Raw genomic sequence first — 57,671 nt, forward strand, 5'->3', positions numbered from 1 at the left:
CCAGCGGCACCACCAGCATGACGGAGATCGGAATGGCCCAGCTTTCGTACAGCGCGGCCAGCACCAGGAACACGACCAGCAGCGACAGGCCCATCAGGATGGGCGCCTGGTTGCCTGCCTGCAGTTCCTGGTAGGACAGGCCCGTCCACTCGTAGCCGAAGCCCTGCGGCAACTGGGCGACCAGCCGCTGCATTTCGTCCATGGCCTCGCCCGTGGAGTAGCCCGGCGCCGAGCTGCCGCCGATACGCATGGATTCGTAGCTGTTGTAGCGCACCACCTGCACCGGACCCTGGACCCATTCCGCCGACACGAACGTGGACAGCGGCACCATGCCGCCCTGCCCGTTGCGCGCGTTCAGCTTGAGCACGTCGGACAACTGCATGCGGTAAGGCGCGTCCGCCTGCACCCAGATGTTCTGCATCCGGCCCATGTTGGGGAACTTGCTGAGATACGCCGAACCAACCGCCGTGGAAATGAGCGAGGCGGCTTCATTGAAGTCCACGCCCAACGCCGCCGCCTTGTCGCGGTCGATGTTCAGGGTGAGCTGCGTGCCCGCCGACAGGCCCGTGATGCGGACCTGCGACAGCACCGGGCTCTTCATGGCCTCGCCCATCAGCTGGGCGGTGGCCGCGGCCAGTGCATCGGTGCCGGCCGCGCCGCGATCCTGCAGGCGCAGGTCAAAGCCCGTGGCGTTGCCCAGCGACGAGATGGCCGGCGGCACCAGCGTGAACACCTGCGCGTCATGGATGCCCATGAGCTGCTTTTCGAAGGCGGTGAAGGCGATCGCGCCGGCGGAATCCTGGCGTTCCTTGCGGTCCTTGAAGTCCTTGAGCGTGGTGAACGCGATGGCGGCGTTCAGGCCGTTGCCGTTAAAGCTGTAGCCCTGCACGGCGATGATGTTCTCGACGGCGGGGATGCCCTGGAAGTACTTTTCGACCTGCTCGATGACCTCGACGGTGCGGTTGGCGCTGGCGCCGGTGGGCAGTTCGATGTTGCTGACCACATAGCCCTGATCTTCCTCGGGCAGAAACGACGACGGCAGGCGCAGATACAGCCAGCCCAGCAGCAGGACCAGCACCAGGAACACCAGCATCATCCGGCCGCCCTTGTGCAGGATGCGCGACACCCAGTTCTGGTAGCCATGGGTGGTGGCGTCGAACTTGCGGTTGAACCAGCCGAAGAAACCCTTCTTGTCCTCGTGGTGGCCCTTGGCCACGGGCTTGAGGATCGTGGCGCACAGCGCCGGTGTGAAGGTCAGCGCCAGCAGCGCCGAGAAGAAAATGGACACGGCCATGGCCACCGAGAACTGGCGGTAGATCACGCCCACCGACCCGCTCATGAAGGCCAGCGGCAGGAACACCGTCACCAGCACCAGCGTGATCCCGATGATGGCGCCGCTGATCTGCGGCATGGCTTTCTTGGTGGCCTCCTTGGGCGGCAGGCCCTCGGTCGCCATGATCCGCTCGACGTTTTCGACGACCACGATGGCATCGTCCACCAGAATCCCGATGGCAAGCACCATCGCGAACATGGTCAGCACGTTGATCGAGAACCCGAGCGCCAGCATCACCGCGAACGCCCCCAGCATGGCCACCGGAACGACCAGCGCCGGGATCAGCGTGTAGCGCACGTTCTGCAGGAACAGATACATGACCAGGAACACCAGCACCATGGCTTCAGCCAGGGTGTGCAGCACCTGCTCGATGGAGACCTTGACGTAGGGCGCGGTGTCGTACGGCACCGAGTACTGGATGTTGTCCGGGAAATACTTGGACAGCTCCTGCATCTGGTTGCGCACGCCTTGCGCCGTGGCCAGCGCGTTGGCGTTGGGCGACAGCACGATGGCGAAAGCGGCCGTCGGCTTGCCGTTCAGGCGGGCGCCGAACTGATAATTGTCGGCGCCGACCTCGATGCGGGCGACGTCGCGCAGCAGCACCTTTGAGCCGTCGGTGTTGGCGCGCAGGACGATCCGGCCGAAGCCGTCGACCGTGCTGAGCTGGCCGTTGGCCGTGACCGTGGCGGTGATGCGCTGCGAATCGGGATTGGGCGGCGCGCCGATGCTGCCGCCGGAGATCAGCACGTTCTGGCTGGCGATGGCGTTGTTGACCTCGGCCATGCTGAGGTTGAAACCGACCAGCTTGGCCGGGTCCACCCAGATGCGCATCGCGCGCGGCGCTGCAAAGAGCTGGAACTGGCCGACGCCAGGCACCCGGGAAACCGGGTTCTTCACGTTGCGGGTGATGTAGTCGGCCAGGGCCGTCTGGTCCAGCGTGCCGTCGGTGGACGACAGCGTCACGATCATCAGAAAGCCGGTACTGGTCTGCTCGTACTGCAGGCCCTGCTGCTGCACCGCGGCGGGCAGTTGGGCGATCACGTTGGACACGCGGTTCTGCACGTCCACCTGCGCCAGGTCAGGATTGGTGCCGGGCGCAAACGTGGCGGTGATGGTCGAGGTGCCGTAGGAATCGCTGACGGACTCGTAATAGATCAGGCCCTTGGCGCCGTTGAGCTGGTCTTCGATGATGCTGGTGACCGACTCGGCCACTTCCGGGGCCGACGCGCCCGGATAGGTTGCCGTGATCGTGATGGCCGGCGGCGCCACATCGGGGTACTGCGCGACCGGCATGTTCGGGATGGCCAACACCCCTGCCAGCAGAATGAAAAGGGCAACTACCCAGGCGAAGATTGGTCGATCGATAAAAAATTGCGGCATGTGGGCTGACTCTGAAAGCGATGCTCACCAAAGGGGAACGCGGCGCTTGCTGCGCCGCGTGCCGCTTACGATTTCTGGCCTGCGGCCTTGTCCTGCTGGGCAGGCTCGGCCGGCTTGGCGCCGGGCTGCGGTGCGGATTCGGCGGGCTTGGCGGCCGGCGTTGCGCCGGGTTCAGCCGGCTTGGCGCCAGGCTGCGCGGCAGGCGCGCCGCCCTGTGCGGGCGCCCCGCCCCGGTTCCATTGGCTGACCTGCACCGGCGCGCCGGGACGGATCTTCTGGAAGCCCTCGACCACGACCACGTCGCCGGCCTTCAGGCCGCTGGTGATCAGCCAGTTGTTCTGGAAGGCGCCGCCGGTGGTGACGGGTGACTGCGCGATCTTGTTGTCGCGCACGAGCATCAGGCTCTGCTTGCCATCGGCGGTGCGTTGCAGCGCCTGCTGGGGAACCATCAGGGCAACGTCGTCAAAGCCCTGCTCCAGCCGGACGCGCACGTACATGCCGGGCAAGAGGATGCCGTCGGGATTGGGGACTTCGGCGCGCAGGTTCACCTGGCCCGTGCTCGGATCCACGGTGATGCCCGTGAACAGCAGCTTGCCGGGATGCTCGTATTCAGAGCCGTCTTCGAGCACGACGGTGGCGCGGGCGGCGTCCTTGCCCACTTGCTGCAGACGGCCGCTGGCGAAAGCGCGGCGCAGCGCGGCCAGGTCGGCGGTGGACTGCGTGAAGTCGACGTAGATGGGATCGAGCTGCTGCACCGTTGCCATCTGCGTGGCGGAGGTCGATTCGACCAGCGCGCCCTCGGTGACCAGCGGCTTGCCGATGCGGCCGGTGATCGGCGAGGTGACGTCCGTGTAGCTCAGGTTGATCGCGGCGTTGTCCTGCGCGGCCTTGGCGGCGGCGACGGTGGCGTCCGCCTGGCGGAAGGATGCCACGGCGTTGTCATATTCCTGCTTGCTGACGGCGTTGGCCTTGACCAGCGGGGCATAGCGGTCGGCCAGCAGCTTGGCGCTGAACAGATTGGCCTGCGCCTGCTTCAACTGGGCTGTCGCCTGATCGTAGGCGGCCTTGTAGGGCGCCGGATCGATCTTGAACAGAAGCTGGTTTTCCTTGACGTCGCCACCCTGCTCGAACGTGATGCGCTGCACGATGCCGGTGACACGGGCGCGGATCTGCGCGTCGCGCACCGCGTCCACGCGGCCGGGCAATTCAGAGACGATGGGTGCGCGCTGCGGCTGCACGGTGACGACGCTGACCTGAGGCATGCCGGGATTCATCTGGGGTCGTTCGCCACAACCCGCCAATATCAGCGCGAGGACGCCACCGGAAACTGCCAGACCCGAAAATCGTTTAGGCGAAAACCGCATTGAAACCCCCGCGTAGCGTAATGAATCGCGTCGTGACATCGCGTCAGGAACCGCAGCAATCCGAACGTGCCAGGAGGCAGCGATCAAATCATGACCAAGCGTCACCAACGACACGTGAATAGCCCAGTAATGTAACTCAGATATTGGGGAAATCACGTACTTTCGGGCAGTTTGGGGGAACTTTCGGGAGCAATTCCGCAACAATTGCTAGTCGCTGGCGAGCTCCCGCAGATTGCCCAGGAATGCATAGCCCACGCCATGCACCGTGTGCAGCGGCAACCGCGCGCCTGCAAGGCGGACCTTGCTGCGAAGCCGGCAGATGGCGACATTGAGCGACCGCATGTTCATGCCGCCGCGCAGAAATTTCACTTCGCTGCGGGCCAGTTCGCGGCGCGGGCTCTTTACCAGGCAGGCGAAGCAGGCGCGCTCGACCTCGGTGAGATCCAGGCGCACGCCGTTGGGCAACTGCAAGGTCCAGCCCCAGTAGAGCAGGCTCCACCAGCCGTCCACGGGTTCGTGCGCCGGGCTTGGCGCCCATGGGCCGGGCGTTGGCGCCTGCCGGCTGCTGCACGCGAGCTTGAGCGGGTTGGGCTTGGCGAGCGCTGGGGAAGGAACGGGCGATGGAACGGGGGCAATACCGGGAGCAAGAAAGGGAGAATTCAAGGCAGATCTCCACCAGGACGGCCGATGGCATGCCTGGGGCGGCCCGTCCCGGAACAAGGTTGCGGTTTGTCCCGAAAGCCTACCCCCGCGGCGGGGTTCTGCGCTTGTCGCCGCTCATCTATCAGACCAATCCGATCTTCAAACCCCGCGATAACCCCGCCGCCCGCTACGAATGCCGGGTGCCGTTGCGATGGATGTCGTGCGTGACGAAGCAGCTATCCTGCGTCGGCCGGTCCAGGATGCCCGGCTTTTCAAGCGTGCGCCGGATGTCCGTCAGCCCCGACTCCCAGTGCTCGCGCATGGCCTCGGTGCCAAACTCGTAGTCCTTGGAGTACCGCTCGCGGTGCTTGGCCTCGTAAATGAGGTTGATGATGTTGGTGGCCGGCGTGTGCGAAAGCTTGCGGATGTCGGCCAGATCCGGCGCGTCGCGTTCACTTTCCGGCAGGCGTTCAAGCAGCCGCTGCAAACCATGGCGCAGTTTCAGCACGCGCCGCAACTGGTCGGTGACCAGGCGGGTTCGGCTGGAATACTGGATATCCTTTTGCCGCTCGGCCACCTCTTCGAGCGACGTGGGCAGCTCGCCGCGCGCCGGCCAGAGATCGACCTGGAACGCCAGGGTGTCGCGCATGTTTTCCGTCGTCAGCACCTGCGCCAGCGGCGTGTTGGAGACGACGCCGCCGTCCCAGTAGTGCTCGCCGCCGATCTCCACCGACGGGAACCCCGGCGGCAAGGCGCCCGAAGCCATGACGTGCTCGGGCCCCAGCGTGTGATGCAGGGTGTCGAAATACGCGAAGTTGCCCGACCGTACGTTCACGGCGCCGAAACTGGCCCGTACCGCGCCGCTGTTGAGCAGCTTGAAATCCACGAACTGGCGCAGGGTGTCGGCCAGCGGCGTCGTGTCGTAGAAGCTGGTGGACGCGGCGCCGCGGCCCCGCACCAGATAGGGCGGCGGAAAGCGCGGCTTGAAGAAACCCGGCTGGCCGGTCAGCAGCGCTTGCATCGCCGAGACCTGCCCGTTCATCGCGGGCGACCCAAAGCCGAACGGCTGGCCTTCGAACATGCGGGTGAAGGCATCGCCCCAGGGCAACGACGCAAAGCCGGTCGGCCGGCAGATGCTTTCCCAGAACCCGCGCAGGCGTTCGATCCGCTCGTCTTCGGCGGATCCGGCGATGATGGCCGCGTTGATCGACCCGATGGAAATGCCGGAAATCCAGTTGGGCCGGATGCCGGCTTCGTGCAGGCCCTGGTACACCCCCGCCTGATAGGAACCGAGCGCGCCGCCGCCCTGCAGCACAAGCGCGACGGTATCGTAGGGCGGCGTATCGCCGGTATCTTCGGCCAGGGCCTTGCGGCGAGGGGTCATGCGGCGTCCTCTAGCGCTTGGTCTTGTCCGGAACCTGCGGCGTTCCGACGCCGGCGCGGAACGGGTACTTGGCGAATACCTCCGCCACCACCTTGTCCACGTTTTCTGATGAACCGGCGCTGGCTGGATTCTGGACCTCACCCACGGCGACGCCTTCCCAGACCAGTTGGCGCCGGCGCGCATCGACCAGGTCGACGCTCAGCGTACCCTCGGTGTATTGATAGACGTCGTCGCCCCAGCCGTAGCCGGGCCAGCCGCCGTAAAAGCCCGCGCGATAACCGTAGTACGGCCCCATCGGCGCCATTCCTGGCGTGACCTCGGTCTGCTGCTGGAGCTTGGCGCCGAAATTCAGAAGCAGGTCGGGATTGGTGGCGCTATAGGTGTAGCCGCGCATTTCCATCTGGCCGCGGGCCGCGCTCTTGAGCCGTTCGGTCAGCAGCGTGTTGTAGCCGGCCTTGTCCGTACCCAGCGGAGACATATAGCCGAACGTCTGATACTGCGCAAAATTGGCCTGGTGGTCGTAATCGCTCTTGACCGTTGGGCCTGATGCGCAGGCCGCCAGTAATGCCGTCATGGAACCCGCCGTCAGCAATTTCAACGCTTTCATGTCGATCTCTCCGTGAGTTCAAGGCGAGCACATAGTGCCGCGAAGCCACCAAAGTTTCAACAGAATCTCATTCGCAACCGCCAAAATCGCGGGCGGGGATCTCGCGGTGGCGCGCGTGCCGGCCACTGGGGGTGCCCGCTTACCGGCGCGCCCGGACTGCCGTGACGCTTTGCCGGACGACGTTCCTATCGCGCCTCGCACCGGGTCCATTACACTTCCCGTCGCTTTCGGCCATTCCTACAGACACGCGCATGCTTGAACTCGACGGCTCCATTTGGTTTCGCTCCGGCGCCCAGACCTGGGGCGGCAAGAACCGCATCGACCTGCTGGCGCAGATCGACGCGACCGGGTCGATCACGGCGGCGGCGCGCGCCGTGGGCATGAGCTACAAGGGTGCGTGGGACGCCATCGACGCGATGAACAACCTGGCGGGCGAGCCGCTGGTGCTGCGCGCGGCGGGCGGCAAGGGCGGCGGCGGCACGCAGCTGACCGACCGGGCGCGCCGTTTGATCGCAACCTTCCGGGCGCTTGAAGTCGAACATCGAAAGTTCATGGACAACCTGACGCGCGCGGGGCTGGATGCCAGCGGCGACATCGACCTGATGAGGCGTTTCATGCTCAAGACCAGCGCGCGCAACAAATTTTTGGGCACCGTGATCGAGATTCGCGAGGGCGCTGTCAACGACGAGGTGCTCCTGCGAATCGCCGGCGGCCACACGGTCACAGCCACGATCACCTGCGAAAGCACCAAGGAGTTGGGCCTTGCGCCCGGCAAGGAAGCCATCGCGCTGGTCAAGGCGTCGTCCGTGATCGTCGGCGCGCCTGGGCCGGGCCTGCGGCTATCGGCCCGCAACCAATTGCTGGGACGCATTTCCGACCTGCGCCCGGGCGCCGTCAACAGCGAAATCCTGATCGAAATGGATGGCGGCGCCACCATGGCCGCCATCGTCACGAACGAAAGCGCGGCGGACCTGAATCTGGATATCGGCGCCGAGGCCGTGGCGATCTTCAAGGCGTCCAGCGTGATTCTCGGCGTGCTGGACTGAGGATAGGCCGGCTCCGGCTACAACCCCACGTTCTCGTCGTGGCGCCCCACCCTGCCCTCGCGCACCTCGAACACCACGTCGGCCAGGGCCTCCACGTCGGCGGGATCATGTGTGATCAGCAGCATTGGCACATCCAGCTGGCGCTGCAGCGCGTCCAGTTCCTGGCGCATCTTGCCGCGCAACTGCGAATCCAGCGCGGAAAACGGTTCGTCCAGCAGGAGGATGTCGGGCTGCAGCATCAGCGCCCGCGCCAGCGCAACACGCTGCTTCTGGCCGCCTGATATTTCGTTGGGATAGCTGCCGACGATGGCGCCCAGTTCAAAGGCGTCAACCCAGCGCTGCGCCTCGCGCGTCACCTCGCGGCGTGGCGGATTGAGCCAGCCGCGGCGCAGGCCGAACGCGATGTTCTGCGCCACGGTCAGATGGGGAAACAGCGCGTAGTCCTGGAACAGGTACGCCACGCGGCGCGACCGCGCCGGCAGGCAGATATTTGTCTGGCTGTCGAACAGCACCCGCCCGTTGACCGCGATGCGCCCGGCATCGGGACGCAGCAGTCCGGCCACGGCCCGCAAGGTCAGGCTTTTGCCCGCGCCCGACGGCCCGAACAGCGCGATGCGTTTGGCGGCCGACGTGAACTGCACGTCGAGCTCGAATTTGCGGTCGCCCGACACCATGTGCTTGCGCACGGAAAGGTCGATGCTCATCGCCCGCCCCCGTTGCGCTGATTGGCGCCGATGGGCACCAGCTTGCCGGCGGCGAGCAGCACGACGATGCAGGTCACGGAAGTGACCAGCACCAGCATGTTGGCGGTGGCGTCGTCGCCCGCCTGCACCGCTTCGTAGATGGCCACCGACAAGGTCTGCGTGCGGCCCGGGAGGTTGCCGGCGATCATCAGCGTGGCGCCAAACTCGCCCAGCGCCCGCGCAAAGGCCAGCAATACGCCGGCGGCGATGCCCCGGGCGGCCAGCGGCAAGGTGACACGAAAGAACACGCCCGCTTCGCCCACCCCCAGTACGCGCGCCGCGTTTTCAAGCTGGCCATCCACGTTTTCGAACGCGGCCCGCGCCGACTTGAACACCAGCGGAAAGGCCACCACGGACGCCGCGATCACGGCGCCCTGCCAGGTGAAGACGAGTTCGATGTTCCAGCGCGCCAACGTCTCGCCGATGATGCCGCGCCGGCCTAGCAGCACCAGCAGGTAATAGCCCAGCACGGTCGGCGGCAAGACCAGCGGCAGCGTCAGGATGGCGTCCAGCAGATCGCGCCCGGGCCAACGCCAGCGCGACAGGCCGTAGGCCGCGGCCGTGCCGGCCACGGTCGCCAATAGCGTCGCCCAACCCGCCACTTTCAGGGAAAGCAGCAGCGGGACCCAGACGGGATCACTCATCAAAACCTACGATTCAACAGGGGCTCAGGGCTTCTGAAAGCCGTAACGCGACAGTATCGCCTGTCCGGCGGGCGACATGACATACGCCACAAAGCTTTCGGCTTCCTTGGCCGCGGCCTCACGCGTGGTCAACGCAATGGGATAGGTCACCGGCGTCGTCGAGGGCACGCGCACGGCGACCTCGACCTTGCCCGGCATGATGGCCGCGTCGGTCGCGAACACGAAGCCCGCATCGACCTCGCCGCGCGCCACGTAGTCCAGGCTTTGGCGCACGTTCTGCGCCAGCACGCTCTTGGCCTGCACGGCGTCCCACAAGCCCTCGGCCTGCAGCGCGGCCTGCGTGTAGCGGCCCACCGGCACCGAGGCCGGGTTGCCGTAAGCGATGCGCTTGACCTCGGCCCGCTCCAGGTCCTTGAGCGACTTGATGCCCGCCTTGCTGTCGGTCGGGACGATAAGCACGATCTGGTTAGCCGCGAAGTCCACGCGGGTGGCGGGCTTGACGGCCTTTTCCTCGACCGCCTTGTCCATCGCCTTCTGGTCGGCGGACGCGAATACATCCGCGGGCGCACCCTTCACGATCTGCTGAAGCAGCACGTCGGAGGCGCCGAAGTTCAGGACCACCTTGGCGCCGGCATGTTCCTTTTCAAAGCCTTGCGCCACTTCCTTGAAGGCGTTGGTCAGGCTGGCGGCGGCCGACACCACGATTTCTCCGGCGCTGGCATTGGCTCCCCAGACGGCGGCAAGCGCCAGGGTCAACGCCATGAGCGGGCGTTTGTGCAACATGTATTTCTCCTGTGGGTGGCGGCGTGTCAGGATCGAAATATATCCAGGTATATAGCGGTCGTCAATTTCACCCGGCGCGGGGTTTACGAAATATCAAGGGCAAGGGCGGCGGCGGGATCAGCCGCGGTCGACAGCGGTGACGTGAACAGACTCGGGCGCCAGCGCGGCGCGCAGGAAGTCCAGCGCGGTTTCGGGCTGCGCGGCGCCGCACATGAAGATGTCCAGGGCCGCGAAGCGGTGTTCCGGCCAGGAATGGATGCTGATGTGGGATTCGCTGAGCAGGATCACGCCGGTCACCCCCGCCCCATCCCCGAAATGATGAAAATGCGCGCTCAGCACCTGCGCCCCGGCCGCGCGCGCCGCCGCGGTCATGTGCCGTTCCAGCGCCTGCGCGTCGGTCAGGAGGCCGGGCGCCACGCCGCGAAAATCCGCCAGCACGTGCCGGCCGGGTGTCCCGAACACGGTCACTTGTGGGATCCGCCCGAGGACCATCCTGAGCCGCCGGAGTAGCTGCTGCCCCAGCTGCTGCTGCTACTGCTGCCTCCGCCCAGGCGCGTGCCCGGCGCACTGGCGCTGGTGGTGGCCAGCACGACCACCATCGCGTACAAGGCATACAACAACTTGCCCTTCATCTATTCGTCCTCGCCTGTCAGCATGTCGGCCAGCATGGCCGGTAGCCAGAGAAACACCATCCCGATCAAAACCGGAATGAAGCGGCCGGCAAAAATATTGTTGAAGTTCAGGAACACCATCGCGATCAGCGCGCCCTTGGCCCATTTTCGATAGCCGCCCCCGGCCTTGGCGGACGACACGCGCATGGCCTTCTGGCGATTGAGCTCGGGACGGCTGAACCACTGGGCCAGTTGCGCGGGCGACACCGGCGCCGACGCCGACCAGCCCAATTCCTTATCGGCCAGTTCGCGGGTCAGCTTCAACGTACCGACCTGGTAATCGGTGATCTGCGTGCTGTCGCCCACCTTGACGCGCCAGTTGAAGGCGCCCAGCGCCATCTCCACGCGCGAGGTGTAGTCGTACAGTTTCTGGTACACGCGATTGCGCCAGCGCACGCTGGTGGCGTTGTTGTGGCTGGGCCAGGTATCGCAGACCTGCACGCGCTCCCAGCCTTCGTCCGACTCCACCAGCCAGATGAACCCCTTGGCCGGATTGAACAGCAGGTATTCCATCCAGCTTGAGGGTTCTTCGGGATCGGGATCGGCGCACTTCATCAGGCCGATCAGCGTGTAGTCGGCGCCTTCCATCTTGGCGACCGAGCCCAGCGGCAGCGTGGCGTGAATCTTCTGCACCTTGCGCGCCTTTTCGATGACCTCGGCCGTGGGGCCTGAGCAATCGACGGCAGCCGCGCAAGACGGGCAAACGACATTCGTGGCCATGGCAGCCACGAACGAGATCGGCGCGCCGCAGTTCGGGCAGTCCAGCGCCTTGATCTGGCCGCGGAAGCGTCCCGCGGTTTCTTCGACCTGCTCTTTCGTGCGCAACGAGCCCGCCTGCATGGCGGACAGGTCGAATGCCTTGCCGATATAGAGTTCGGGCTGCGGACCGTCGGAGAAGTCCAGCGTCAGGAACGCGTCCAGGCTGCGGTAGTCGGCCACCTTGGCCTGCCAGCCGTCGCCCGGCACGAAGGGCAGCTCACCCTGCGTGCCGCCGGCCTGGCTGGTGCGCACGTCGGCAGCCACGAAGCGCTGGCCGTCCAGCTTCAGTTCGTCGCCGGGCGCAATGCTGTCGAACGCCGGCATCTCCTGCACGGACTTGACCTTGCGCCGCCGCGTGACGGCGTACTGGCCCGAGGCGTCCGACAGCCAGCCGTCGGAACCGTCATCGAACCACACGTACCACTCGTTCCAGAAGCCCTCGTCAAAGCGCATCTGGATGCGGCCGATGACGTCGAATCGCTTGCCGTCATGGGTGCCGGTCGCGCCCAGGCACAGCGGCGAATAGTCCTCCAGGACGTCGGCCGCCTCGCCGATGCGCTTGACCGACTCGGCATCCTTGAGCAAGGTGCTGCGGCAGGCGCCGCAGACCGCCATGACGGAGGCCGCGGACGTGAACTTGACTGGGGCGCCGCACTGCGGACACAGAACCTGCTGCATGGGGCCTTAGCTGGTGAGTTTCTTCAGCACCTCGGCCTTGGCCGAGTCGTAGTCCGCCGCCGTGATGAGGCCCTTGTCCAGCAGGTCTTTCAATTGCTGCAGGCGCTGGACGGGGTCGGCCTGCGCGGGCTGGGCGGCGGGCTGTTGCGGCTGCTGCTGTTGCGCCGGCTGCTGCGGCTGGCCTGGCGCCACGCCCAGTCCCTGCGCCATGGTCTGCCCCAGCGCCGCGCCGGCCGCCAGCCCCGCGCCGATGCCCGCAATGCCGCCTTCGTTCTGCGCGGCCAGCGGAATCGACGTCGCGGTCTGGTACTGCGTGAACTTGCCCAGGTCGCCGGCCATGCCCATCGAGATCCGGGTGTCCAGCGCCTTTTGCAGTTCTTCGGGCAGCGACACGTTCTCGACCGTGAAGTTGTCCAGCTTGACGCCGTAGCGGTCGAACACGGGCGCGAGCTGTTCGGCGATGCTCTGCGACATCAGGCCCTGGTTGCCGGCGATGTCCAGGAACGGCACCTTGGAACTGCCCAGGGCGGTCGTCATGGCGGCGACGACCATGTTGCGCAGTTGCGCCTCCAGGTCGTCCACCGTGTACACGTCGCGCGTGCCGCTGATTTCGCGGTAGAACTTGCCGGGGTCGGAGATCTGGTACGAGTACACGCCGAACGCGCGCAGGCGCACCATGCCAAACTCGCTGTCGCGCAGCGTCACCGGCTGCGCCGTGCCCCACCGCCGGCCCAGCTGCAGCCGCGTGCTGAAGAAGATGACGTCCGACTTGAAGGGCGACTCGAACAGCTTGTCCCAGTTCTTCAGGTAGGTCAGGATCGGCAGCGTCTGCGTCGTCAGCTTGTACATGCCGGGGCCGAACACGTCGGCCACCTTGCCTTCGTTGACGAACACCGCCATCTGCGATTCCCGCACGGTCAGGCTGGCGCCGTACTGGATTTCGAAATCCTGCATCGGATGGCGCCAGGCGAGCACGCCGTCGCGATCCTCGTTCCATTGCAGGATGTCGATGAACTGCTTGCGAATGAATGAACCGAGACTCATGGAAAGTCCTCCTGTGTCAGATCGGAGAGTACGCGCCGCTCAGGTCAGGCAGGCGGCGTTGACGATGCCGGCCGCCAGCGAGATCGCGCCGATCAGGCCGCCCATGGCGATGTTGTTCTCGGCGATGGCGTCGGTCATGCCGCGTATGGCCTTGGACACCACCGCGTACACGACGATCTGCACGATCATCGCCGCCACGCCCCAGACCACGAACATGATGAAGCTGGCGTGGACCGCGATGCTGGAACACAGGGTCAGACTGAACCCGACCAGCGCGCCGCCATAGGACAGCGCGGCGGCAATGTTGCCCTCGCGGATGAGGTCGAATTCCTTGTAATGCGTGATGGCCGTGTAGACCGCCGTGAAAACGCCCAGCATGACAAGCGCCGAGACGATATAGATCAGATAGGTCACCGCCGGATGCATTGCTTCTCCCATTGCCAGCCTCCCAATTGCGCGCAGTATATACGTCGTGTTCGATATACTGCGAACGCATTTTTTGGCTCGGACACTCCCATGCGCGACCGCGTTCTCATTCTCTCGGTATTGATCGTTGCGTCCTGCGGGTTGGGCTACGAGCTCATCAGCAGCGCGCTCGCCAGCTATTTGCTTGGGGATTCGATCCTTCAGTTCTCCTCCGTGATCGGGTGCTATCTGTTCGCGATGGGCATCGGTTCGTGGTTGTCAAAATATGTAAGAGACGAAGACGTTCTGAATCGCTTCATCGACGTCGAGCTGCTGGTGGCGCTGCTGGGCGGCGTGTCCGCCGCGGTCCTGTTCCTGGTGTTCGCGTGGCTGTCCGCGCCGTTTCGCGCGGCCCTGTATGTCGGCGTCTTCATTATCGGACTGATGGTAGGCATGGAGATCCCGCTGGTGATGCGGGTCTTCAACCAGCGCAAGGCCGAGTTCCGCGAAATCGTCAGCCGCGTGCTGACCTTCGACTATCTGGGCGCACTGGCGGTGTCGCTGGTATTCCCATTGCTGCTCGCGCCCAAGCTGGGCCTGCTGCGCACCAGCTTCCTGTTCGGCATTCTGAACGCCAGTGTGGCGCTGTGGACCACGTGGCTGTTCCGCGCCGAAGTCACCCGCCCCGGCGAAAAGGCCGTGCGCGCCGGCGTGGTGCTGGGGATTCTGGGCCTGGGGTTCGTCTATTCCGGCAGCATGACCGCCTGGGCCGAAAAAGGCCTGTACGGCGACGACATCATCCACGCCGAGACCACGCAGTACCAACGCCTGGCCGTGACGCGCTGGCACGACGATCTGCGCCTGTACATCAACGGCAACCTGCAATTCTCGTCGCGCGACGAGCACCGCTATCACGAGTCGCTGGTGCATCCCGGCCTGCAGGTGCTGCCGTGGGCGCGCAACGTGCTGGTGCTGGGCGGCGGCGACGGCCTGGCCGTGCGCGAGATCCTGAAATACAAGCATGTCGAGCACGTCACGCTGGTGGACCTGGACCCCGCCATGACGAATCTGTTTTCGCGCTCGGACCCGCTGGTCGCGCTGAATGCGGGCGCGCTCAAGGACCCGCGCGTCACCGTCATCAATGACGACGCGGGACGCTGGCTGGAAACGCACGCCGAGGTCTACGACTTCATCGTCGTGGACTTTCCCGATCCGTCCAATTTCGGCCTGGGGCGGCTTTATTCCGTGCCGGTCTACCACCTGATGGCGCGGCACCTGGCCGAAAACGGCTACATGGTCGTGCAGTCCACCTCGCCCTACTTCGCGCCGCGCTCCTTCTGGAGCGTAAACGCGACCCTGAAGGAAGCCGGCCTGAACACCTGGCCGTATCACACCTACGTGCCGTCGTTCGGCGACTGGGGCTTCATCCTTGCCAGCAAGCGGCGCGACTACGCACCGCCCGAGAAGATCACCGTGCCCACGCGCTATCTGGACGCCGTCACCGTGCGCGAGCTCTTTCACTTCCCCGCCGACATGCCGGCGCTGGCCATGCCGCCGAACCGCCTGAACGAACAATCGCTCGTGCGCTACTTCGACGAGGACTGGCGCAAGGTCATCCGCTGATGCGGCGCCGCAGCTTCCTGTTGGGCGCTGCCACGGCCGCCGCCGCGGGCTCGGTCGGCTACTGGCGGGCGCGCGTCGTCGAGACAACGCCCGACGTCCACTATCCCGGCATGCAGGCCGGTCACGCGCTGCGGGACAAGGCGGCGCTGCCGCATCCGTCGGCGACCCGGCAGCACGAGGTTGCCATTCTGGGCGCGGGTGTGGCGGGCCTGTCCTGCGCGTGGAAACTGGCCCGCGAAGGATTCACCGATTTTGTCATGGTGCAGGGGCCCGAGTTCGCCGGCAATGCCGCCGCGGGCATTCGCGATGGCCTGGACTACCCGCTGGGCGCGCACTACCTGCCGCTGCCCTCGCTGGCGTCCACCCACGTGCGCGAGATGCTGGCCGACTTCGGCATCATCGAGCGCGGCGCGGGCGACGCGCGTCCCTACTACGACGAAGCCGTCCTGGTGCATTCGCCGCAGGAACGGCTGCTGCGCAACGGGCGCTGGGAAGAACACCTGCTACCGATGACGGGCCTGCCCGAGGCTGACGCCGCGCAGCACCAGCGCTTTCTGGCGCTGGTCGATCAGTTGCGCACGCAGGCGGGCAACGACGGCCGTAAGGTATTCTGCATTCCACTCGACCTGTCGTCGCGGGATCCGGCCTGGCGCGCGCTGGACAGCCTGACGTTCAAGGAATGGCTGGCGCGCGAGGGCTATACCTCGCCCGCGCTGCATTGGTATTTGAACTACTGCTGCCGGGACGACTACGGCGCGGACTATGACGTGGTGTCCGCCTGGGCAGGCCTGCATTATTTCGCCAGCCGCGACGGCCACGCTGCCAACGCTGGCGAAGGCGCCGTGCTGACGTGGCCGGGCGGGCTGGCGGTGCTGGCCGATCGGATGCGCGCGGCCATCACGCAAAAGCTGGGCCACGCGGACTGGCTGCTGCCGGGCACGGCGGTGCGCATCGAAGAACTGGCCGCCGGCCCGCGCGTCCTGTGCATCGAGGATTCGGCGGATGGCGGCACCCGCGCCTATGCCCTGCAAACCCGCCGCACGGTCTGCGCCATGCCGCTTTTCGTCGCGCAGCGCCTGCTGCCGGACATCCGCGCGTACGGCTACGACCCGGCCGCACATGCCGCGCCGCACGCGGCCTGGATGGTGTCGAACTTCGTCATGGACGGCTATCCGCTGGAGGCGCCCGGCGAGCCGCTGTCGTGGGACAACGTCGTCTACGAAGGCCAGGCGCTGGGCTACGTCGTGTCCACGCATCAGTTGCTGCGCGTGGCGCGCACGCCGCGCAGCGTCTTCACCGCCTATCACGCGCTGAGCGGCCAGACGCCGCAGGCCGCGCGCGACTGGCTTACCCGCGCCAGCCCGCAAGACCTGCGTGACGTCGCCGCAGTGGATCTGGTCGCTGCGTATGGCAAGGAATTCTGGCGCACCGCCCGCCAGTTGGAAATCACGGTGCGCGGGCATGCGATGGCCACGCCGGTCTGCGGCTATCTGTCCAATCCGGGCCTGGCCGCGCTGCGCGCGGTGGATGGTCCGGTGTTGTTCGCGCACGCCGACCTGTCGGGGTATTCGGTCTTCGAAGAAGCCTCATGGTGGGGTGTGACGGCGGCAGCGCGTATTCTGGGTGACCATCGACAAGGATGAGACAAGACATGGGCAATCACGTGATCGTGCTGGGCGCCGGCATCGTTGGCGTCTGCTGTGCATTGGAATTGCAGCGTCGCGGCATGACGGTCACGCTTGTCGACCGGCAGGCGCCCGGGATGGAAACGTCGATGGGCAACGCGGGGGTTCTGGCCCGCAGTTCGCTAATGCCGTTCAATCATCCTGGCCTGTGGGGTCAACTGCCGCGTCTGCTAAAGAACGACACGGTCCAGTTCCGTTACCGCTGGCCCTACCTGGCGGCCAACCTGGGCTGGGCGGCGCGATTCCTGATGAACGCGCGGACGTCCGTCTTCCAGGAAACCGCACGCGCGCTGGACGGCCTGATCCGGCTGTCCGCGCCCGAGCACCTGAAGCTGCTGGACGAAAGCGGCGCGCGCCACCGGCTGCGCGACACTGGCTGGATCTTCCTGTACCGCACGGCGGCGGCCTGGAACGCGGGTGCGCTGGCGCGCGGCGCCTTCGCGCAGTTCGACGTGCCGACCAGGGAACTGAACCCCGCGGAACTTGCCGAGGTCGAACCCGCCCTGTCGCCGATCTTTCATCGCGCATTGTGGATTCAGGGTTCGTATTCGGTCGACGATCCACACGGGGTGGTTGCCGCGTACGCCGGACTGTTCCAAGGCGAGGGCGGCACGATCAAAAGGATGGATGCCGCTGCCATCCGCCGCGACGGCGACGGATGGACGGTACAGGCCACGAGCGCGTCGGATTCCATCTCTGCCAGCCGGTTGGTCGTGGCGCTGGGGCCGTGGTCCAAGGCCATGCTCAAGACCACCGGCATCGACCTGCCCATGGCGTTCGAACGCGGGTATCACATGCATTACGACGGCCGCGACGGGGCGCGCGTCACCCGGCCGGTTTACGACACGGGCGGCGGCTACGTGCTGTCGCCCATGGCGCGCGGGCTGCGCCTGTCCACGGGGGTCGAGCTGGACGCCTGCGACGCGCCCGCGCGGCCCGAGCAGCTGGATCTGGCGGAAAAGCGCGCCCGCGAGGCCTTCCCGCTGGGCGACCGGCTGGACGCGGCCGCCTGGCTGGGCCGCCGGCCCACGCTGCCGGACAGCCGCCCGATGATTGGCGAGGCGCCGCGCCATCCCGGCCTGTGGCTGGCGCTGGGACACCAGCACATCGGATTCAGCACCGCGCCGGGCACCGCGAAGATCCTGGCGGAACTGATGCAGGACGGCGCGGCGGCGTCCCGCCACGCGGCATTCCGGCCCGGCCGCTTCATTTAGGATTCAGGCCGCCCGTTCCGCATCCCTGCGGTCAAACTGGGCACGGTTCAAATCGGCCGGTTCAACGTCACCCGAGCAACAGGGCGTCGTCCGACAGTTTCTCGCCCCGCACCCGTTCGAACATGGCCAGCAGGTCCGGCACGTCCATGCCTCGGCGCTCGTCGCCGGACACGTCCAGCACGACCTGCCCCTGGTGCAGCATGACGGTGCGGTCGCCGACGTCCAGCGCCTGGCGCATGCTGTGCGTGACCATCATGGTGGTGAGCTGGTTTTCCGCCACGATGCGCGCCGTCAGTTGCAGAACGAAGTCCGCGGTGCGCGGATCGAGCGCGGCGGTGTGCTCGTCCAGCAGCAAGATGCGCGACGGCTGCAGCGCCGCCATCAGCAGGCTGACCGCCTGACGCTGGCCGCCGGACAACAGGCCGATGCGGTCGGTGAGGCGGTTTTCCAGGCCCAGGCCCAGCGTGGCAAGGCGCTCGCGAAAGCCCGCTTTCATCGAGGCTTTCACGGCGCGGCTGTAGCCGCGCGAGGCGCCGCGCATCTGCGCCAGCGCCATGTTTTCCTCGATGGTCAAGTCTTCGCAGGTGCCCGCCATCGGGTCTTGGAACACGCGGGCCACACTGCCGGCGCGCGCCCACACGGGCTGGCGCGTCACGTCCACGCCGTTGATGTCGATGCGGCCGGAATCGACCGGCAGATCGCCCGACACGGCGTTCAGGAACGTGGACTTGCCCGCGCCGTTGGAACCGATCACGGTGACGAACTGGCCCGACGGGATCTCCAGCGTGAGGCCGCGCAGGGCGCGGGTCTCAATAGGCGTGCCCGCGTTGAAGGTGATTTTCAGGTCTTTTGCGGACAACATATCAGCGCCCCTTCTTGCCGACCAGGCGGCGCTTGAGCATGGGGATGACCAGGGCGATCGTGACGAGCACCGCGGTGACGAGGTTCAGGTCCTGCGCCTTCAGGCCGATGAAATCGCTATTGAGCGCCAGGGCGATGAAGAAGCGGTAGACGATGGCGCCGATGATGACGGCCAGCGTGGCCAGCACCAGCTTGCGCGACGGCAGGATGCTTTCGCCGACGATCACCGCGGCCAGGCCGATCACGATGGTGCCGATGCCCATCGAGATGTCCGATCCGCCCTGCGTCTGCGCGAACAGCGCGCCGGCCAGTGCGACCAGCGCGTTCGACAGCGCCATGCCGCCCAGGATCATGCGGCCGGTGTTCACGCCTTGCGCGCGGGCCATGCGGCCGTTGGAACCGGTGGCGCGCACGGCCAGGCCGGTCTGCGTGGCAAAGAACCAGTCCAGCGCCAATTTGCAGAGGATGACGATGACGATCAGGAGCAGCGGGCGGGCGACGTAGTCGGAAATCCACGCGGGCTGCAGGATCGTGAAGACGGTGGGTTCGGTGATCAGCGGCACATTGGGCTTGCCCATGATGCGCAGGTTGATCGAATACAGCGCGATCATCATCAGGATGCTGGCCAAGAGATCCATGATCTTGAGCTTGACGTTCAGCCAGCCCGTGACCAGCCCGGCGGCCGCGCCGGCGATGGTGGCGATGATGGTCGCGGAAAACGGATCGGTGCCCGAAGCGATCAGCGTCGCACAGACTGCGCCGCCCAGCGGAAAACTGCCGTCCACGGTCAGGTCCGGGAAGCGCAGCAGGCGAAAGGAGATGAACACGCCCAAGGCCACCAGACTGAAGATCAAGCCGATCTCCAGCGCGCCTAACAACGAGAACAATGACATGGGTCAGATCCAATCAAGATAAGAAACGAAAGCCGGGCCGCGAGCATCTTGTGAACGCTGCCGCCCTGTGGAACATCGGGTAAGCAAGACACCACGAAAAACGCAAGAAAAACCCCGCGCACGCCGGATAGGCATGGCGGGGCCGATTTCGCGCCGTATTATTTCACGACCACCGCGGCGGACTTGATCAGCGCCTCGGGCAGGGTCACGCCCTGCTTGGCGGCCGCGCCCGGATTCACGTAGAGCTCAAGCTTCGAGCTGGTTTCAGACGGAATCGCGCCGGGCTTTTCGCCCTTCAGGATGCGCACGACAACCTTGCCGGTCTGCACGCCCAGATCGCGGTAATTGATGCCCAGGGCGGCAATGCCGCCGCGCTTGACGCTGTCGGTGTCCGACGCGATCAGCGGAATCTTGGCGTCGTTGCCCACCTTGACCAGCGACTCATACGCCGATACAACGTTGTTGTCGGTGTTGGTGTAGATGACGTCGACCTTGCCGATCAGGCTGCGGGCGGCGGACGCCACGTCCACCGAACGCGGGGCAGCGGCTTCGACCAGGCTCATGCCCGACTTGGGCAGGATTTCCTGGAGCTTCTTGACGACCACGACCGAGTTGGCCTCGCCCGGGTTGTAGACGATGCCGACGCGCTTGGCGTTGGGCAGAATCTTCTTGATGAGTTCAACCTGCTTGTCCAGCGCCAGCAGGTCCGACACGCCGGTCACGTTGGTGCCCGAGGCGTCCATGCTGGACACGAGTTGCGCGGCGACCGGATCGGTCACGGCGGAATACACCACCGGCACGTCCTTGGTGGCGGCCACGACAGCCTGCGCCGACGGCGTGGCGATCGCGACGATGGCGTCCGGGCGGTCGCCGACGAACTTGCGGGCGATCTGCGCGGCGGTTCCGTTGTTGCCCTGCGCGCTTTGATACTGCCACTTCAGGTTCTTGCCCGGCTCGTAGCCGGCTTGTTTGAGGGCGTCTTGCACCCCGTCACGCACGGCATCCAGCGCCGGATGCTCGACGATGGCGGTCACCGCGACAGACTTTTGCTGCGCGGCGACCGGCGCGGCGATAGCCATCGCCAACGCCATCGCGCCAACCGTCAGAAAATGTTTTTTTCCGATCAGCATATGTTTGCTCCTTGAACCCTGGTGTTGCTTGTTGAATTTGCCGGTTTATTCATGGCAGGCGCGGATTTGCCATCCGTTCGCCCTGCCACAAAGCCGTATAGTCTAACGTGCCGTCCACCAAATGGACTTGGGGGGAATCCCTGTAATGGTGCATCCATACGGGCGCGCCGCGCCCCTGTGCGACGGCCTGAATATACTGACAACCGCCGGGCAAACGCCGTTCATCCCGTTCCGCGTGCCCGCCGACGGCATCCCGAGGCCACCATGATCAAACGCGCACTGGGCCGATCCGGCCTGCAAGTTCCCCCGCTCACTTTCGGCGGCAACGTCTTCGGCTGGACCGTCGACGAGGCCGGCACCTTTTCTTTGCTCGATGCGCTGGTGGACGCCGGCCTGAATTTCATCGACACGGCCGACATGTATTCGCGCTGGGTCCCCGGCAACCAGGGCGGCGAATCCGAAACCTTGATCGGCAAATGGCTCAAACGCTCGGGCAAGCGCGACCAGGTGCTGATCGCCACCAAGGTCGGCATGGAAATGGGGCCGGGCGAAAAAGGGCTGTCGCCCGCCTACATCCGGCGCTCCCTGGATGCGTCGCTGGCGCGCCTGCAGACAGACTACGTCGACCTGTACCAATCGCACCAGGACGACCCGGACACGCCGCTGACCGACACGCTGGCCGAATACGCCAAGCACATCGAAGCCGGCAAGGTGCGCGCGATCGGCGCGTCCAACTACACGGCCGTGCGGCTGTCGGAAGCGCTGATCACCAGCGAGCGCCACAGCCTGCCGCGTTACGAGAGCATCCAGCCGGAATACAACCTGTACACCCGCGAGCCCTTCGAATCCGGGCTGCAAAGCCTGGTGAAGACGCAGCAGATGGGCACGATCAACTATTTTGCGCTGGCTAGCGGCTTTCTCAGCGGCAAGTATCGCGGCCCCGACGACGCGGGCAAGAGCGCGCGCGGCAAGAAGATCGTGGACACGTATCTGAACGATCGCGGCTACCGCATCCTGAAGGCGCTGGACGAGGTGTCCGAGGACGCCGGCTGCACGCCCGCGCAGGCCGCGCTGGCCTGGCAGATCGCGCAGCCGGGCATTACGTCTCCCATCGTCAGCGCCACCTCGCTCGCCCAGCTGGACGAACTGGTCAAGGCCGCCAGCCTGGCGCTGACGCACGACCAGTTGGCCCGGCTCAGCCAGGCCAGCGATTGGCGCTGATGCCGCTTAGTCCAACGTCACGCCGGAGTCCTTGACCACCTTGGCCCAGCGCTGGACTTCGCTGTCGACGAACTTGCCGAACTCGGCGCCGGTCAGCGTGGGCACGCCGGTGCCGTTGCCCGCCCAGGTTTCCTTCAACTTGGGCGTGTTCAGCGCCTTCGTGATCTCGGCGGCCATTCTTTCCGTGGCTTCCTTGGGCGTGCCCGCAGGCGCCCAGATCGCATACCAGGTCGACACCACGTAATTCGGCACGCCCGCCTCGGCGGCCGTGGGCACGTCGGGCAGCGATTGCGAACGCTCGGTGGCGGCCACCGCCAGCGGCTTGATCGCGCCGGCACGGATGTGTCCGGCCGACGAACCCAGCCCATCGAACGCCAGGTCCACCTGACCGCCGATCAGCGCCGACAGCATGGGACCGGCGCCCTGATACGGCACGTCCACCAGTTTGATCCCCGTCTGCATCGCAAACAGCTCGCCGGCCAGGTGGTGCGTGCTGCCCTTGCCCGCCGTGCCGAAGTTGATCTCGCCGGGGCGCTTCTTGGCGTAGTCGATGAACTCCTGCAGGGTCTTGACCGGCAGCTTGCCCGCATTGATGACGACGACCTGCGGCGGCTGCGCCACCAGCGCGACCGGCACGAAATCCTTCTGGATGTTGTAGCTCAGGCTCTTGTACAGGGAAGGCGCCAGCGCATGGTGCGCGCCGCCCATGAAGAACGTGTAGCCGTCGGGCTTGGCCTTGGCCGCCACGCCGGCGCCCACGGTGCCGCCCGCGCCGCCCTTGTTGTCGATGACCACCGTCTGGCCGAGCTGCGTGGTGAGCTGCGCGGCCAGCGGACGGGCGAACGTGTCCGTGCCGCCGCCGGCGGGAAACGGAACGATCAGCGTGATGGGGCGTTCGGGCCATTGCGCGGCGGCAACGCCGCCGAAACCCAGGGCTGCCACGGCGAACATGGCCGCAGCGGTGGTGCGATAAGTCATTTTGTCTCCTCTTGCTGCATCGGGGGACGGCGCCTGTTTTTTGGCGTCTCGTCGCTGAGATATTTTTTCTTCTGAATGCGGCGGGCAGGTCTTATCGGGGCACTGGATGGGGATGCGTCTCCTTGAACGGGGTACAAAATAAGCCGGCCCCGCGGGGACCGGCTTCCATATGGACTACAGCGCCTTGTAGGTGTCGCGCAGCACGTTCTTCTGCACCTTGCCCATGGTGTTGCGCGGCAACTGGTCGATGATGTGCACGCGCTTGGGCACCTTGAAATTCGCGATGCGGCTTTTCAGTTCCGCCTGCATGGCCGAAGCGTCCAGCGTCGCGCCGCTCTTGGGCACCACCACGGCCACCACGGCCTCGCCGAAGTCCGGGTGCGGCACGCCGATCACCGCCGACTCCGACACGCCCGGCATGTCGTCGATGAGCGTTTCGATTTCCTTGGGGTACACGTTGTAGCCGCCGGAGATGATCAGGTCCTTGCTGCGACCGACGATGGACAGGTAGTCGTCCGGCGCGTTGCGGCCGGCGGACTCGCCGCCCCAGCGGCCAACGTCGCCGGTCTTGAACCAGCCGTCTTCCGTGAATTCCTCGCGGGTCTTTTCCGGCATGCGCCAGTAGCCCGAGAACACGTTGGGACCGCGCACCTGCACGTTGCCGATCTCGCCTGGCGCGAGCGGCTTGCCGGCGTCGTCGACCACCCGGACATCCACACCCGGCAAGGCGCGGCCGACGGTGCCCGCCAGGCGCTCACCCAGCGCGGCGTCGTAAGGATTGGACGTCAGCATGACGGTTTCGCTCATGCCGTAGCGTTCAAGAATGGGATGGCCGCTGCGCTCCTTGAAGTCGGAGAACGTCTCGGCGAGCAGCGGGGCGGAGCCCGAGATGAACAGGCGCATGTTGGCGCAGACGTCGCGATTGAAGCGCGGATCGGCCAGCAGACGCACGTAGTAAGTCGGCACGCCCATCATCACGGTGCTTTGCGGCAGGTAGTGCAGCGCCTGGTCGGCGTCCAGCTTGGGCAGCCAGATCATCCGCGCGCCCGCCAGCAGCGCGCCATGCGATGCGACAAAAAGGCCGTGGACGTGGAAGATCGGCAGCATGTGCAGCAGCACGTCGTCCTCGCGCCAGCCCCAGTATTCATGCAGGGTGCGCGCGTTCGCCGCCAGGTTGCCGTGCGACAGCATCGCACCCTTGCTGCGGCCGGTCGTGCCCGACGTGTACAGGATCGCGGCCAGGTCGTCCGGCTTGCTTTCAACGGTCTTGAAGGTCTGGGACAGGCCGCCGGCCGCGTCCAGCAACGTGCCGGTGCGGTCCTCGTCCAGCGTGTAGACGTGCGGGCAGTTGGCCTTGGCGGCGGCGCGCTTGACCCAGTCCAGGTTCTTGCTGGCGCAGACCACGACGGACGGCTCGGCATTGCCCAGGAAGTATTCGATTTCGGATTCGCGGTAAGCAGTGTTCAGCGGCAGGTACACGAGGCCAGCGCGCAGCGTGGCCAGGTACAGCAGCAGCGCCTCGGGCGACTTTTCCACCTGCACCGCCACGCGCGCGCCCTCCGGCAGGTTCAGCGATTGCAGCAGGTTCGCCAGGCACGCGGTCGCGCGGTCGATGTCGTCCCAGGTGTATTGGAGGTCGGGCGTTTCCAGCGCGACTTTGCTGCGGTCTTTGGGGAAGCCGCCTTGCAGGACAGCATATAGGTTGGCGTTGCTCACCTGTCTAGTCTCCGGAAAAGGAAGGGTCTTCGCCGGCCAGGAAGGCGCGCACGCCCTCTCTGTGGTCCCGGCTTTCGGCATAGGAGAAATAATCCCGATACTCGTCCTCGGTCAAGGCGGCGCCGGTGGCGAGCCTGGCGGACAAGCGTTTGTTGATGCGGGCGGCCAACGGCGCGCCTTGGGCGATGCGGTCAGCGCTGCGGCGGGCGGACTCGGCCACCTCGCCGTCTTCGACGATACGGGTCAGCAGACCCAGGTCTTTGGCTTCAACCGCACCGAACACCCGGCCTTCCAGCAGGATGGCCAGCGTCGCGGCCCGGCCGGCCAGCGCCAGCAGGCCGCGCATTTCGTCGGGGGCCATCGGAAAGCCCAGCCGGTTGATCGGCACGCCAAAACGGGCCGACGCGCCGGCGATGCGCAGGTCGCATTGGCAGGCGATTTCCAGCCCGCCGCCCACGCATACGCCCTCGATCTGCGCGATCACCGGTTGCGGACATTCGGCCACGGCGCGCAGGGCGGGCGCCAGGATCTCGCGGTGGTAGCGCTGCACGCCGTCCATGTCCGCGCGTTCGGCAGGGAACTCCCGGATGTCGGCGCCAGCAGCGAAATTGCCGCCCTCGCCGCGCACGACCACGCAGCGCACGGCGTCATCCTGCGCGATGCGCGTGAAGACGTCGCGCAGTTCGCGCCACATGCCCACCGTGATCGCATTCAGGCGCCCCGGGTGCGCCAGCGTCACCCAGGCCAGATGCCCGTCGCGCTCAAGCCGCACCTGGGATTGACCTTGGCCATTGAGTGCCACGTTCTCCGTCATGTCCCCTGCCCTTCTTGTCGTTGTTGAAAGCCGCCGCCGTGTTTCCGGCAGTCAGGCCACGCGCCCCACGCCGCGGCTGATCTGCGGCTTGCCGTCGTTCAGGTGCTGAAGGTTGGTGTCCAGTTCGTCCAGGTCATACAGGTAATTGACCATCATGGCGCACGACTGCTTGAGCCCCTTGGGCGACGTGTCCGCCGCCCAGTTCAGGCGCTCGATGCGCGCGCCGTTGCCCAGGTGAAAGCGCGCCACCGGATCCACCGGCAGCCCGTTTTTCATCGACTTCAAATAGCAGGCGGCCAGCCGGAACCCGGCGCGCTTGACCACGTCGGGCGTCTTGCCCTGCGCGGCCTTGGCCAGACGCGCGACCCAGCGCTGCCCGTCCGGCACGCCTTCGCGCTTGCGATCCTTGGCGCGCGTCTTGTCCTCGCGCACGATGGCCTCGACGGCCTGCGCGTCCTGCTTGCCCAGCCAGTCCGTGAACCCCGGGATCGGCGACAAGGTGGCAAAGGCCTTCAGCTTGGGCAGTTCTTCCAGCAGTTGCTCGACCACGCGCTTGAGCAGGAAGTTGCCGAAGCTGATGCCCTTCAGGCCCGGCTGCGTGTTCGAGATGGAATAGAAGATCGCCCAGCGCGCCTTGTCCAGGTCCTGCGGCGGCAGCGTGCTGTCCAGCAGCACCTGCACGTTGTCGGCCATCTGGCTGGCGAAGGCCACTTCCACGAAGATCAGCGGCACACCCGGCATCTGCGGGTGAAAGTACGCATAGCAGCGGCGGTCGGGCGCCACGCGGTGGCGCAGGTCGTCCCAGGATTTGATCTCGTGGACGGCCTCGTAGAGGATCAGCTTTTCCAGCAGCGACGCCGGCGAATCCCAGGTCAGCGGACGCAGTTCCAGAAGGCCCACGTCGAACCAGGCCGACAAGAGACCTTCCAGCTCCTTGTCCAGCGACTGGATGCCCGCCACCTGCTTGCGCCAGCGCAGCATGTCTGCGCGCAGTTCGACCAGAAAGCGCAAGCCTTGGGGCTGCGCGTTGAATCGCTTGAACAGGCGCACGCCCTCGCCGCCATCGCCTGCATAGGTGGCACGGATCTGCGCCAGCGCGGCCAGCATCAGGCGGCGGTCCTTGCCGTCGGCCGCGGCGTATTGCTCGCACCAGCGGCGCGCCAGCTTGTTGGCGGCTACGTCGGTCAGGCGCGCCTCGAACAGGCGGCGGACTTCGGATTCGCTCGGCAGGCGACCGCGCTCCCACAGGCGGCCCAGCCGCGTGATCAGACTGGCGCTTTCGGCCGCGGCGGCGGCATCGACCAGATCGGCCTCGGGCTCAGGCGTGCGTGCGCCGCGCGCGGGCGCGAGATTGGCGGGTGCGGACATGGGCAGGCTCCTCGATGACGATGGGATCGGACGGCGCCGCGTCGGCGGCGTCTTCGTGGCTGAGTACGCGCAGCGCTTCAAGCTGGCGCATCAAATGGGTGTGCGCCAGCGCCTGCGCGGCGTCGGAATCATGGGCCTTCAGGGCCTCGAAAATGGCCAGGTGTTCGGCGCAGGACTGGTCGATGCGGCCGGGCCGGGACAGACTGCGATGGCGCGACAGGCTCAGCACCTTGCGCAGGTTGCCCACCATGTCGGACAGCCATTGATTGCCGGCCAGCGCCTGGACGGCTTCGTGAATGAGGTAATTGGTCTTGTAGTAGGCGTCGATGCGGCCCGCCTTCGCGTGACCGGCGAGCGCGGCGTGCAGCGGTTCCAGCTCGGCGAGCTGGGCATCGCTGGCCTTGCGCGCCGCCTCGAAGGCGCAGCGCCCTTCCAGCATGGCCATCAGCGGAAAGATGTCTTCCAGGTCCTGCGCGGACAGCTCGTTGACGAAGCAGCCGCGGCGGGGTTCCAGCCGGACCAGCCCTTCGGTGGCCAACACCTTCAGCGCCTCGCGCAGCGGCGTGCGCGAAATGCCCATTTCGCCAGCCAGGCGGAGTTCATCGATCCATTCACCGTTGCGCAGCGACCGCGCATGGATCATGCCGCGCAGGCGGTCCGCGACTTCCAGATACAAGGCTTGCCGAACGATGGGTAGGGTCATGGGCAGCCGGCGGGGAAACGCCGTAATTCATAATTATGAATAAGCCGATGATAGACCTGGGGCGGGAGAAAGGTAAAGCTCGGGCGGGTTGGGACCTTCCCTAACAAGGGCGACGAGGGCCTCGGTTGTGGGGTCTGACGCCTGTTGAGATTGAAGCGATGGACCGGGCCGCTGTTCCGGTGTCTGACACCCTCTGTTCCCGGTGTCTGACACCCTCTGAGACGCAGCGGCAAACCGCCGATCACTTCCCCAGGGTGTCAGACACCTCATTCAGTTCTACATACCACCCAGGGTGTCAGACACCTCATCAGTTCTACATACCACCCAGGGTGTCAGACACCTCATCAGTTCTACATACCACCCAGGGTGTCAGACACCTCATTGGGTCCTACAAACCGGGGGCATACGCCCACACGGCAAATCAAACTCGCCTGCCCGCCGCTCAGGACGCTGCGCTTCTGAATCTCTTCAGAAATGCAGAACGCCGTCAACCGCATGGCGCGTCAGCGAGCGGGCCCAGCGGCGGGCGGGTAGCCCGTACTTACCTTCCACCACCTCGGCGCGGGCCAGCAAGTCAGCCGGCGTGATCGCCAGGCTGGGGCCGGAAAACGCCAAAACGATCTGATTGCCGGCCTCGACTTCGGGCAGCAGCACGATGCGGTCGTCGAAGGCCTTGGACAGGTTGTCGATGTTCTTGCCAAAGCTTTCGTGCCGGCCGAACAGGTTCACGGCCAGGATGCCGACCTCGCCCAGCACGCGGCGGCAGTCGCGGTAGAACTTCACGCTATCGCGCACCGGCCCTTCGGCGGCCGCGTCGTACAGGTCCACCATCAGCACCGGGCAGCGTCCTGCATTGAGCGGATCGGCCACCCAGGCGCCGGCGTCGGTGTGTTCGACCTGCAGCCGGTTCGCGCCCGGCAGGCGGAAGAACATATGGCAGGCGGCGGTGACGCGCGGATTCCATTCCACGGCCAGCAGCGGACCGCGCGTGTGCTTGGCGCAGAACCGCGCAAGCGACCCCGCGCCCAGGCCCAGCATGCCGATGGGATCTTCCTTTGGCGGTTCCAGGAACAGTAGCCAGGCCATCATCTGCGCGGTGTATTCCAGCACCAGGTCGGAAGGGCTCTTGATTTTCATCGCGCCCTGCACCCATTCGGTGTTGAAGTGCAGATAACGCACGCCGTCGACTTCGGATAGCGTCGGCTGGTCGAGTTCGGAGGGAAAGTTGGATTTGTGCATGGGCGCGATTGTAGGCTGGCCGCCCCCTCCCCCGGGCCGCCAGCTACGCCGCCGCTTCCCAGATGCGCTCGAGCAGGTCCGGGCCGGACACTTCGGCTTCCAGGCTGGCCGACAGTCGCAGGACGCGCTTCAAGTACAGAGGCGCATCGCACTCCCAGGTCACCCCCAGCGCGCCGTGCGCCTGGATCGCGTTCTGCGTGGCGCGGCGGCTGGCTTCGACGGCCAGCAGTGGCGCAAACAGGCAATCGGTCGCCGCCGGCGCCGCGCGGTCATCCAGCGCGGTTGCCGCGGCCCAGCCCGCAAGCCGTGCGTCGTCCAGCGCCATCCAGTCCTCGGCCAGCCGATGCTTGATCGCCTGATTGGCGCCGATGGCGCGGCCGAACTGCCGGCGCTCGCGGGCGTACGAGGCGGCCATGTCCAGCGCTGCCGACGCCGCACCCAGCATTTCCGCCGACCGCAACAGGCGCAGACGCGTGCGCAGCAGATTCCAGGTGCCCGGCTTGACCTGGACATCGGCGCTTTCCAGGACAGCGGGATGCGCCGACACCGCGACCGGCATGGTCGGATCCAGTCCGGCCACGCCCGCCACGGCCGCCAGCAGATCCAGCCGCAGGGATGCCGGACCGGTCTCGCGCACGGCAAGGGCCCGCACGCCCTCGCCGGCGCCTTCGATGAAGACCGATCCGTCGGGGCGCAGGGCCGCGTCGGCGTACCAGGTGTCACCAGCCATCATGTCGACGGTCCATTGCGCGATCCCACCGCCCGCCTCGCACAGCGTCGGCAGCAGCGCCATGTTGGATACGAGCGGCAGGCTCAGCAGATGGCGCCCCGCCTCCTCGGCGACGATCCAGGCTTCGCGCATGCCCAAGCCCAGTCCGCCCTGTGTCTCGGGCGCCAGCAAGGCGGGCCAACCCTGTTCGGCCAGATCGCGCCACAGCGCCTGGCGGGCCGGCGCCTCTTGCCGGAAGGCGGCGCGCGCCACGGCCACCGGATGGCGCTGCGACAGGAAACGTTGCGCCGCGTCGCGCAGCATGCGCTGGTCTTCGCTCAGATGCAGATTCATTTGCGGTCAGGCCCTGGGCAGGCCGAGCATCTGCTCGGCGATGATGTTGCGCTGGATCTCGGACGTGCCGGCCAGGATGGTTTCTGCCCGCGACCATAGATAGGCGTGCGTCAGCGGCGCCGCGCGGGCGTCGGCCGCGTCCACGCCCAGGCAGGCGTCCTCGCCCAGCAATTGCAGGGACAGTTCGAGCAGGCGCTGGTGCGCCTCGCTCCAATGGATCTTGGTGGACGATCCTTCCGGTCCGGGGGGATCGCCTCGCATCGCGCCGGCGAGCGCGCGCTGGGATTTCAGCGCCAGCACGTGGCTGTCGGCGGCCAGCCGCGCCCAGCGGTGGCGCACCGATGCCGACGACGCGGGCACACGGCCGTGCCTATCTGCCTGCAGCGCCAGCGCGCGCACCTGACGCAGCTCCTGCGAAAAACGCACGAGACGCGGGATGAAATACGTCCCGCGCTCGAAGCTTGCGGCCGCCATCGCGATGCGCCAGCCCTGGTTCAATCCGCCCAGCAGCGCCTCCTGCGGCACGAACACGTCCTCGAAGAAGACCTCGCAGAATTCGGCTTCGCCCGTGATCTGCCGGATGGGTTCGACCCGCACGCCGGGACTGCGCATGTCTACGAGCAGAAAGCTCAGGCCCTTATGCCGGGGCGCGTCCGGATCGGTGCGCGCCAGCACGAAGCACCATTGCGCCCGGTCCGCAAACGACGTCCAGATCTTGTGACCGTTCAGACGGAAGCCACCGGGCGCCGGTTCCGCTCGCGTACGCACCGCAGCCAGGTCGGAACCGGCGCCCGGTTCGGAATACCCCTGGCACCACACCTCGCGGTTCGACAGGATGCCGGGCAGAAAACGCTGCTTCTGCGCCTCGGACCCGAAATGCAGCAGGGTGGGCGCCAGAATGCCGTGGCCGATCAGGTTCACGCCCAGCGGCGCGCCGCAACGCGCGTGCTCTTCATGGAAGACCGCCTGGCGCGACAGCGGCAGCGCCTTGCCCCCGTAGGCTGCCGGCCAGCCCAGTCCGGACCAGCCGTGCGCACACAGCGTGTCTTCCCACGCGCGCCGGTAGTCCAGATTGCGCGGGGCGGCCCCGCCGGGCCAGGACCGTGCAAATTCCGCGTAGGCCGTGTCGAGCCAGCCCCGAAGCTTCTGCCGAAACGCCTCGTCATCCTGCGCCGTGCTGTCCGGCACGGCGGTTTCCTGCATCGTCATGCCTCACTCCAGCCGGATGTTCGAGTCGCGCGCCACCTTGGCCCACGTGGCCACGTCTTTCTGGATGAACGCGCCGAAGGCCTTGGGATCACTGCCGATGATGTCCAGCCCCAGCCCCTCGAACTGCTTCTTCACGTCGGGCTGCTGCAGGATCTGCGCAAGGTTCTGGTAGAGCTTGTCGATCACCGGTTGCGGCGTACGCGCGGGCGCCACCAGGCCCAGCCACGGCATGGCCGAATAGCCCGGCAAGCCGGACGCATCCACCGTGGGCAGCTCGGGCAATGACGCCGAGGGCTTGGCAGTCGTGACCGCCAGCGCGCGCAGCTTGCCGTCCTTGACGAAGGGGCCCGACGAGGCCCAGGCATCGAACATCACTTGCAGACGCCCTGCGACCAGGTCGTTGAGCGCGGGCGCGCTGCCCTTGTACGGGATGTGCGCCATCTGCACGCCGGCCATGCTGTTGAAGAGTTCGGCCTCCAGGTGGGTCGAACTGCCCGTGCCCACGGAACCGTAGCTCACCTTGCCCGGATTGGCCTTCAGGTAGGCGATCAGCTCGCCGACATTCTTGGCCGGCACCGACGGGTGCACACCCAGCACGTGCACCACGGACGCCACCTGCGTGATTGGCGCGAAGTCCTTGACGGGGTCGTAGTTGACCTTGGCGTAAATGCTGGGCGCAATGCCCAGCGAGGACGCGGCCATCAGCAGCGTATAGCCGTCGGGCTCGGCACGGGACACGTAATCGGACGCGATCATGGTGCCGCCGCCCGGCTTGTTTTCCACGATCACCGGATGGCCCAGTCTGCCGCTCAACTTTTCGGCCAGCAGGCGGCTCATGATGTCGGTCGCGCCGCCGGGCGAGAACGGCACCACGATACGCACGGGGCGGGTGGGGTAGTTGTCCTGAGCATGCGCGGCGCCCGTGGCGCCGATGCAGGCCAGTGCGATGCCGGCCAATAGGGTTTTGATCATGCTTGTCTCCTCCTGGGGGATGCGCGGTCGCGCTACGGGGTTGCGGGCAGGATCAGCGCGTCCAATACGGCAACGCCCTGTCCCGCCTCTTTGATCAGCAAGGGATTCACTTCTATTTGCGCCACCTGTGCGGGCGCCGCAAGCAAGGCGTTGCCCACGGCCACGATGCTCCTGCACGCCGCCGCCAGATCGCCCCGGGGCTTGCCCCGGAATCCATCCAGCAGCGCAAACGCCTTGAGCTCCTGCAACATCTGCAAGGCGATGTCCTCGTCCACCGGCAAGAGCCGGTGGCTGGTGTCCTGGTAGATCTCGGTCAGCACCCCGCCCAGGCCCACCGTCAACACCGGGCCGAAGACCGGATCGCGCGTGGCGCCAATGATGATCTCCGCCACGCCGCGCTCCATCTTCTGGACCACCACGCCGTCGATGCGCGCATCGGGCTGTGCGCGCGCAACCGCCCGCGTCACGTTGGCATGGGCCACACGCACCGCCTCGTCGTCCTCGAGATTCAGCGCGACGCCGCCCGCTTCCGTCTTGTGCGCGATGTCGGGGCTCAGGATCTTCACGGCGACGGGATAGCCCGCCACGCGCGCATCGCGCACGGCGTCTTCCGCACTGCGCGCCACCGGGGTGGTGGCCTGAGGCAGACCGAACGCGGCCACGTAGGCGCGCGCGTCCGCTTCGTTGCACGGCAAGGCCGGCGCGCGGGCCATATCCAATGCGGGCGCCGCCGCCTGCCGCCGGCCCGTGCGCGCGTCACACCACAGCAGATACGGCGCCAGCGCCGCGACGGCCAGGCCCAGGTCCTCGAACACCGCCACTTCCGCCTCGCGCAGCGCCGCACGGCTTTGCGCAAGACCCGTATCGATGGCAACGAACAGCCGCGAATGCTGCCGGGACGCTTCGGCCAAGGCATCGGCCATTCGGTCCAGCATGTAGCCGGGCGCATACACGACCACGGCATCAATGGCGTCCGACGTGCCCAGCGCCTGCAGCACGGTGCGCACAAAGGCGGGATCGTTGACCACGTTGCCGGTCACGTCCACCGGATTGCCGACCATGCCGTAATCGGGAATGCCGCCGCGCAGCACATCCTGCAGATCCGGCGGCAGCTCTGGCAGGTCGAGCCCCGCGCCGATGAACCTGTCGGCCAGGATGGCGCCCAGCGCGCCCGACATCGTCAGCACCGCCACGCGCTTGCCGGCCGTGCGGTGGCGCAGCGTCGCCAGGCTGGCCAGATGCGCCATCTGCGCGAAGTCCGTGGCCTCGATGACATTCAACTGGCGAAAGGCCGCCGCGTACACGCGGCGATCGCCGGCCAGCGCCGACGTGTGCGACTGCACAGCCTGCGCGCCCTTGTCGGTGGCGCCCGCCTTCAGGGCGATCAGCAGCTTGCCCTGGCGTTCCAGTTCGCGGCACGCGCGCACGAAACGGTCGCCATCGCGCAACTGTTCGATGTAGCCGAGCACGATTTCCGTCTGCGGGTCCGCCGCCAGGTATTCCAGGTACTGCGAAAAGTCCAGGCAGGCCTCATTGCCGGTGTTGATGAAGTGCGAAAACGGCAGACCCAGCCGGCGCGCGATCGCGTACACCGCCGCGCACACGTTGCCGCTCTGCGTCAGCAGGCTGACCGAGCCCGGCCCCTCCTGCGCTGGCGCGGTCTTGAAGACCGACGCGAAGGCGGTATGCGCCTGCGTGTTCAGGTTTGCGAATCCCATGCAATTCGGACCCGCGACCGCCATGCCGCTTTCCGACACGAAGGCCACAAGTTCGTCCTGCAAACGCGCGCCCTCGCCGCCTGCCTCGGCAAAGCCCGCGGCGTACACGATGGCCGCGGGGATGCCCCTGGCATGGCAGCGCCGCAACATGGGCGTGACGTCGGCTGCGGCGATGGCCAGCACTGCCAGGTCCACCGGCTCGGGCACGGCTTCGATGTCGGGCCAGCACCGCAGGCCGAAGACTTCCTGGTACTTCGGGTTGACCGGGTAAATGCCGCCCTGGAAGCCAAAGCGTGTCAGCAGCTCCAGCGGCATGCCGCCAATGCGGCCCGGGTTGGCGCTGGCGCCGATCATGGCGATCGAGCGCGGGTTCAGCAGCGGTTCAAGGCGGGAGGTCATGCGGCTTCGCCTTTCTTGTTGCGCTGGATGGCCTGCGCGAGGCCGCGCTCGCGCACTGCCTGGAATTCCTCGCTCAGGTGCGACAACTGATGCGTGTCGAAGTGCGCCGACAGCGCGGTGCGAAAGCCCTGCGCGTCCGCCGTGCGGTTCAGCGACCGCTTGATCAGGCGCAGCCCGAACGGCGGCGCCTGCGCGATGCGCTGCGCCAGCGCCAGCGTGGCGGCGTCCAGTTCCGCTTCGGGCACGACCCGGTTCACCATGCCGATGCGCAGTGCCTCCTGCGCATCGACCTTCTCGCCGGTGTAGAGCATTTCCTTGGCCTTGCGCAGCCCCATGACCCAGGGATGGATCAGGACCTCTGTGGCGGCCGCCGCCAGGGTGTGCCCGACCGGGTCCGAGAAGTACGCCGTGTCCGAACACACCACCAGGTCGCACATGTTGGCGATCATGAATCCGCCGGCCACGCACGCCCCCTGCACCTGCGCCACGGTGGGCTTGGGAAAGTCCCAGATGCGCAGGCAGTACCCGTAGTAGCGGCGGGACTCGTAGTCCCAGCGTTCCTCGACCGTGAAATCGGCGCGCTTTGCCTGGGCTTCCTTCAGGTCGTGCCCGGCCGAGAAATGCGCGCCGCGGCCGGCCAGGACCACCACCCGCACGGTGTCGTCCTGCTCGGCGCGCGAGAGGGCGTCATCCAGTTCGTCCAGCATCTGCTGGCTCTGGGCATTGCGCGCGGATTCGCGGGCCAGACTGATGCGGCATACCGAATCGTGCCGTTCGACGGCCAGGGTGGCGTATTCCATGGTCTCCTCGTCCTTGTCATGCCGCGCCGTCGAATGCGGCGCGATCTCGATGCATTGAATTAACGCACCGCAAATCCTAAAATACAAAATATTCGCATCACTTTTCCCACAATATGAACAACCCAGGTTCCACCGGCGGCACGCAGAGCATGCGCCGCGCGCTCGGCCTGCTGCGCGTGCTGGCGCAGCACCAGGAGGATGGCATCGACCTGCAGGGCGTCATGGCCGCCACCGGCCTGGAACGCTCCACGGCGCATCGCCTGCTCAGCTGCCTGCTCGAAGAGCAGTTCGCGGAACGCGACCGCGCCACCCGCCGTTATCGGCTGGGCGTGGATTCGATGCAACTGGGGTTTGCCGCCTTGCGGCGCACGCCCTTGCTGGACGCCTTGCGTCCGTTCGCGCAAAAGCTGGCACGCCTGTCGGGCGACACCGTGTTCCTGGTGATCCGCCAGGGCGACTACGCGCTATGCCTGCTGCGGGAGGCCGGCTCGTTTCCCGTCAAGGTGTTCACCATCGACCAGGGCGAACGCCGCCTCTTGGGCGTGGGCGCGGGCGGCCTGGCGCTGATGGCGGCTCTGCCCGACGACGAGATCGCCGCGCTGTACGCACGGCATGCGGCCAGCTACGCGCAGATCCGCGTCTCCAGCACCGCGCTGATGAAGGCGGTCAGGCAGACGCGCAATGCGGGATATTCCGAAATCGTGGACACCATCACGCCCGGCGTGTCGGGTGTGGGCGTGGCGTTTCCGGTGTCCGAGCTGACCTGGGTGGCGTTCAGCTTCGGCGCGATCAGCAGCCGGCTCGACGCGCGGCGGCGGGCGCAGATGGGCGCATTGCTGCACGCGGAATGCCAGACGTGGGCCCAGGACTATCTGGGCCAGGAGGCCCAATGAAAAGCCCGCGAAGACACGGGCGATGCCAGGTCTTCGCGGGCCGGTGCTTCCGGACGGATCAGATCCGTTCGAAGATCGCGGCGATGCCCTGGCCGCCGCCGATGCACATGGTCACGAGCGCATAGCGTCCGCCCACGCGCTGCAATTCATGCAGGGCCTTGGTGGCGATGATGGCGCCCGTTGCACCAATCGGGTGGCCCAGGCCGATGCCGCTGCCGTTCGGGTTCACTTTGGCGGCGTCCAGCTTCAGTTCCCGCGACACCGCGCATGCCTGCGCGGCGAACGCCTCGTTGGCCTCGATGACGTCCAGCTGGTCCACCGTCAGACCCGCGCGCTTAAGCGCCGCCTGCGTGGCCGGCACCGGACCAATGCCCATGATGTCCGGGTCCACGCCCGCATGCGCATACGCCACCAGCCGCGCCAGCGGTTTGATCCCGCGCTTGGCGGCAACGGAAGCGTTCATCAGCACCAGCGCGCCCGCCCCGTCGTTCAGCCCCGACGCATTGCCCGCCGTGACCGTGCCGTTTTCCTTCTGGAACACGGGCCTGAGCGTCGCCAGGCTGTCGGCCGTGACGTCGCGGCGCACGTGCTCATCGGTGTCGAACACGATCTCGCCTTTGCGCGACTTGATCTTCACAGGCACGATCTGGTCGCGGAAGTAGCCCGCGTCGATCGCGGCAGCGGCGCGGCGGTGCGACTCCGCAGCCATGGCGTCCTGATCCTGACGGTTGATGCCGAACTTGGCGGCCACGTTTTCCGCCGTGACGCCCATGTGCATCTTGCCGAACGGGTCGGACAGCGCGCCGGTCATCATGTCCAGCATGACGCTGTCGCCCATGCGCGCGCCCCAGCGCTGGGCTGGCGCGATGTACGGCGCGCGGCTCATGCTCTCGGCGCCGGCGCCCACGGCGATGTCGGCGTCGCCCAGCATGATCGTCTGGGCGGCGGACACGATGGCTTGCAGGCCGGATCCGCACAGACGGTTGACGTTGAACGCGGGCGTTTCCTTGGAAATGCCGGCATTCATCGCGGCCACGCGCGACAGGTACATGTCGCGCGGCTCGGTATTGATGACGTGGCCGACCGCAACGTGGCCCACTTCGTCGCCAGAAACGCCCGCGCGTTCCAGCGCGGCGCGGATGACGGTGGCGCCCAGATCGCAGGGGGGCACATCCTTGAGCGCGCCGCCGAAATCCCCGATGGCGGTGCGGACGGCCGAAGCGACGATGACTTCATTCATGGTGTTTCCTCCTTGTGGTGCGTTGTGGGTCGCGCGATGCGGTCCATGAAGTGCGTTCCATCATACTGCCCGCGACTCGATACAAAACCCATATCGCAAAGCCACAAAATAATATTGGACAGCTATCGGCGCGTTCCCGGATAGTGGCCGTCGGCGCCTGTCGCGGCGCCCTAGCCCGACCCGGAGCGACTGATGATCGACACGCTGGAACTCACCGCCATTCCTCCCGAGGATGAAGCCTTGCGCACCGAGGTGCGCGCCTTTCTGGCCGATGCGCTGGACGGCCTGGAGCCCGACGAACGCGCCCGTTCGTGGATGGGTTTCGACGCGGGCTTCAGCCGGCAGCTTGCCGAACGTGGCTGGCTGGGCCTAACGCTGCCGCGCGAATACGGCGGCGCGGCGCGCGGCCATTTTGCGCGGTTTGTGTTGTCCGAGGAATTGCTGGGCGCGGGCGCGCCGGTGTCGGCCCACTGGATTGCCGACCGCCAAAGCGCGCCGCTCATCCTGAAGTACGGCACGCCTGCGCAAAAGGATTTTTATCTGCCGCGCATCTGCGCCGCGCAGGCATTCTTTTGCATCGGCATGAGCGAGCCGGGCTCTGGCTCGGACCTGGCCAGCATCCGCACCCGGGCTGAACCCGGGGCGGGCGGCTGGCGCTTGAACGGCAGCAAGATCTGGACGACGAACGCGCACCGTTCGCACTACATGATCGCGCTGGTCCGCACGTCGGGCACGGCCCAGGACCGGCATCAGGGGTTGTCGCAGGTCATCGTGGATCTGTCGCTGCCCGGCGTGACGGTGCGCCCGATCGAAGACCTGGCGGGCGACGCGCACTTTTCCGAAGTCTTCTTCGACAACGTCGAATTGCCCGCCGAGGCGCTGATCGGCGAGGAAGGCGGCGGCTGGGCGCAAGTGAATGCGGAACTGGCTTTCGAGCGCAGCGGCCCCGAGCGACTGTATTCCAGCGTCGCGCTGTTGGAGTGCTGGCTGGCGCATTGCCGCGATGACGATAGCGATGCCGATGCCGCCAGCCGGACAGCGCTGGGCAGCATCCTGTCGCAGATGGCGGTGTTGCGCGCGATGTCGCTGGCCGTGGCCGGCAAACTTGCCGCCGGCCTGAGCCCGGCCACGGAAGCGTCGCTGGTCAAGGATCTGGGCACCGAGCTTGAACAGGCGATTCCGCGACTGATCGGCGATTCGCTGGGCCGGCGGCCGGAGCGTCCCGTGCCCTTGCCGCTGCTGCGCACCCTGGCCTATCTGGAACAGGTCGCGCCGACGTTTTCGCTGCGCGGGGGGACCCGTGAAATTCTGCGCGGCATCATTGCCCGCGGCCTTGGCCTTCGATAAGGACGACCGTCATGGACAACATTTTTGGCGATGCCGCCGAACGCCTTTTCGCGCAGACCTGCACCCCGGATGTCATCCGCCGCGCCGAACAGGGCCAGCCCTCCGGCGACGCGTGGCGGGCCTGCGAGGAAGCGGGATTCGCGGATGCGTTGGTGCTGGAGGATCATGGCGGCGCGGGCCTGGGTCTGGCCGATGCGCTGCCGGTGGTGGTGGCGGCGGGGCGGCACCTGTGCCCGTATCCCATCGCCCACACGTTGCTGGCGCGCGCCTGGCTGAGCCGCGTGCAGCGGCCGCAGGCGTCAGGCGCCATCGCGCTTGCGCCGCAAGGCCTTGCCATCGACGACGGGCGCGTCGCGGGCACGAACGTGGCCTGGGCGCGGAGCGCTGACTACGTGCTGGCCGGCATTGGCGGCCAGACCTGGCTGCTGCCCATGCAGGCGGCGCGCATCGAACCCAACGGCGTGCATGGCAGCCTGGACGGCGGAGTGTCCTGGGCGCTGGCCGACGCCGAACGCATCGACCACGTGGCGCCGCTGGAGACGCTGGCAGCCAGCGCCTATACGGGGTTGATCGCGGGCGCCATGGACCGGGTGCTGGCGATGACGCTGGACTACGCCAACCAGCGCACGCAATTCGGCAAGCCCATCGGACGTTTTCAGGCCGTGCAGCAGCAGATCAGTGAAATGGCCGAACAGGTGTGGGCCGCCCGCATGGCGGCGCAACTCGCCTTCCAGGGCGAGGACGGCCTGCCCCGCCCGCTGCTCGCCGCGCTGGGCAAGGCCCGCGCCAGCCAGGCTGTGCCGCGCGTGGCCGACATTGCACACGCGGTGCACGGCGCCATCGGCGTCACCGCGGAACACGACCTGCAGCTTTACACGCGCCGTCTGCGCGAATGGCGGCTCGCGGCGGGATCGGAATCGCATTGGCATGATCGTATCGGGGCTGACGCCCTGGCCAGCCGCAGCGACGCGCTGACCTATCTGCGCACGGCGTTGTACGGCAAGGAAACTGCTTAAGCGCGGATCGGCGCGGCGACGTGCCGCTGTCCGCCCTCCGCGTGCGGGACTTGGGCAGCCCCCAAAACTGGCGGGCATCTTCACTGGCGAAGATAGCCAGCCAGCATTTCGCGTCAAACACACGATGTAACGCGCGCGGCTTGCGGCAATGCCGCAGGCAGGCTTAGGATGGTGCATGGTTACACGGTGGCAATTGGGCAGTTGCCGGTCGCCCCAGGGTGTCAGACACCTGCCGCAAGCCAACGATCTTCGAACCACATCACCGATTCGGGAGCACATCGTGAAGACAGTTGCTGAGCTTCTCAGAGAAAAGGCCAATCACGCCGTTGTGACGGTTTCGCCGGACTCGTCGGTCTTCGACGCGATCAAGACGATGGCCGACCGCGGCATCGGGGCGGTGGTGGTGGTGGAAGGCGACGTGGTGCTGGGCATGCTGACCGAACGCGACTACGCCCGCAAGATCGTGCTGCAGGACCGCTCGTCGCGCACGACCAAGGTGCGCGACATCATGACGGACTCGGTGTATTACGTCAGTCCCACCGATACGCGCGAACACTGTATGGCCATGATGACCGAGCGGCATTTCCGCCATCTGCCGGTCATCGACAACGACAAGCTCATCGGATTGCTATCCATCGGCGACCTGGTCAAGGATGTGATGAGCGAGCAGAAATTCATCATTCATGAACTTGAGCGCTACATCACGGGAGAGCGCGGCTGACCGATGGATGGGGCTGGCCGCACTTGGCCGGCTGCACCTAGCCGGCCGCAGCTAGTTGGCCGCACTTAGCCGGCCGCACCTAGCGGGCCGCACCTAGCCGGCCGCCAATATTCTCGTCGCCGGGACGATGAGGCCCAGGCCTGCGGCCAGCAGCAGCACGAATACCATGCGCTTGACCTTCTTCATCGAATTCTCGGTGCTGTAGCGGCGCGCAAACCACGTTACGCCGATCACCACCGGCAGCGCCTGCACGCTCAGCCAGAACGACGACGCCATGAATGCGCCCTGCCCGGTCACGAGCGCCAGGCGCACAGTGGCGTTGAGCGAAAACAGAATCAGCAGACTGTTGCGGATGGTGGCCAGCGGCAGCGGCTGGCGGTACAGGTGATAGACCATGGGCGGACCGGCGCTGGAAAACAACCCGCCCAGCACGCCCGACACGCCGCCAAAAAACACGCTGGAAGTTCGCGACGACAACTGCGCGAGCGGCTGGGTGCGGGTCACGAGCAGGATGGCGCAGGCCAGGATGGTGACGCCCAGCAGCAACTGCAGCAGCACCGCCATCGACCCGCTGATCCACGTCAGCGCGGCCACACCGACCCCCACGCCGGCCAGGCTGCTGACCGCGGCGGGCGTCAGCAGCGACCAGTTTATTTGCGGTTTGGCGCGCAGCAAGGTAACGCCCGCATTGACCAGCGACAGCACGCTGACCACGTTGGCCACCTCGGACACCGAAGCAAGCTGGAACACGCCCGACAGGCCCAGCAGCACCAGGCCGAATGCAAAGCCCGTCATCGTCTGGGCATAGGTGGCAAGCGCCACGCAGGCCAGAAACAGCAAATGTTGATAGATGCTCATGCAGGAAGAGCCAGACCTCGGCTCTGCCCGGCTGCGCGCCAGGGCGGCAGAGAGCGGATCGACGGGAAACGGCGTGGTAATGGTTGACGCGACAACGATTTTTCGCGGGGCATGATAGCACCGGGCGGCCGCGGCATTCCGGCCCCAGCAGCGCCGATTCCACACATATGGTCACAAACTGATGCGCTCATGCACCCCGGGGGTGGCCGCAGGCCGCTATTCTTGCCGCCCGGTAAGCCCCACCCGCCGGTCCCGCCGCGCCATCCCGGTTCGCGGCATGCGGCCGGCCCGCCTGCGTAGCGAGATGACGCCCAAACAGACCACGATCAACACAGTGACGCTGACCTGCTCCACATGCGGCAGCGCCCAGTTCACCAAGCTGGACACCAACGAATACCAGTGCAGCCACTGCCACGCAGTGACGCTGGTCGAAGACAACGTCGCGCAGCGGCTGGAAAAGATCCTGCGCAACATCCAGCAGCCGAAGCCGGCGCCCATCAAGCCCGCCGCTATCGCGGCGATCTCGGTGGCGATCCTGGCCGCCGTCCTCATCCCGCTGGCCGTCTCGTCCCTGGGTTCGCGGCCGTCGCCTGCACCGGCCCGCATCGTCGAACCGCCCATCGACGCCTCGCTGGTCAAGCTGACCGATGTGCAAGAGGTGAAGACGCGCGGCCGCACCGAGCTGGTCATGATCGTGCGCAACGAGACCGGCCGGAAGATCGACGTGCCGCGCGTGACTGCATCGTTCTTCCAGGGCGACCTGTCGCTGTCCACCGTATCGGGTTCGGCGCCCGCGCGCTCGCTGGAACCGGGGGAATACACCCCGCTGAAAATATCGGCGCCGTCCAAGGCATACAGCCGCTACGACCTGCAGGTGAGCACGCCATCGCGCGCGCGCGGCAAGAACAACGACGTGGCTGCCAGCAAGGTTCAGCTCGTGCGCAATGACGGCAATTACCGTCTGGTCGGCCTGATCCGCAACCAGGGAACCAGCCCGGCCAGCAGCACGCAGATCACCGTGATGCTGTACGGCGCCGACGGCAGGCTGATCGGCACGGGCAACGGCTATGCCACCGCCAGCCCGCTGGCCCCCGACGCGCTGACGTCCTTCGATGTGCGCTGCGAAATGCTGCGCGACGGCGAGGTCGCCTCCTACGATTACATGGTGCAAAGTGAAAGCTGACCCCTCCTCCTCCCGGCGCCCGTCGCGGCCGGCCCTGGCAGGGCTGGCGCTGATCCTGTTGGCCGCGGGCGGATATGCCGCGTGGAAATACACCTTGCCGAATGGCGCCAGCCAGCCCTCGGCGCAGGCTGCGGCCAAACCGGCCACGCCGGTGGCCGAGCCGCCCGCCAGCCGCATCGTGCGCGTCAGTCCGGCCAACACGCGGGTCATCGACCACGTCCGTCTGACCACCGAGGAATTGCTGGACCCGGATTTCACCCTGTTCGATACCGGGGCGCTGAAGCTGTCTGCTCCCCGCCGGCTGCTGGACGAAATCGAGCGCCCGGTGCTGTATGCGGAACTGGTCAACACCAGCGACCAATACGTTGCGCTGTCGCCGCGTGCGGAAATCGCGGTGTTCGACGGATCGCGCCCGCTCGAGCTGCGCCAGTCCTGGAGCCTGCCCACGCACCTGTATCCCGGCGAGCGCGTGCCCGTGGCGCTGACCGGACGCGTGGAACGCTTTACGGAAATCAAGACGAACTGGCTGCCCGCCAAGCGCGCCGCCCTGCCCGGCCCCCGGCCGCACCTTGCCGTGACGGTCGAAAACACCGAAGCCGCCATCGGCACCGGCACGCTGAACTTCAGCTACCGGTTCCGTTACAAGTACGTGACGGTGCACGGCCGGGTGCGCAACGACAGCGCCAGCGAGGTCGAGAAGGTGCGCGTGTGGGTCAGCCTGTACGACGCCCAGGACCAGCTCTCCGGCGCCACATTCCAGGAACTGCGTGTGCCGCGCCTGCCGCCCGGCGACAGCGCGCCGTTCCAGGTCGACGTCAAGCAGTACGGCGGCAATTTTGCCCGCGTCGGGGTGGTGTACGACGCCACGGCGCCCTGACCGGCTGGCGGCGGGGTATTTCCGAAGCGGCCCGGTCGGCCGCTTTTTCATTGCGCGGCGCCTTGGCCGGCTGCTGTCCGGCGGGCACGCCCGCCCCACCGGCGCCTGCCGCCCGGCACCAGGCCCGGACGTCGCCGCCGCACAACAGCTATCGACCCAAGTCTTATATAAGATATAAGACATTTGCTACCGGCCCCCACTTGCTTCTACAATTCCGGCCGACAACCCTTCTTCCAACCCGACTTTAAGCAGGCCTCACATGCTGGATACTTACCGCCAACACGTCGCCGAACGCGCGGCTCTGGGGATCCCCCCGCTGCCCCTTACGGCCAAACAAACCGCTGAACTGATCGAACTGCTGAAGAACCCGCCCGCTGGCGAGGAGCAGAATCTGGTCGAGCTGCTGACGTACCGCGTGCCGGCCGGCGTGGACGATGCCGCCAAGGTCAAGGCTTCGTACCTGGCCGCCGTGGCGCTGGGCAAGGAAGCTTGTGCGCTGATCAGCCGAGCCAAGGCGACGGAACTGCTGGGCACGATGCTCGGCGGCTACAACATTGGCCCGCTGGTCGACCTGCTGGACGATGCGGAAATCGGCACCATCGCCGCCGATGCGCTCAAGAAGACCCTGTTGATGTTCGACGCCTTCCACGACGTGAAGGAAAAGGCCGACAAGGGCAACGCCAACGCCAAGTCCGTGCTGCAAAGCTGGGCCGACGCCGAATGGTTCACCAGCCGTCCGGAACTGCCGGAAAGCCTGACCATCACGGTCTTCAAGGTTCCTGGCGAAACCAACACCGACGATCTGTCGCCCGCCCCCGACGCCACCACGCGTCCCGACATCCCGATGCACGCGCTGGCGATGCTCAAGAACAAGCGCGATGGCGCTGCGTTCGAACCGGAAGAAGACGGCAAGCGCGGCCCGGTCAAGTTCATCGAATCCCTGAAGGAAAAGGGCCACCTGGTCGCCTACGTGGGCGACGTGGTCGGCACGGGTTCGTCGCGCAAGTCGGCCACCAACTCGGTGCTGTGGTTCACGGGCGAAGACATCCCCTTCGTGCCGAACAAGCGCTTTGGCGGCGTGTGCCTGGGCAACAAGATCGCCCCGATCTTCTACAACACGATGGAAGACGCCGGCGCGCTGCCGATCGAACTCGACGTTTCCAAGATGGAAATGGGCGACGTGGTCGAACTGCGCCCCTACGACGGCAAGGCCATCAAGAACGGCGAAGTCATCGCCGAATTCGAGGTCAAGTCCGACGTGCTGTTTGACGAAGTGCGCGCCGGTGGCCGCATTCCGCTGATCATCGGCCGCGGCCTGACCGCCAAGGCCCGCGAAGCGCTGGGTCTGGCGCCCTCCACGCTGTTCCGCCTGCCCAAGGATCCGGTCGATTCCGGCCGCGGCTACACGCTGGCCCAGAAGATGGTCGGCCGCGCCTGCGGCCTGCCGGAAGGCAAGGGTATCCGCCCGGGCACCTACTGCGAACCGAAGATGACCTCGGTCGGCAGCCAGGACACCACTGGCCCGATGACCCGCGACGAACTGAAGGACCTGGCCTGCCTGGGCTTCTCGTCTGACCTGGTGATGCAGTCGTTCTGCCACACCGCCGCCTACCCCAAGCCCGTCGACGTCAAGACGCACCACACGCTGCCTGAGTTCATCAGCACGCGTGGCGGCGTGTCGCTGCGTCCCGGCGACGGCGTGATCCACTCGTGGCTGAACCGCATGCTGCTGCCCGACACCGTCGGCACCGGCGGCGACTCGCACACCCGCTTCCCCATTGGCATCTCGTTCCCCGCCGGCTCGGGCCTGGTGGCTTTCGCCGCCGCCACGGGCGTCATGCCGCTGGACATGCCGGAATCGGTGCTGGTCCGCTTCAAGGGCAAGCTGCAACCTGGCGTCACCCTGCGCGACCTGGTCAACGCCATTCCGCTGTACGCCATCAAGCAAGGCCTGCTGACGGTTGCCAAGCAAGGCAAGAAGAACATCTTCTCCGGCCGCATCCTGGAAATCGAAGGCCTGCCCGACCTGAAGGTCGAACAAGCCTTTGAACTGTCGGACGCCTCCGCCGAACGTTCGGCCGCCGGCTGCTCGGTGTTCCTGAACAAGGAACCGATCATCGAGTACATCAACAGCAACATCGTGATGCTCAAGTGGATGATCGCCAACGGCTACGAAGACGAGCGCACGCTGGGCCGCCGCATCAAGGCGATGGAAGCCTGGCTGGCCGACCCCAAGCTGCTGGAGCCGGACGCCGACGCCGAGTACGCCGCGATCATCGAGATCGACCTGGCCGACGTGCATGAGCCCATTGTCGCCTGCCCGAACGACCCCGACGACGTCAAGACGCTGTCGGAAGTTGCTGGCGCCAAGATCGACGAAGTGTTCATCGGCAGCTGCATGACCAACATCGGCCACTTCCGCGCAGCCTCCAAGCTGCTCGAAGGCAAGCGCGATATCCCGGTCAAGCTGTGGGTCGCTCCCCCGACCAAGATGGACGCCACGCAACTGACCGAGGAAGGCCACTACGGCGTGTTCGGCACTGCCGGCGCACGTACCGAAATGCCGGGCTGCTCGCTGTGCATGGGCAACCAGGCGCAGGTCCGCGAAGGCGCGACGGTCATGTCGACCAGCACCCGCAACTTCCCGAACCGCCTGGGCAAGAACACGAACGTGTACCTGGGTTCGGCGGAACTGGCCGCCATCTGCTCGAAGCTTGGCCGCATCCCGACCAAGGACGAGTACATGGCCGACATGGGCGTCATCAACAAGAGCGGCGACCAGATCTACCAGTACCTGAACTTCGACAAGATCCCCGACTACAAGGACGTGGCGGACGTGATCGAGGTCTGATCCCGATCCCCCTGCCAGGCCCTGCGGCCTGAACAACGGCCCCGTGCAATCGCCCGGGGCCGTTTTTTTTGCCTCTATCCGGGCAATTCGGATTGGCGCGGAGGCTGTATAACGAAACGTTTCAATACAATCCAGGCATGCCGGTGAAACGTCGGCCGCCAACGCCGGGGAAGCCCCGGCGCATTTTTCCTGGAGGAAGCCTGCCAATGATCCGGCTATTGCCGCCGACGCTGTTGCTGACGCTAGCCGGCTGCGCCACCGCGCCGCCCTCGAATCCCGACAACATCTGCGCCATCTTCCGCGAAAAACCGGAATGGCACGACGCGGCGCTGGACGTGCAGAAGAAATGGGGCGCGCCGGTGCCGGTGCCGATTGCGATGATGTACCAGGAGTCGTCCTTCAAGCACGACGCGCTGCCGCCGCGCTATTACTTCCTGGGCTTCATCCCGTGGGGCCGCGTCAGTTCCGCTTACGGTTATGCGCAGGCCAAGGACGAAACCTGGGCCGATTACAAGCGCGAAGCGGGCGGCTGGACATCCAGCCGCGACAACTTCGCCGACGCGCTGGACTTCATGGGCTGGTACATGAGCAAGACGCAGCGCATCAACGGCATCTCGAAATGGGATGCGTACGGGCAGTATCTGAACTACCACGAAGGCTGGACCGGTTACCGCAACCGTAGTTACGACCGCAAGGCGTGGTTGAAGACCGTATCGCAAAAAGTGCAGGCGCGCGCGGAAAAGTTCACGGCGCAGTACAAGAGCTGCGAATCGAGCCTCTCGCGGGGCGGTTGGTTCTGGTGAGACACCGATTGGGGTGTCTGACACCCCGCTCGGATGATCCACGGTGTCTGACACCCGCTGAGACGCCGTTGCAAGCTGACGACTGTCTCCCCAGGGTGTCAGACACCTTCGCGCACGCGACAAAAAATACTGGTGTCTGACACCCGCTGAGACGCCCTCGCAAGCCGACGACTGTCTCCCCAGGGTGTCAGACACCTTTGCGCACGGTTGCTGCGACAAAAAAATGCTGGTGTCTGACACCCGCTGAGACGCCCTCGCAAGCCGACGACTATCTCCCCAGGGTGTCAGACACCTTTGCGCACGGTTGCTGCGACAAAAAATACTGGTGTCTGACACCCGCTGAGGCGCCCTCGCAAGCTGACGACTGTCTCCCCAGGGTGTCAGACACCTTTGCGCACGGTTGCTGCGACAGGCAAAAAAAATCCCGGCGCAAGGCCGGGATTTTTCATGCGCGGGCATCAGCCCGCCGCGATCAGAAGTCCATGCTCGCCGACAGCGAGAATGTGCGCGGACCGCCCAGGACGAGGTAGCCAGAGCCAGGATAACCGCCGACCGAAGCCCAGTAATTGCGGTTAGCGATGTTCTCGACACGAGCGCGCAACGTCAGCGTATGGCCGCCCACATCTGTCATGTATCGAACCCCGGCGTCAAAGCGCGTCCAGCCCGGCACCTTCAGAGTGTTTTCCGCATTGGCATATGACGAGCCGGTGTAGACGACTCGGCCGTCGACCGTCAGACCTTGAACACCAGGAATGTCCCACTCTGCACCCATCGTGGTCTGGAATCGCGGCACACCGATTACACGATTGCCATTGATAGCCGAGTCGCCGGTGGAGCGCTGTTCAGCATCCAACCAAGTGAAACCACCCAGCAAGCGGACACTGCGGGTCACTTCACCAAAGACGTTCAGCTCAACGCCTTGATGGCGGTCCTTTCCAGCCTCCTTAAACGTCAGATCCGAAAGATCAGTGTAGGCCCGAGGCTTGTCAGTGGTGAAAAGCGCAAGCGTTGATCCAAAGTACTCGCCCTCGTACTTCACGCCAATTTCTTTTTGTTTGGCGACATACGGAGCCAAGCTTTGGCCCCCGTTTGCGACGGGAAGCGTTCCGGAGCCAGTATTAACAGTACTGGGAGCAGAATCGCCCGCGACCAGTGCCTCAATGTAGTTAGCGTAAAGCGACACATTCGGCGAAACCTTCACAACGAGCCCCGCAGCAGGGGAGTTATGACTTGCATCGTATGCGCTGGTCTCTTCGCCGCTGTCGTAGTCGTAGCTGCGACTGGACAGACGTTGATGCCGAACCCCCGCCGTAAACAGAACGCGGTCATCGAAGAAGGACATCGTATCGCCGAAAGCGAAGCTGCTCATCTTGATCCGACCAGTCAACGTCGGATCGTCCATATTTCCCTTCCCCGAAGTCAGTGGCGGTGCGTCGTAATAGGAAGTAGGGTTATATATATTGGTTTGACGCAACCCGCCCAACGCATATGCGTTGTCCTTCTTCAACTGGAAAAACGACGCTGAAGCGACAAACTCATGGCCTACTGGGCCGGTTTGCGCCTTAGCACGGAGTCCAAACTCGCCAGTGTCGACGCGGTCCTCGCGCACGTTATCAAATCGAGAAAACTGTGCGGCGCCAGTGCTTCCATTCGTCACCGTTACGTTGCCAAGCGAATTTGACTCGTCACTGCGGCGGAAGCCGTATGCCGCCCAACCTGTCAATTTATCGCTAAAGTCATGCTCGGCCCGGACCGTGCCGAATAAGTCGCGCTCGTTGGAGTACGACCAAGGCTGAGCAAAGTTAGAGCTGGCGTCCGGTGCATCGGGAACCACCGTCACGTCTTTCGCCAACGTCACGTTCGGACGCGTGCGCTTCAATTTGTTTTCTTGCCAGCCGATATCTGCCGAAAGGCGCGTATCGGCCGATCTCCAGTCCAGCCCTAACGAAACCAGACTCGTACGTGAGTGCTCATCGTCAACGCCAGTGTCGCCGCTTCGTTGGGCAGCATTCAAGCGAATCCCCGTGTTTTCATCTGGTCCAAAGCGACGCGCCACGTCGGTCGAAAGCAAGAACTGACCGCCGCTCGCCACGCCCGTGGTGACGCGCGTCAGCGGCTCATTCGGCGCGCGCTTGGGCACCAGGTTGATCACGCCGCCGATACCGCCGCCGCCCGGCGTCGCGCCCGTCAAAAAGGCAGTTGCGCCGCGCAGCACTTCCACGCGCTCGAACAACTCGGTGGCGATGTATTGGCGGGGCAGCAGGCTATACAGGCCGTTGTAGGCCACGTCGTCCGAACTCAGAATGAAGCCGCGAATGAAATACGACTCTTGAAAATTGCCAAAGCCCCGCGCCACGCGCACGCCAGCATCGTTCTGCAGCACGTCGCCCACGCTCTTGGCCTGGCGGTCCTGGATCAGCTCGTTGGTGTAGCTGGTGACGCTGAACGGCGTGTTCATGAAGTCCTCGGTCCCGAGGATACCCACACGGCCGCCGCGGGCCACTTGGCCGCCCGCGAACGGCGCCGACAGGCCGCCGGCGGACGCGTCCGCGCTGGCCTCGACCCGGATGGCGTCCATCGAGGTCACGGGGCCACTGGTCGTGGCGGGTTGGATCTGGGGGGCAGTCTGGGGCGCGGTCTGGGCGTGGACGGCGCCAAAGCACGGCAGCGCGGCGGCCATGCAAGCGAGAGTTCTGATTTTCATATCGGGACGCTGGTGGTGCGGAAAGAGATTCCGCGGTGCGGAGGAGGATCCGCTTGAGGTGCAACGCGCTAGATGTTACCAAAAGAGAATCGTTCTCATTGCGTCCCTCAAAGAGAATTCGCGTCCAGCGTTGCGGCTGAGCAACAAATTTCGCCCCAATTCAGCAGGTCGTCAACGCATCCGCCGTCGCTGGGGTCTCCACGGCGTCATATGCCGTCAGCGCCTCGGCAAGGGCCGCATCGGCAGCCGGGGTGACGCCGATGCCCTGATCCGGCGCCGCTACGACGGCCGGGCCCGCCACCAGCACGAAATGCACGGGCACCTTGCCCGCCATCAGCAGCAGCACGCCCTCTTCGCCGTCGGGCGTGGCGCTGGCGGCCGCGGCGGAGCCGGCGGGCAGCACCGCAAAGTCCGGATCGCCCCCGGCCACCTTAGGCAGGGGCGGCCCGCCCTTGCTGCGGTGCCTGGCGCGCACGCCCAGGTCGCCTTGCACCGCGTAGAACCACGCATTCCAGCCGGGCGGCAAGGGCACGAGGGTGCTCGCGCCGGGTCGAAGCCAGCCATCCAGAATCAGCAACGGTTCAGGTGTGCACAGGGGCGATTCGAGGCCGGCATAGCTGCCCGCCACCACACGCAGCCGACCCGACGGCGTCTGGATGGCCGGCATTTCCGCGGCGCGCAGCAAAGACGTCGACGGCGGCAGGGACTTCAGATGCGCCGGATGGTCGATGAAGATCTGTAAGCCATGCAGCGTGGCCTCGCCTGCCGGCCGCTGCGCGTGCACGATGCCGCGCCCGGATTGTGTCCACATCAGGTCGCCCGCGCGAATCTCGCGGCTGTTCTCGATGCCGTCCAGGCTCTGCATGACACCCGTGCTGTCCTCCAGCAGCAATGTCGCGGCGCTGACGCCGGCGTGCATGTGGGGCTCGAACGTGGGGCCCGTCATGACGAAGTGGTCCACCAGCACCACGGGCGACATGCAGCCCGAAAAATCGGTTTGGCGAAACTGACGGATGGTGCAGGCGTCGCCCAGGTAGCGGCTGGATCCGGCGATGACGGCGCTGAGGTGAAGAGTCAAAAAGTGCTGCCTTGCTGTTACGGAACATGTATTGCGGCGACAGCTTATGAGTTCGACTCGACGGACAGTAGGGGCCAATTTCAGGAATAATTGTCCTGGCTGTCAGGACAATGCCAGCAAAATTTCTGATTTCTCCTATTAAAACGCTGTATGCCTAGCTACGTTCATCGCCTTGAAGACCTCCTGCTTTTCAGCGAAGTTGTTGAAAAAGGGGGCTTCTCGGCCGCCGCACGTGTGTTGAATATGCAACGTTCCAAGGTGAGCCGGCGGGTTGCCGAACTGGAAGCGCGCCTGGGCGTGCGGCTGCTTCAGCGCAATACGCGCCGCGTGTCGCTGACGCCGATGGGCGAGCAGATCCATGCCCACGCGCAGGCGCTGGCCCGCGAGGCCCGCAGCGTCTTCGACCTGGCCGCATCGATCGGCGACGTCCCCGCCGGGATGCTGCGCATCACCGCGCCCGCGTCCCTCGCAAGCCGGATCCTGGGCGGCCTGGTCGCCCGATTCTGCGTCGACCATCCCCGCGTGCGGGTGCTGCTCGATACCCGCGACCAGATCATCGACCTGGTCGGCGAGGGCTACGACCTGGCGTTCCGCGCCCAGGCGTCGTCGCTGACGGATGCAAAACTCAATGCGCTGGAAATTGCCCCGGTGCCGTTGGCGCTGGTTTGCAGTCCCGCGATGGCCCGATCCGCGCCGCGCCATCCGCGCGATCTGGCCGCCCTGCCCCTGCTTGCTCATGGCACGCAGGACGGGCCGCACACCTGGCGGCTGACCGGGCCCGGCGGCGAGATGGCGTCGGTGGAATTCCAGCCGCGCAGCCTGAGCAGCAATATGGACACGCTGCGCGCGATGGCCGGGGCGGGTCTGGGCGTGGCGCTGGTGCCCCGCTATCTGTGCGTCGCGGAGCTCGATCAGGGCGATCTGGTCCGCATCCTGCCCGACTGGACCGCGGCGCCCGCCCGGATTTATGCCGTCATGCCGGCGCGCAGCGGCGAGCCCCTGGCGTTGAAGCGCTTTCTTGAATATGCGGCCGCCGAGATGCCCGCGCGTCTGACGTAAAGCCCACCCTCGCCGCCGTGGGGTCTTGCAGGCTTGGCGCGCGTCCGCCACAGTAAGGGTTTCGCCGAATTCGAACCGGTCTGGCGTGTCAGGGGCCGGAACTTTGACGCATCGCTCAAGTCTTATATAAGATATAAGACATAAACCAAGATATAGACCCTCGGCAAACTTGTCCAAGAGACAATGACAAACCTGCCGAAACGCCTGAAAATGCCGCCTTCAGCCTGGGCAAAACCACGGAGTCCATCATGCCGCACAACACCCTAGACACACTCAAGAATTTCAAGATCGGCAACAAGTCCTGTCAGTTCTACTCGCTGCCGGCGCTGGGCAAATCGCTCGGCATCGATGTGCAGCGGCTGCCGGTCTCCATCCGCATCGTGCTGGAATCCGTGCTGCGTAACTGCGACGGCAAGAAAGTCACTGAAGAACACGTCCGGCAGCTGGCCAACTGGCAGGCCAACGCCAAGCGCGAAGATGAGATTCCCTTTGTGGTCGCCCGGGTTGTGCTGCAGGACTTCACCGGCGTGCCGCTGCTGGCCGACATCGCGGCCATGCGCTCGGTTGCCGACAAGATGGGCAAGAGCCCCAAGAGCATCGAACCCCTGGTGCCGGTGGACCTGGTGGTGGACCACTCGGTCATGATCGATTACTTCGGCACAAAGAACGCGCTGGACCTGAACATGAAGCTGGAATTCAAGCGCAACCAAGAGCGCTACCAGTTCATGAAGTGGGGCATGCAGGCGTTCGACACCTTCGGCGTCGTGCCCCCGGGCTTTGGCATCGTCCACCAGGTCAACCTGGAATACCTGGCGCGCGGCGTGCACCAGGACAAGAAGAACAACGTCTACTACCCCGACTCGCTGGTGGGCACCGACAGCCACACCACCATGATCAACGGCATCGGCGTGGTCGGCTGGGGCGTGGGCGGCATCGAAGCAGAAGCCGGCATGCTGGGCCAGCCCGTGTACTTCCTGACGCCGGACGTGGTGGGCGTCGAGCTCAAGGGCCAGTTGCGCGGCGGCGTCACCGCCACCGACCTGGTGCTGACCATCACCGAAATGCTGCGCCGTGAAAAAGTGGTGGGCAAGTTCGTCGAATTCTGCGGCGAAGGCACCGCCAGCCTGACCGTGGCCGAACGCGCCACCATCGGCAACATGGCGCCCGAGTACGGCGCCACCATGGGTTTCTTCCCGGTCGACGAACGCACCATCGACTACTTCCGCGGCACCGGCCGCACCGAAGACGAAATCGCCGCCTTCGAGGCCTATTTCAAGGCGCAGAAGATGTTCGGCGTCCCGGCTTCCCAGGACATCAACTTCACCAAGCTGCTGACGCTGGACCTGTCCACCGTCGCGCCATCGCTGGCCGGCCCGAAGCGTCCGCAGGACCGCATCGAGATCGGCAACGTCAAGAACACGTTCATCGACCTGTTCTCCAAGCCCGTCGCCGAAAACGGCTTCAACCAGCCCGCCGAAAAGCTGGATCAGACCTTCACCACCAGCACCGGCACCAAGATCAAGAACGGCGACATCCTGATCGCCGCCATCACGTCCTGCACCAACACGTCCAACCCCAGCGTGCTGCTGGCGGCGGGCCTCTTGGCCAAGAAGGCCGTGGAAGCCGGCCTGACGGTGCCCAAGCACATCAAGACCTCGCTGGCCCCCGGATCGCGCGTGGTCACTGAATACCTGACCAAGACGGGCCTGTTGCCGTACCTGGAGAAGCTGGGCTTTGACGTGGCCGCCTACGGCTGCACGACCTGCATCGGCAACGCCGGCGACCTGACGCCGGACCTGAACGAAGCCATCACCAGCAACGACCTGGTGTGTTCGGCCGTCCTCTCGGGCAACCGCAACTTCGAGGCGCGCATCCATCCGAACATCAAAGCCAACTTCCTGGCCTCGCCTCCGCTGGTCGTGGCCTATGCGCTGGCCGGCACCGTGACGCGCGACCTGATGACCGAGCCCGTGGGCCGCGGCAAGAACGGCGACGTGTGGCTGGGCAACATCTGGCCGACCACCGAGGAAATCGACGCGTTGCTCAAGTACGCGCTGGACCCGGATGCCTTCCAAGCCAACTACGGCCAGGTCAAGACCAACCCCGGCAAGCTGTGGGAAAACATCAAGGGCGTCACGGGCGACACCTACAACTGGCCCGACTCCACGTACATTGCCGAACCGCCCTTCTTCGAAGGCTTCGGCATGACGCCGGGCGCAATGCCCACGGTCAAGGGCGCGCGCGCGCTGGGCGTGTTCGGCGACTCGGTCACGACCGACCACATCTCGCCGGCCGGCTCCATCAAGGAAAGCTCGCCCGCGGGCAAGTGGCTGAAGGAAAACGGCGTCATGAAAGCCGACTTCAACAGCTACGGCTCGCGCCGCGGCAACCATGAAATCATGATGCGCGGCACGTTCGCCAACGTGCGCATCAAGAACCTCATGATTCCCGCGCTGCCGGACGGCAGCCGCTTCGAAGGCGGCGAAACCCTGTTCCAGCCCACCGGCGAACAGATGTCGATCTACGACGCCGCCATGAAGTACGTCGCGGCCGGCACGCCCACCGTGGTGTTCGGCGGCGAAGAATACGGCACCGGCTCGTCGCGCGACTGGGCCGCCAAGGGTACCCAACTGCTCGGCGTGAAGGCGGTCATCACCCGCAGCTTCGAGCGCATCCACCGCAGCAACCTGGTGGGCATGGGCGTGCTGCCCCTGCAGTTCAAGGGCGACGACAGCGTGCAGTCGCTGGGCATCACCGGCGAAGAAACGTACGACATCTCCGGCCTGGAAAACGGCATCAAGCCGATGCAGGACGTGACGCTGACGATCACGCGCAAGGACGGCTCGAAGCAGGAAGTGACCGTGCTGCTGCGTATCGACACGCCGATCGAGGTCGATTACTACCAGCACGGCGGGATCCTGCCGTTCGTATTGCGCCAGCTTTTGGCGGCCTGATCGGCAACGCTTGAAGCGTAATAGGAACGCCCCGGGACCTTTCGGTTCCGGGGCGTTTTTTTCATTTGCGGCGGGGGTGTCAAATTAGCAGGTGTCTGACACCCTCCGAAGATGAGCTTCGGCTTCCTGCAGTGTCTCAGCGGGTGTCAGACACCTTTCCACATTAGCTGGTGTCTGACACCCTCCAAAGATGATCTTCGGCTTGCTGCAGTGTCTCGGCGGGTGTCAGACACCTTTCCACATTAGCAGGTGTCTGACACCCTCCAAAGGTGATCTTCGGCTTACTGCAGTGTCTCGGCGGGTGTCGGACATTCAAAATTAGCAGGTGTCTGACACCCTCCAAAGATGATCTTCGGCTTGCTGCAGTGTCTCGGCGGGTGTCGGACATTTCAAAATTAGCAGGTGTCTGACACCCTCCAGAGATTATCTTCGGCTTGCCGCAGTGTCTCAGCGGGTGTCAGACACCTGGTAATTCAAATGGCTTCAATCGAACTGATATGCGTCCATCGCCAGCGCCGCGTACGACACCTCGTCGTTCAACCGCCACGCGCTCGTCCCGCCCGCCCCCAACGCGACGTACAGCGGCATCAAATGGTCATCGTGCGGATGCGCCTGCATCGCGCCGGGCGCCTGCGCCTGCCAGTCCAGCAACGCGGGCACGTCATGCTGCGCCAGTTTGTCCGCGTACCACGCCTGGAAGCCCGGCACGTAGTCGGCGGCCGGCGCGTTCTGCGGCATGCGGACGTGGCGCAGGTTGTGCGTCAGCGACCCCGAGCCGATGATCAGGATGTCTTCGTCGCGCAGGCGCGCCAGCGCGCGGCCCAGTTCCATCTGCCCGGCCGCGTCGCGCCCCATGTCCAGTGACAGTTGCACGACCGGCACATCCACGTCCGGGTACAGGTAGCGCAGCGGGACCCAGGCCCCGTGGTCCAGCGGACGGCGAGGATCGCGGTCGGCGGCGATGCCCGATTCCGCCAGCAGCGCCTGCACGCGCGCGGCCAGTTCCGGCGATCCGGGCGCGGCGTACTGCAGGGTGTAGAGCTCCGGCGGAAAACCGCCGAAGTCGTGCCAGGCGACCTGCTGGTCGCGCGTCGAGAGCGCCAGTCCCTCGCCCATCCAATGCGGCGACACCACCAGGATGCCGCGCGGCTTTCGGCCGTGCGCGGCGCTCCAGTCCGCCAGCGCGGGGCCGGTGCGGCCGGGCTCGACGGCCAGCATGGGGGAACCGTGGGAAACAAAAAGCGTGGGCCAACGCATGGCTGTGCCTCCAGAAACAATAACGATGCCGCCATTGTCAGCCGATTCAAACCAGCAATAAACCCCCGACATTGGGATAATCTGTTGCCCAATAAGCATCAATGCTGGTCTGGCGGGCTTTTCGCGCCTGCCGTGGACACGCACGATGCCGCGCGGGTGCGGGACCCGGCAGGCCGGCGCAATGCGCCGTCACCCCGCCAAGGGTGCCGGGCGTTAAACTACGTCGTTACACACTGAATGGACGCTCCCCGAAGTTATGGCCCGATCCCGCAGCCAATCCGCTCCCCGCATGACCCGTGACGCTACCCGGCTGGTCGCGCTTGCCCAGGCGCTGAACCGCTCGGGCAGCCGCGTCGAAGACGTCTTTTGGGAGACCCAGCTTGGCGAAGCGATCCCGAAGCTGCTCAAGGCTGGCCAGGACGCCCCGCTCGAAGCGGCGCTGGACCACCTTGCCCAAAGCGACGTGGGCGCCTACGAGGTTCTGATCGAACAGGCTGAAACCCTGTCCGAATCGATGAAGATCGAGAAAAACGGCGTCCGCTACGACATCCTGCTGATCGTCGCGCCCATCGTCGCCTGGACTCGCTATGCGATCCCCACCGGCCCCATTTCCGCCAGCGCGCAGCAAGCCCTGCTGGCGCAGCTTCACGGGCATGTCCTGTCCAGCAACGCGCGCACCACGCTGATGCCCCTCATGGTCAGCGTGGACCAGATGCCGCGCACATTCTCCGAGACCTGGCAGTGGCTGCAACGCCTGGGATCGCAGGCGCTGGGCGCTGAAACCACCAAACCGGCGCTGAACACGGACACCGAAACCGCGAACATGCTGGCCGACACGCGGTACATCGTTGGCGCGGTCGCCGTGCCCGAGGGTGAGCCGATCTTCCGCTGGCAGGAAAACCTGGGCGATGCCGACGCCAGCCGCGACGCCTGCCTGGCGCAGTGGATCGCGCAAGCGCAGCCCACGCTGGCCACCCTGCTGCCGGGGTGCGGTTTCGAGGCCCTGCTGCCCGACGCCTATTACGTCAGCAACCGCGAAGCCGACCGCCAGGTGCGCCCGCTGTCGCTGCGCGCGGCGGTCAGTTGGCTGGAAGGCGCCGTCAACCTTGAGGCTTCGCAACTGCGGGCCGTGGTGGCGGGCTGCGGCGAAGGCCGCATCGACGAATACCGCATCGGCTTCACCGCGCGTAGCAGCAACGACGTGTACTACGGCTGCGTCTGGCCGCTCTACGGCCGCGAGGAAGACCTGGTCATGGACGAGGGCCAGCCCGACGTGGTCGACGAGATCGCCGCGCTGCTGAAGGAATTCGGGGTCACCGACGTGCGCCGCATTCCCGGCGTGCTGCCGCCCGAATACTGCGAGGACTGCGGCGCGCCGTACTTCCCCAACCCCTTGGGCGAACTGGTGCATGCCGAACTGCCCGAGGACGCCGAGGCCGCCCCCGCGCAGTTCCACTAGGCCTGCCATGCAAGCGGACATCTTCTGCCGGGTCGTCGACAACTACGGCGACATCGGCGTCTGCTGGCGCCTGGCGCGCCAGCTCGCGCGCGATTTCCACTGGGATGTCCGCCTGTGGGTTGATGACCTGGCCAGCTTCGCGCACATCCAGCCCGGCATCGCGACGGACACGGCGCGCCAGCGGCTGGCGAGCGTGGACGTGGTGCACTGGTCCGACGCGCCAGACGCCGCGCTGCAGGCTCGCGACGTCGTGATCGAAGCGTTCGCGTGCGATCCGCCTGA

At 65.8% G+C, this 57,671-nt stretch carries 49 protein-coding genes (2 of these 49 only partly in view); 17 read left to right on the forward strand and 32 right to left on the reverse strand.

Annotated elements, in window-relative coordinates; genetic code table 11:
- From ASD71_RS10620 to ASD71_RS10640, 5 genes are all read right to left on the reverse strand, one after another.
- On the reverse strand, positions 1-2,713 hold the 5' portion of the coding sequence (locus tag ASD71_RS10620; protein WP_056563069.1) for an efflux RND transporter permease subunit. 518 nt of this gene lie to the left of the window's left edge; 2,713 of the gene's 3,231 nt are visible here — the first part of the coding sequence; it begins with the start codon at positions 2,711-2,713; its stop codon lies beyond the left edge, outside the window.
- A 65-nt stretch (positions 2,714-2,778) separates the two neighbouring features.
- Entirely contained in the window at positions 2,779-4,077 is a 1,299-nt protein-coding gene (locus ASD71_RS10625; protein WP_056563070.1) for an efflux RND transporter periplasmic adaptor subunit, read from the reverse strand.
- Positions 4,078-4,284: 207 nt separating this feature from the next.
- Complete coding sequence (locus tag ASD71_RS10630) at positions 4,285-4,740, reverse strand: helix-turn-helix domain-containing protein (protein WP_235512092.1); 456 nt, start codon at positions 4,738-4,740, stop codon at positions 4,285-4,287.
- Between the two features lie 166 nt (positions 4,741-4,906).
- Positions 4,907-6,103 (reverse strand): patatin-like phospholipase family protein, encoded by a 1,197-nt coding sequence (locus tag ASD71_RS10635; protein WP_056563072.1) that lies wholly within the window; start codon positions 6,101-6,103, stop codon positions 4,907-4,909.
- 10 nt (positions 6,104-6,113) lie between these two features.
- Complete coding sequence (locus ASD71_RS10640) at positions 6,114-6,710, reverse strand: DUF4136 domain-containing protein (RefSeq protein ID WP_056563075.1); 597 nt, start codon at positions 6,708-6,710, stop codon at positions 6,114-6,116.
- A gap of 251 nt (positions 6,711-6,961) precedes the next feature.
- Here ASD71_RS10640 and ASD71_RS10645 point away from each other — a divergent pair, with 251 nt between their 5' ends.
- Positions 6,962-7,756, forward strand: coding sequence for a TOBE domain-containing protein (locus ASD71_RS10645; protein ID WP_056563078.1), 795 nt, complete (start codon positions 6,962-6,964; stop codon positions 7,754-7,756).
- Positions 7,757-7,773: 17 nt separating this feature from the next.
- Here ASD71_RS10645 and ASD71_RS10650 read toward each other — a convergent pair whose 3' ends face one another.
- The 8 genes from ASD71_RS10650 to ASD71_RS10680 form a co-directional block, all read right to left on the reverse strand.
- Positions 7,774-8,460 carry a sulfate/molybdate ABC transporter ATP-binding protein gene (locus tag ASD71_RS10650; protein WP_056563081.1) on the reverse strand — a complete coding sequence of 229 codons (687 nt, stop codon included), beginning with the start codon at positions 8,458-8,460 and terminating at the stop codon, positions 7,774-7,776.
- Positions 8,457-9,143, reverse strand: coding sequence for a molybdate ABC transporter permease subunit (gene modB, locus ASD71_RS10655; protein ID WP_056563084.1), 687 nt, complete (start codon positions 9,141-9,143; stop codon positions 8,457-8,459). Before modB ends, ASD71_RS10650 begins: the two co-directional genes overlap by 4 nt.
- Before the next feature lie 24 nt (positions 9,144-9,167).
- Positions 9,168-9,926: a molybdate ABC transporter substrate-binding protein gene (gene modA, locus ASD71_RS10660; RefSeq protein ID WP_056563087.1), complete on the reverse strand. Its 759-nt coding sequence runs from the start codon at positions 9,924-9,926 to the stop codon at positions 9,168-9,170.
- Between the two features lie 117 nt (positions 9,927-10,043).
- Positions 10,044-10,394: an adenosylmethionine decarboxylase gene (gene speD / locus ASD71_RS10665; RefSeq protein WP_056563089.1), complete on the reverse strand. Its 351-nt coding sequence runs from the start codon at positions 10,392-10,394 to the stop codon at positions 10,044-10,046.
- Complete coding sequence (locus tag ASD71_RS28200; protein WP_200949378.1) at positions 10,391-10,558, reverse strand: hypothetical protein; 168 nt, start codon at positions 10,556-10,558, stop codon at positions 10,391-10,393. Before ASD71_RS28200 ends, speD begins: the two co-directional genes overlap by 4 nt.
- Complete coding sequence (locus ASD71_RS10670) at positions 10,559-12,034, reverse strand: DUF4178 domain-containing protein (protein WP_056563092.1); 1,476 nt, start codon at positions 12,032-12,034, stop codon at positions 10,559-10,561. It lies immediately after the preceding gene.
- Between the two features lie 6 nt (positions 12,035-12,040).
- A complete protein-coding gene (locus ASD71_RS10675; RefSeq protein ID WP_056563094.1) occupies positions 12,041-13,078 on the reverse strand; it encodes an SPFH domain-containing protein in 1,038 nt (345 codons plus the stop codon).
- A gap of 39 nt (positions 13,079-13,117) precedes the next feature.
- Positions 13,118-13,504 (reverse strand): DUF350 domain-containing protein, encoded by a 387-nt coding sequence (locus ASD71_RS10680; protein ID WP_056563097.1) that lies wholly within the window; start codon positions 13,502-13,504, stop codon positions 13,118-13,120.
- A 90-nt stretch (positions 13,505-13,594) separates the two neighbouring features.
- Between ASD71_RS10680 and ASD71_RS10685 the strand changes: the two genes are divergently transcribed.
- Genes ASD71_RS10685 through ASD71_RS10695 form a run of 3 tightly spaced genes read left to right on the forward strand, consistent with a single transcriptional unit; the run spans position 13,595 to position 18,005 of the window.
- Positions 13,595-15,106 (forward strand): polyamine aminopropyltransferase, encoded by a 1,512-nt coding sequence (locus ASD71_RS10685; RefSeq protein ID WP_056563100.1) that lies wholly within the window; start codon positions 13,595-13,597, stop codon positions 15,104-15,106.
- A complete protein-coding gene (locus ASD71_RS10690; protein ID WP_056563104.1) occupies positions 15,106-16,749 on the forward strand; it encodes an NAD(P)-binding protein in 1,644 nt (547 codons plus the stop codon). Before ASD71_RS10685 ends, ASD71_RS10690 begins: the two co-directional genes overlap by 1 nt.
- Before the next feature lie 8 nt (positions 16,750-16,757).
- Positions 16,758-18,005 (forward strand): FAD-binding oxidoreductase, encoded by a 1,248-nt coding sequence (locus ASD71_RS10695; protein ID WP_056563107.1) that lies wholly within the window; start codon positions 16,758-16,760, stop codon positions 18,003-18,005.
- Between the two features lie 67 nt (positions 18,006-18,072).
- Here ASD71_RS10695 and ASD71_RS10700 read toward each other — a convergent pair whose 3' ends face one another.
- The 3 genes from ASD71_RS10700 to ASD71_RS10710 form a co-directional block, all read right to left on the reverse strand.
- Positions 18,073-18,867: an ABC transporter ATP-binding protein gene (locus ASD71_RS10700; protein WP_056563110.1), complete on the reverse strand. Its 795-nt coding sequence runs from the start codon at positions 18,865-18,867 to the stop codon at positions 18,073-18,075.
- A 1-nt stretch (position 18,868) separates the two neighbouring features.
- Positions 18,869-19,759 (reverse strand): ABC transporter permease, encoded by an 891-nt coding sequence (locus tag ASD71_RS10705; RefSeq protein ID WP_056563113.1) that lies wholly within the window; start codon positions 19,757-19,759, stop codon positions 18,869-18,871.
- 158 nt (positions 19,760-19,917) lie between these two features.
- Positions 19,918-20,889, reverse strand: coding sequence for an ABC transporter substrate-binding protein (locus ASD71_RS10710; RefSeq protein WP_056563116.1), 972 nt, complete (start codon positions 20,887-20,889; stop codon positions 19,918-19,920).
- Between the two features lie 264 nt (positions 20,890-21,153).
- On the opposite strand from ASD71_RS10710, the gene ASD71_RS10715 reads away from it, so the two are divergent.
- Positions 21,154-22,110 carry an aldo/keto reductase gene (locus tag ASD71_RS10715; protein ID WP_056563118.1) on the forward strand — a complete coding sequence of 319 codons (957 nt, stop codon included), beginning with the start codon at positions 21,154-21,156 and terminating at the stop codon, positions 22,108-22,110.
- Between the two features lie 6 nt (positions 22,111-22,116).
- Here ASD71_RS10715 and ASD71_RS10720 read toward each other — a convergent pair whose 3' ends face one another.
- The 11 genes from ASD71_RS10720 to ASD71_RS10770 form a co-directional block, all read right to left on the reverse strand.
- Positions 22,117-23,088 carry a tripartite tricarboxylate transporter substrate binding protein gene (locus ASD71_RS10720; RefSeq protein WP_056563121.1) on the reverse strand — a complete coding sequence of 324 codons (972 nt, stop codon included), beginning with the start codon at positions 23,086-23,088 and terminating at the stop codon, positions 22,117-22,119.
- Positions 23,089-23,262: 174 nt separating this feature from the next.
- Complete coding sequence (locus tag ASD71_RS10725; RefSeq protein WP_056563124.1) at positions 23,263-24,804, reverse strand: malonyl-CoA synthase; 1,542 nt, start codon at positions 24,802-24,804, stop codon at positions 23,263-23,265.
- A 4-nt stretch (positions 24,805-24,808) separates the two neighbouring features.
- A complete protein-coding gene (locus tag ASD71_RS10730) occupies positions 24,809-25,618 on the reverse strand; it encodes an enoyl-CoA hydratase/isomerase family protein (protein ID WP_056563128.1) in 810 nt (269 codons plus the stop codon).
- 51 nt (positions 25,619-25,669) lie between these two features.
- The gene (locus ASD71_RS10735; protein WP_056563131.1) at positions 25,670-26,986 is read right to left on the reverse strand and encodes a malonyl-CoA decarboxylase domain-containing protein; all 1,317 of its coding nucleotides are present in this window, start codon (positions 26,984-26,986) and stop codon (positions 25,670-25,672) included.
- On the reverse strand, positions 26,937-27,689 hold the full coding sequence (locus ASD71_RS10740) for a GntR family transcriptional regulator (RefSeq protein WP_056563134.1): 753 nt from the start codon (positions 27,687-27,689) through the stop codon (positions 26,937-26,939). Before ASD71_RS10740 ends, ASD71_RS10735 begins: the two co-directional genes overlap by 50 nt.
- A gap of 468 nt (positions 27,690-28,157) precedes the next feature.
- Complete coding sequence (locus ASD71_RS10745) at positions 28,158-28,928, reverse strand: hypothetical protein (protein ID WP_056563137.1); 771 nt, start codon at positions 28,926-28,928, stop codon at positions 28,158-28,160.
- A gap of 43 nt (positions 28,929-28,971) precedes the next feature.
- Positions 28,972-29,991 (reverse strand): acyl-CoA dehydrogenase family protein, encoded by a 1,020-nt coding sequence (locus ASD71_RS10750; RefSeq protein WP_056563140.1) that lies wholly within the window; start codon positions 29,989-29,991, stop codon positions 28,972-28,974.
- Between the two features lie 6 nt (positions 29,992-29,997).
- Entirely contained in the window at positions 29,998-31,200 is a 1,203-nt protein-coding gene (locus tag ASD71_RS10755) for an acyl-CoA dehydrogenase family protein (RefSeq protein WP_056563143.1), read from the reverse strand.
- Between the two features lie 3 nt (positions 31,201-31,203).
- The gene (locus ASD71_RS10760; protein ID WP_056563146.1) at positions 31,204-32,172 is read right to left on the reverse strand and encodes a tripartite tricarboxylate transporter substrate binding protein; all 969 of its coding nucleotides are present in this window, start codon (positions 32,170-32,172) and stop codon (positions 31,204-31,206) included.
- Positions 32,173-32,204: 32 nt separating this feature from the next.
- Positions 32,205-34,289, reverse strand: a complete 2,085-nt coding sequence (locus tag ASD71_RS10765) for an acetate--CoA ligase family protein (protein ID WP_056563149.1) — start codon at positions 34,287-34,289, stop codon at positions 32,205-32,207.
- On the reverse strand, positions 34,286-35,089 hold the full coding sequence (locus ASD71_RS10770) for an enoyl-CoA hydratase (protein WP_056563154.1): 804 nt from the start codon (positions 35,087-35,089) through the stop codon (positions 34,286-34,288). The genes ASD71_RS10765 and ASD71_RS10770 overlap by 4 nt, the downstream gene beginning before the upstream one ends.
- A gap of 113 nt (positions 35,090-35,202) precedes the next feature.
- Here ASD71_RS10770 and ASD71_RS10775 point away from each other — a divergent pair, with 113 nt between their 5' ends.
- Positions 35,203-35,982 carry an IclR family transcriptional regulator gene (locus ASD71_RS10775; protein ID WP_056563158.1) on the forward strand — a complete coding sequence of 260 codons (780 nt, stop codon included), beginning with the start codon at positions 35,203-35,205 and terminating at the stop codon, positions 35,980-35,982.
- A 58-nt stretch (positions 35,983-36,040) separates the two neighbouring features.
- Here ASD71_RS10775 and bktB read toward each other — a convergent pair whose 3' ends face one another.
- Positions 36,041-37,222, reverse strand: coding sequence for a beta-ketothiolase BktB (gene bktB / locus ASD71_RS10780; protein ID WP_056563162.1), 1,182 nt, complete (start codon positions 37,220-37,222; stop codon positions 36,041-36,043).
- Positions 37,223-37,414: 192 nt separating this feature from the next.
- On the opposite strand from bktB, the gene ASD71_RS10785 reads away from it, so the two are divergent.
- The 3 genes from ASD71_RS10785 (at position 37,415) to ASD71_RS10795 (ending at position 40,306) form a co-directional block, all read left to right on the forward strand.
- Positions 37,415-38,569: an acyl-CoA dehydrogenase family protein gene (locus tag ASD71_RS10785; protein WP_056563164.1), complete on the forward strand. Its 1,155-nt coding sequence runs from the start codon at positions 37,415-37,417 to the stop codon at positions 38,567-38,569.
- Positions 38,570-38,580: 11 nt separating this feature from the next.
- Entirely contained in the window at positions 38,581-39,585 is a 1,005-nt protein-coding gene (locus tag ASD71_RS10790; RefSeq protein ID WP_056563167.1) for an acyl-CoA dehydrogenase, read from the forward strand.
- Between the two features lie 280 nt (positions 39,586-39,865).
- The gene (locus tag ASD71_RS10795; protein WP_056563170.1) at positions 39,866-40,306 is read left to right on the forward strand and encodes a CBS domain-containing protein; all 441 of its coding nucleotides are present in this window, start codon (positions 39,866-39,868) and stop codon (positions 40,304-40,306) included.
- A 93-nt stretch (positions 40,307-40,399) separates the two neighbouring features.
- On the opposite strand, the gene ASD71_RS10800 is transcribed toward ASD71_RS10795, so the two are convergent.
- On the reverse strand, positions 40,400-41,164 hold the full coding sequence (locus tag ASD71_RS10800) for a TSUP family transporter (RefSeq protein WP_056563173.1): 765 nt from the start codon (positions 41,162-41,164) through the stop codon (positions 40,400-40,402).
- A gap of 304 nt (positions 41,165-41,468) precedes the next feature.
- Here ASD71_RS10800 and ASD71_RS10805 point away from each other — a divergent pair, with 304 nt between their 5' ends.
- The 4 genes from ASD71_RS10805 to ASD71_RS10820 all read left to right on the forward strand — a co-directional run bounded on the left by ASD71_RS10805 (position 41,469) and on the right by ASD71_RS10820 (position 46,878).
- Entirely contained in the window at positions 41,469-42,347 is an 879-nt protein-coding gene (locus ASD71_RS10805) for an FxLYD domain-containing protein (RefSeq protein ID WP_056563176.1), read from the forward strand.
- On the forward strand, positions 42,337-43,224 hold the full coding sequence (locus ASD71_RS10810; protein WP_056563179.1) for an FxLYD domain-containing protein: 888 nt from the start codon (positions 42,337-42,339) through the stop codon (positions 43,222-43,224). The genes ASD71_RS10805 and ASD71_RS10810 overlap by 11 nt, the downstream gene beginning before the upstream one ends.
- Positions 43,225-43,483: 259 nt before the next feature.
- Positions 43,484-46,075 carry a bifunctional aconitate hydratase 2/2-methylisocitrate dehydratase gene (gene acnB, locus ASD71_RS10815; protein ID WP_056563181.1) on the forward strand — a complete coding sequence of 864 codons (2,592 nt, stop codon included), beginning with the start codon at positions 43,484-43,486 and terminating at the stop codon, positions 46,073-46,075.
- Between the two features lie 206 nt (positions 46,076-46,281).
- A complete protein-coding gene (locus ASD71_RS10820; protein ID WP_056563184.1) occupies positions 46,282-46,878 on the forward strand; it encodes a hypothetical protein in 597 nt (198 codons plus the stop codon).
- Positions 46,879-47,350: 472 nt separating this feature from the next.
- Here the strand turns inward: ASD71_RS10820 and ASD71_RS10825 are convergent, their stop codons facing one another.
- Positions 47,351-49,582 (reverse strand): TonB-dependent siderophore receptor, encoded by a 2,232-nt coding sequence (locus ASD71_RS10825; RefSeq protein ID WP_056563186.1) that lies wholly within the window; start codon positions 49,580-49,582, stop codon positions 47,351-47,353.
- Positions 49,583-49,742: 160 nt separating this feature from the next.
- The gene (locus ASD71_RS10830; RefSeq protein ID WP_056563189.1) at positions 49,743-50,660 is read right to left on the reverse strand and encodes a pirin family protein; all 918 of its coding nucleotides are present in this window, start codon (positions 50,658-50,660) and stop codon (positions 49,743-49,745) included.
- A gap of 150 nt (positions 50,661-50,810) precedes the next feature.
- Here ASD71_RS10830 and ASD71_RS10835 point away from each other — a divergent pair, with 150 nt between their 5' ends.
- Both ASD71_RS10835 and acnA read left to right on the forward strand, forming a co-directional pair.
- Positions 50,811-51,719 carry a LysR substrate-binding domain-containing protein gene (locus ASD71_RS10835; protein ID WP_056563192.1) on the forward strand — a complete coding sequence of 303 codons (909 nt, stop codon included), beginning with the start codon at positions 50,811-50,813 and terminating at the stop codon, positions 51,717-51,719.
- Positions 51,720-51,967: 248 nt separating this feature from the next.
- Complete coding sequence (acnA, locus tag ASD71_RS10840) at positions 51,968-54,673, forward strand: aconitate hydratase AcnA (protein WP_056563195.1); 2,706 nt, start codon at positions 51,968-51,970, stop codon at positions 54,671-54,673.
- 483 nt (positions 54,674-55,156) lie between these two features.
- Here acnA and ASD71_RS10845 read toward each other — a convergent pair whose 3' ends face one another.
- A complete protein-coding gene (locus ASD71_RS10845; RefSeq protein ID WP_082578855.1) occupies positions 55,157-55,930 on the reverse strand; it encodes a class III extradiol ring-cleavage dioxygenase in 774 nt (257 codons plus the stop codon).
- A gap of 256 nt (positions 55,931-56,186) precedes the next feature.
- Here ASD71_RS10845 and ASD71_RS10850 point away from each other — a divergent pair, with 256 nt between their 5' ends.
- Entirely contained in the window at positions 56,187-57,389 is a 1,203-nt protein-coding gene (locus ASD71_RS10850; RefSeq protein ID WP_056563201.1) for a DUF2863 family protein, read from the forward strand.
- Positions 57,390-57,396: 7 nt separating this feature from the next.
- A protein-coding gene (gene earP / locus ASD71_RS10855) for an elongation factor P maturation arginine rhamnosyltransferase EarP (protein ID WP_056563204.1) crosses the window boundary here: on the forward strand, positions 57,397-57,671 show its start. Its footprint extends 838 nt past the window's final position; 275 of the gene's 1,113 nt are visible here — the first part of the coding sequence; its start codon is at positions 57,397-57,399; its stop codon lies off the right edge, out of view.

This window comes from Achromobacter sp. Root565, from assembly GCF_001427425.1.
Taxonomy (GTDB): Bacteria; Pseudomonadota; Gammaproteobacteria; order Burkholderiales; family Burkholderiaceae_B; genus Achromobacter; species Achromobacter spanius_D.

Coding starts and splice junctions, on each gene's coding strand:
- ASD71_RS10625 (WP_056563070.1), bottom strand. CDS start 4,077: ATGCGGTTTTCGCCTAAACGATTTTCGGGTCTGGCAGTTTCCGGTGGC.
- ASD71_RS10635 (WP_056563072.1), bottom strand. CDS start 6,103: ATGACCCCTCGCCGCAAGGCCCTGGCCGAAGATACCGGCGATACGCCG.
- ASD71_RS10640 (WP_056563075.1), bottom strand. CDS start 6,710: ATGAAAGCGTTGAAATTGCTGACGGCGGGTTCCATGACGGCATTACTG.
- ASD71_RS10645 (WP_056563078.1), top strand. CDS start 6,962: ATGCTTGAACTCGACGGCTCCATTTGGTTTCGCTCCGGCGCCCAGACC.
- ASD71_RS10650 (WP_056563081.1), bottom strand. CDS start 8,460: ATGAGCATCGACCTTTCCGTGCGCAAGCACATGGTGTCGGGCGACCGC.
- modB (WP_056563084.1), bottom strand. CDS start 9,143: ATGAGTGATCCCGTCTGGGTCCCGCTGCTGCTTTCCCTGAAAGTGGCG.
- modA (WP_056563087.1), bottom strand. CDS start 9,926: ATGTTGCACAAACGCCCGCTCATGGCGTTGACCCTGGCGCTTGCCGCC.
- ASD71_RS28200 (WP_200949378.1), bottom strand. CDS start 10,558: ATGAAGGGCAAGTTGTTGTATGCCTTGTACGCGATGGTGGTCGTGCTG.
- ASD71_RS10670 (WP_056563092.1), bottom strand. CDS start 12,034: ATGCAGCAGGTTCTGTGTCCGCAGTGCGGCGCCCCAGTCAAGTTCACG.
- ASD71_RS10675 (WP_056563094.1), bottom strand. CDS start 13,078: ATGAGTCTCGGTTCATTCATTCGCAAGCAGTTCATCGACATCCTGCAA.
- ASD71_RS10680 (WP_056563097.1), bottom strand. CDS start 13,504: ATGCATCCGGCGGTGACCTATCTGATCTATATCGTCTCGGCGCTTGTC.
- ASD71_RS10685 (WP_056563100.1), top strand. CDS start 13,595: ATGCGCGACCGCGTTCTCATTCTCTCGGTATTGATCGTTGCGTCCTGC.
- ASD71_RS10690 (WP_056563104.1), top strand. CDS start 15,106: ATGCGGCGCCGCAGCTTCCTGTTGGGCGCTGCCACGGCCGCCGCCGCG.
- ASD71_RS10695 (WP_056563107.1), top strand. CDS start 16,758: ATGGGCAATCACGTGATCGTGCTGGGCGCCGGCATCGTTGGCGTCTGC.
- ASD71_RS10700 (WP_056563110.1), bottom strand. CDS start 18,867: ATGTTGTCCGCAAAAGACCTGAAAATCACCTTCAACGCGGGCACGCCT.
- ASD71_RS10705 (WP_056563113.1), bottom strand. CDS start 19,759: ATGTCATTGTTCTCGTTGTTAGGCGCGCTGGAGATCGGCTTGATCTTC.
- ASD71_RS10710 (WP_056563116.1), bottom strand. CDS start 20,889: ATGCTGATCGGAAAAAAACATTTTCTGACGGTTGGCGCGATGGCGTTG.
- ASD71_RS10715 (WP_056563118.1), top strand. CDS start 21,154: ATGATCAAACGCGCACTGGGCCGATCCGGCCTGCAAGTTCCCCCGCTC.
- ASD71_RS10720 (WP_056563121.1), bottom strand. CDS start 23,088: ATGACTTATCGCACCACCGCTGCGGCCATGTTCGCCGTGGCAGCCCTG.
- ASD71_RS10730 (WP_056563128.1), bottom strand. CDS start 25,618: ATGACGGAGAACGTGGCACTCAATGGCCAAGGTCAATCCCAGGTGCGG.
- ASD71_RS10735 (WP_056563131.1), bottom strand. CDS start 26,986: ATGTCCGCACCCGCCAATCTCGCGCCCGCGCGCGGCGCACGCACGCCT.
- ASD71_RS10740 (WP_056563134.1), bottom strand. CDS start 27,689: ATGACCCTACCCATCGTTCGGCAAGCCTTGTATCTGGAAGTCGCGGAC.
- ASD71_RS10745 (WP_056563137.1), bottom strand. CDS start 28,928: ATGCACAAATCCAACTTTCCCTCCGAACTCGACCAGCCGACGCTATCC.
- ASD71_RS10750 (WP_056563140.1), bottom strand. CDS start 29,991: ATGAATCTGCATCTGAGCGAAGACCAGCGCATGCTGCGCGACGCGGCG.
- ASD71_RS10755 (WP_056563143.1), bottom strand. CDS start 31,200: ATGACGATGCAGGAAACCGCCGTGCCGGACAGCACGGCGCAGGATGAC.
- ASD71_RS10760 (WP_056563146.1), bottom strand. CDS start 32,172: ATGATCAAAACCCTATTGGCCGGCATCGCACTGGCCTGCATCGGCGCC.
- ASD71_RS10765 (WP_056563149.1), bottom strand. CDS start 34,289: ATGACCTCCCGCCTTGAACCGCTGCTGAACCCGCGCTCGATCGCCATG.
- ASD71_RS10770 (WP_056563154.1), bottom strand. CDS start 35,089: ATGGAATACGCCACCCTGGCCGTCGAACGGCACGATTCGGTATGCCGC.
- ASD71_RS10775 (WP_056563158.1), top strand. CDS start 35,203: ATGAACAACCCAGGTTCCACCGGCGGCACGCAGAGCATGCGCCGCGCG.
- bktB (WP_056563162.1), bottom strand. CDS start 37,222: ATGAATGAAGTCATCGTCGCTTCGGCCGTCCGCACCGCCATCGGGGAT.
- ASD71_RS10785 (WP_056563164.1), top strand. CDS start 37,415: ATGATCGACACGCTGGAACTCACCGCCATTCCTCCCGAGGATGAAGCC.
- ASD71_RS10790 (WP_056563167.1), top strand. CDS start 38,581: ATGGACAACATTTTTGGCGATGCCGCCGAACGCCTTTTCGCGCAGACC.
- ASD71_RS10800 (WP_056563173.1), bottom strand. CDS start 41,164: ATGAGCATCTATCAACATTTGCTGTTTCTGGCCTGCGTGGCGCTTGCC.
- ASD71_RS10805 (WP_056563176.1), top strand. CDS start 41,469: ATGACGCCCAAACAGACCACGATCAACACAGTGACGCTGACCTGCTCC.
- acnB (WP_056563181.1), top strand. CDS start 43,484: ATGCTGGATACTTACCGCCAACACGTCGCCGAACGCGCGGCTCTGGGG.
- ASD71_RS10820 (WP_056563184.1), top strand. CDS start 46,282: ATGATCCGGCTATTGCCGCCGACGCTGTTGCTGACGCTAGCCGGCTGC.
- ASD71_RS10825 (WP_056563186.1), bottom strand. CDS start 49,582: ATGAAAATCAGAACTCTCGCTTGCATGGCCGCCGCGCTGCCGTGCTTT.
- ASD71_RS10835 (WP_056563192.1), top strand. CDS start 50,811: ATGCCTAGCTACGTTCATCGCCTTGAAGACCTCCTGCTTTTCAGCGAA.
- acnA (WP_056563195.1), top strand. CDS start 51,968: ATGCCGCACAACACCCTAGACACACTCAAGAATTTCAAGATCGGCAAC.
- ASD71_RS10845 (WP_082578855.1), bottom strand. CDS start 55,930: ATGCGTTGGCCCACGCTTTTTGTTTCCCACGGTTCCCCCATGCTGGCC.
- ASD71_RS10850 (WP_056563201.1), top strand. CDS start 56,187: ATGGCCCGATCCCGCAGCCAATCCGCTCCCCGCATGACCCGTGACGCT.